The sequence below is a fragment of the Streptomyces sp. NPDC127097 genome, from assembly GCF_042724075.1.
Classification (GTDB): Bacteria; Actinomycetota; Actinomycetes; order Streptomycetales; family Streptomycetaceae; genus Streptomyces.
On sequence record NZ_JBHXFI010000024.1, the window covers coordinates 1 to 56,979 of the forward strand.

Below are 56,979 nucleotides of genomic sequence, written 5' to 3' on the forward strand. Positions count from 1 at the left end.
CGTATGAGGTGGAGAATCTTTTCGAGCCGTTCCGGCGGTTGCGGACCGAGCGGACCGGTAGTGACAAGGGTGTGGGTCTGGGGTTGTCGATCGTGCGGTCGGTGGTGCGGGCCCATGACGGGAGCATCAGCGCGCAGCCGCGTGAGGGCGGGGGACTGATCATGCGGGTCGTCCTGCCGCGGTAGGCGCGGGGCCCGCCTGGGCCGTCGCGCAGCGCCGCCCCGGCCGGCCCGGACGGCGGGCCCCGGCCGACCCGCCCGGTACCGCGTCCGTGGTACGGGAGGGCGCACCCTACTCCCCAGGGAGGCCGCCGGGTTCCGCCCGGGGTACCGGCCGCCCGCGCCGGGTCCTCCCTAGGATTCACGGTATGGATCTCCGAGGTATCCGCCCGCGCGGCCGGCGCTGGTTCGCCGCCGCGGGCGCGCTGGCCGTCCTCATAGGAGGCGGCACCTGGGCGGCCGCCTCCTCGGACGCCGCGCCCGCCGTGCACCGTACGGACCGGCTGATGACGATGCCGGAGAAGCCCGGCAGCGCGAAGAAGGTGCGGATCGACACCTCCTACTTCACCGCGGGCGACTCCGGCGGGCGGCGGCCCGCGGTGCTGCTCGCCCACGGCTTCGGCGCCAGCAAGGCCAACCTCCGCCCGCAGGCGGAGCAGCTGGCCCGGGACGGCTACGCCGTCCTGACCTGGTCGGCGCGCGGCTTCGGGAAGTCCACCGGCAAGATCGGGCTGAACGCCGCGGACGGTGAGGTCGCCGACGTCCGCCGGCTGATCGACTGGCTGGCCGGGCGCCCCGAGGTACGGCTCGACAAGGACGGCGACCCCCGGGTGGGGGTGGCCGGCGGCTCCTACGGCGGGGCGATCTCGCTGCTGGCGGCCGGCCACGACCGGCGGGTCGACGCCATCGCCCCGCAGATCACCTACTGGAACCTCGCCGACGCCCTCTTCCCGCACGGGGTGTTCAAGAAGCTGTGGGCCGGGATCTTCTTCACCACCGGCTCGGCCGGTACCGCCACCGGTTCGGCGGGGCCCGCGCCCACCACGTCCGGGGGCTGCGGGCGATTCGAGCCCGCGCTGTGCCGGATGTACCAGCGGGTCGCCGTCCACGGCCGGCCGGACGACGCCGCCCGGGACCTCCTGGCGGGCCGCAGCCCGTCCGCCGTCGGCGACCGCATCAAGGTGCCGACCCTGCTCATGCAGGGCCAGACCGACTCGCTGTTCCCGCTCGACCAGTCCGACGCCCTCTACCAGCAGCTCCGCAAGAACGGGGCGCCGGTCGGCGTCGACTGGCTCTCCGGCGGCCACGACGGCGGGGACCGGGAGGCCGCCCGCCTGGAGGGGCGGACGAAGGCGTGGTTCGACCGCTACCTCAAGGGCGACAAACACGCTGATACCGGGCCCGCGTTCCGTATCAGCCGCAGCGGGGGAGTGGACTCCACCAACGGCGCGGTGCGGCTGCGCGGCGCGCACGCGGACCGCTACGCCGGACTGGCCCACGACCCCCGGCGGATCCGGCTGGCCGGCCGCACCCAGACCTTCAGCAACCCGCCCGGCGCCGGACCGCCGGCGATCTCCGCGGTGCCCGGCGTCGGCGCACTCGGCAACCTCTCCTCGCTCGGCGCCGGCGGCCTGTCGCTGGACTTCTCCGGCCAGTACGCCCGCTTCGACTCGGCGCCGCTGCGCACCCCCGTCCATCTCACCGGCAGCCCCACCGCCACCGTCCACATCCGCTCCGACTCCCCGGACGCGGTGTTCTTCGCCAAGGTCTACGACGTCGGCCCGGACGGCCGCCGCCAGGTGCTGCCGTCCCAGCTCGTCACGCCGTACCGGATCAAGGACGCCCACGAGGGCCGGACCGTGCGGCTGCGGATGCCCGCCGTCGACCATGACTTCGCGGCCGGTCACCGGCTGCGGCTGGTGCTCTCCGCCACCGACCTCGGCTATGCCTCCCCGGCCGAACCCGCCACCTATACCGTCTCCCTGAAGGACGGCGCCCTCGACGTGCCCACCGCGCCCGAGGTGCGCAGCGCCGCCGCCCCGCTGCCCGCCTGGACCTGGGCGCTGCCGGCCGCGGCCGCGGTGGTGGCCGCGCTGCTGCTGCTCACCGCCCGCCGCCGGACCGCGGCGCCGGCGCCCGACGAGGCGCTCGCCGAGGTCCCGCTGGAGATCGGCGGGCTGAGCAAGCGGTACGCCGGGTCCACCGACCGGTATGCCGTACGGGAGTTGTCCTTCCGTGTCGAGAAGGGGCAGGTGCTGGGGCTGCTCGGGCCCAACGGCGCCGGCAAGACCACCACCCTGCGGATGCTGATGGGGCTGATCACGCCCGACGAGGGCGAGATCAGGATCTTCGGGCACGCCGTCCGGCCGGGCGCCCCGGTGCTGTCGCGGGTCGGCGCGTTCGTGGAGGGCCCCGGTTTCCTGCCGCATCTGTCCGGCCGCGCCAACCTCGACCTGTACTGGCAGGCCACCGGCCGGCCCGCCGCCGACGCACACCTCGACGAGGCGCTGGAGATCGCCGGTCTCGGCGACGCCCTCCAGCGTGCCGTGCGCACCTACTCCCAGGGCATGCGGCAGCGGCTCGCCCTGGCCCAGGCCATGCTCGGCCTGCCGGATCTGCTGATCCTGGACGAGCCGACGAACGGGCTGGACCCGCCGCAGATCCGGGAGATGCGGGACGTGATGATCCGCTACGCCGCCGCCGGACGCACCGTCATCGTCTCCAGCCATCTGCTGTCCGAGGTCGAGCAGAGCTGTACCCATCTGGTCGTCATGGACCGCGGCCGGCTGGTGCGGGCCGGTCCGGTCGCCGAGATCGTCGGCTCCGGCGACACCCTGCTGGTCGGCGTCGCGGGAGACCTCGACGACGCCGTGGTGGAGAAGGTGGCCGCGCTGCCGGGCGTCGCCTCCGCCGTACGCGCCGAGGGCGGCCTGCTGGTACGGCTGGACGGCGCGGACCCGCCCCAACTGCTCGCCGGACTCCTCCGGCTGGAGGTGCCGGTGGACCGTGTCGGCCCGCACCGACGCCTGGAGGACGCCTTCCTCACCCTGATCGGAGGGGACCGATGACCGCGACCCCCATGGCGCGGGCGGCGGGCTACCGCCCGCGCCGCACCCTCCCGCTGCGCGTCGAGGCCCGCCGCCAGCTGCGCCGCCGCCGCACGCTGGTGATCGCCGCGATCCTGACGGCGCTGCCGTTCGTGCTGGTGGCGGCGTTCGCGATCGGCGGCGACCCGGCCGGCCGGGGCAACGGCCGGATCACCCTGATGGACACCGCCACCGCGTCCGGCGGCAACTTCGCCGCCACCGCGCTGTTCGTCTCCGCGGGCTTTCTGCTGGTGGTGCCGGTGGCCCTGTTCTGCGGTGACACGGTCGCGTCGGAGGCGAGCTGGGCCTCGCTGCGCTATCTGCTCGCCGCGCCGGTCCCCCGGGCCCGGCTGCTGCTGAGCAAGCTCACCGTGGGGCTGCTGTTCAGCGCCGCCGCGATGCTGCTGCTGCCGCTGGTGGCGCTGGGTGTGGGCAGCGCCGCGTACGGCTGGGGACCGCTGCAACTGCCCACCGGCGGCGCGCTGTCCGCGGGCGAGGCGGTGCCGCGGCTGGCGGTCGTGGTCGGCTATATCTTCGTCAGCCAGCTGGTCACCGCGGCCCTGGCGTTCTGGCTGTCGACGGTGACCGACGCGCCGCTGGGCGCGGTCGGCGGCGCCGTCGGGCTGACCATCGTCGGCAATGTCCTCGACCAGGTCACCGCCCTGGGTACGTGGCGCAACGTGCTGCCCGCGCACTGGCAGTACTCCTGGGCGGACGCCCTCCAGCCCCGGATGGAGTGGTCCGGGATGATCCAGGGCTCGGCGGTCTCGGTGGCGTACGCCCTGGTGCTGTGCGCGCTGGCGTTCCGGGGGTTCGCGCGCAAGGACGTGGTGTCGTGACGGCGGGGACGCCGGTGGCGGGACGGTGGGGACGCGGCTACGGGGCGGCGTGACGGCGGGGTGGCCGGCGGGGCCGCGCGCGGCGCCCGGGGCCGGCCCCGTCAGGCGGTCGGCCCCTGCATGTGCGCGCTGACCCAGCGCATGGTGCCCTCGCCCAGGCCCCGCACATAGGTCGCCGCGCTGTGCGTGCCGTCGGGCACTATCTGGAGCCGGGTGTGCACCGGGCCGTGCCCGTACTGCGCGCGGAACTTCCGCACCTTCGGCAGCACCGTGTGCTCCCGGGAGCCGTCCTGGAAGGCGAGGTAGACGTCCGGTCCGCCGCGCGCCATCAGCCGGCGGGCCAGCACCTCCGGGTTGTTCTCCCGCTCCTCCCGGGCGTGGCCCTTCCACAGCGGTGAGTCGGGCACGATGTCCGGCCCGTTGGGTATCGCCACCTTGAACGTGTCCGGGTGCTGGAGCACGTTCTTCAGCGCCGCGAAGCCGCCCGACGAGGAGCCCATGATCGCCCAGGCGTCGCGGGTCCTGAGGGTGCGGAAGTTCTGCCGTACGAGGTCGGGCACGTCCTGGCTGAGCCAGGTGCCGATCCTCGGCCGGCCCGGTATGTCGCTGCCGTCGTAGTACTGCTTGGCATCCGGATTGAGCACCGGCATGACGACGATGAACGGCAGACTGCTGCCGTTCTTCGACCACCGGGCGAGGTTCTCCTGGAGTCTGAGGCCGCCGTCCGTCCAGTAGTTGGCGGGGTAGCCGTACGAGCCGGGCAGCGCCTCCATCACCGGGAAGCCCTTGTGCGCGTTCCGCTTCTCGTAGTACTCCGGCGGCGCCCAGACCCAGACCTTCCCGGTGAAGCCCGACTTCGGGCCGTGCAGGGTGGTCACGCCGATCGGGGTGTTCTCGCCCGCCCCGCCGACCCGGCTCTCCTCCTCGAAGCTGATCGGCCGCGTGGGCCACTGCACCAGCGACTGCTTCCCGGGATGGCCGGCCTGGAGCGCGGCGTCGGCCTGGGTCCCGCCGAAGCGGACGGGGGAGGAGTGGGAGGCGCTGGTGCCGCAGCCGGCCGTGGCGGCGAGGACGGTCAGGGTGATCAGCGCGATCACCGGACGGAACAGGGCTCTGTGCACGGGTCTTTCTCCTTGCCGGACACCCGGGACTTGTCCCGGCTGCGGAACAAGAGGGCAGCGGCCCGGCCCCCGGTTTCCCCGCCGGGGTGTCGGCTTCCTCGCACCGCCCGTCCGGAATGCCGGCATCCCCTTGGTGACCTGCACCGTTGTCCGCGGAGCGGGCGGCCGGTTTTACCGGGATTTTCCCGGCGTACGGGCGGAACGCGGGGACGCGGAGCCCGCCCGGGACATTCCGGAACCTCCGCTTCCGGGCCCGTATCCTCTCGCTATGACCTGGTCGCGTGCGCTCAAGGAAGCCGCCCGCTCGGGGCTGACCATCGAGCGGACCAAGCTCACCCCACTGATCGCGCTGCGCGGCTCGGCCGGCGTCGCCATCGTCATCGGGCTGTGCCTGTGGCGGGGCGACCCGGCGCTGGCGGTCTCCTCCGCCTTCGGCGCGTTCTCCTCCGGCATCGTCACCTTCCAGCGCAGCATGCGGCCGCGCCCGGTGCTCGCGCTCGCCGTGGCCGGCGCGCTGGCGGTCTCCACCTTCCTCGGCTACCTGGCCGCCGCCCATGTCGTCGCGTTCGTCCTGCTGCTGGCCGGCTGGACCTTCCTGGCGGGCATGGCCTGGGCGATCGGCCCGGTCTCCGGGCTGGCCGGCACCCAGACCGTGGCGATCATGCTGGTCACCGTCACCCTGCCGGGCTCCGTCCTCGGCGCGGCCGAACACGCCGCGCTGATCTTCTTCGGCGGCCTCGTCCAGGCGACCCTCATCGTGGTCTTCCCGGTCCGCCCCTGGGGCGTCCAGCGCGATGCGCTCGCCGACGCCCTGGCCGCCGAGGCCGACTACGCCCGCCGGCTGCGGCACGACCCGGTCGCCCCGTTCGACCCGGCGCCCCTGATGGACGCCCGGCTCGCCTCCGCCGTGACCCCGCGTCAGGCCCGCCGCCGTCCCGTACAGCTGCACGGGCCCCGCGGCCTCGCCGAACGCGTCCGGCCGGTGCTCGCCGCCCTCGCCGACCCGGTCGTCGGCGCCCCGACGGAAGGCGTCGAGCGTGACCGGGTGCGGGATCTGCTGGGTGCCGCGGCCACCGTCCTGGACGCCGTCGCCCACGCCGTACGGCACGCGAAGCCGGTCCGGCTGCCGCCCGAGGCGATGGCCACCCTCGAAGTCCCGGCGACCGGCCCGATGCTCCACGGGGCCGCCCGCCGCTCCGCCTACCGCCTGATCTCCCTGCTCGCCGACGCCGTCGAACTCACCGATGAGCCGGTCGAGGCCACCCGCCCCACCACCGAGGCCGAACGCGGCCATCTGCTGCGCCCCAGCGTCCCCAGGCTGGTCCCGGGCGCCCTGCGCGCCCTGCACCGCGAGGCCCGCTGGACCTCGCACATCTTCCGGCACGCCCTCCGGGTCGCCGCGGTCGCCGCGGCCGGCTATCTGCTGGGCACCGCGCTCCCGTTCGGCCACGGCTACTGGGCGCCGCTCGCCTCCGTCATGGTGATGCGCCCCGACTTCGCCCAGACCTACTCCCGCGGCGTCGCCCGCTTCTGCGGCACCCTCGTCGGCGTCGGCATCGCGGGCGCGCTGATGGCCGTGGCGCATCCGGGGATGTACGTCAGCGCCGCGCTGGCCGTGGTCTGCGTCGCCCTGATGTATCTGCTGATGCGCACCGGCTTCTCGGTGACCTCGGCGTGTGTGGCCGCCTATGTCGTCTTCCTGCTCGGCATCGCCGGCGCCGGCTGGGAACAGACCGTCCAGGAACGCGTGGTGCTCACCCTCCTCGGCGGGCTGCTCGCGATGCTGTCGTACGCGCTGTTCCCCGCCTGGGAGACGCCCAGGCTCCGCGACGGCCTCGCCGACTGGCTGGCGGCCAACGGGGAGTACGCGCTGGCCGTGTACGACCTGTACGCCACCCCCGCCGAACGCCGCCCCCGGCAGGTCCGCGACGCCCTGCTGGACTCCCGGGCCGCCCGCGCCGCCTGGGAGGAGAGCGAGGCCCGCGCCGAGAAGGAACCCGTACGCCACCGCGGGCTGTCCCCCGCTTCGGCGAAGGCGGCCGGCGCCGCGCTCGCCACCATGGGCCGGGTCACGATGATCCTGGAGGTCCACCTCCCCGAACGGGACGCCGCGTCCTCACCGGGTGCCACCGCGTTCGCCTTCGAGCTGCGGGCCTCCCTGGAGGAGGCCACTTCGGCGGTCCGGGAACGGGGCCGGCTGAACTGGAGCGAGCTGCGGGCCGTATGGGAGAGATGGGACGCGGAGGACGAGAACCGTGGTGTCGCCCTGCGCGTCGCGGACCTGCTTCTCGACGCCCTCGACGACCTGGCCGAGGCGCTGTCCAGGGAGCCGGCCACCGACCGCGGGGAGCCCCGCGGCGCCGAGGAGAACAGCAGCCGGTGAGCGGAGAGGGGGCGGCAGGGAGGGGAACCAATCGGCGTCCCCGGTAGTCTTAACAGTTGCCCGCAATGAACACTATTGGTAGCCCATGGGGTTGTCTGAAGCGCACTGCCCCGGGAACCCACCCCGTCGCGAGAGAGCACACGAACCCCCCATGGCCTCCAGCACTTCGTCCGGAACGTATGACATAGGCATCGACCTCGGCACCGCCAACACCCTGGTGTACGCCCGCGGCAAGGGCGTGGTGCTGAACGAGCCGTCCGTCGTCGCGGTCAACGCCGCCGGTGCGGTGATCGCCGTGGGCCTGGAGGCCAAGCGGACCATCGGCCGCACCCCGTCCGGCATCACCGCGATGCGCCCGCTGCGCGAAGGCGTCATCGCCGACTTCGACGCCGCCGAGCAGATGCTCCGCGCCCTGATGAAGAAGGCCCTGCCCAGCCGCCGCTTCTCCCGGCCACGGGTCGTCATCTGCGTGCCCTCCGGCATCACCGGCGTCGAACGGCGCGCGGTGGTCGATTCCGCCCGCGGCGCCGGTGCCCGCGAAGTGCACCTCATCGAGGAGCCGATGGCCGCCGCGATCGGCGCCGGCCTCCCGGTGGACGAGCCGGTCGGCTGCATGGTGGTCGACATCGGCGGCGGCACGACCGAGGTCGCCGTCGTCTCCATGGGCGGCCTGGTCACCGCCCAGTCCGTACGGGTCGCCGGGGATGCCCTGGACGCCGCCGTCAGCGCCTACATCAAGAAGAAGCACTCCCTGGACATCGGTGAGCGCACCGCCGAGGACATCAAGATCGCCATCGGCTCGGCGGTCTGGACCCCGGTCGACGTCGACGAGGACGGCGAACCGGACCGCCCGTCCGCCTACACCGTCCGCGGCCGCGACCACGTCAACGGCCTGCCCCGCATCCAGGAGATCACCGAGGAGGAGATCCGCGAGGCACTGGCCGAGCCCGTCGACGCGATCGTCCGCGCCGTCCACCGCACCCTCGACGACTGCCCGCCCGAGCTCTCCGGCGACATCGTCGAGCACGGCATCGCCCTCACCGGCGGCGGCGCCCTGCTCCGCGGCCTGGACCGGCGGCTGCGCCAGGAGATGGGCGTCCCGGTCCGGGTCGCCGACGAGCCCCTGGACTGCGTGGTCAACGGCACCGCCAAGTGCGTCGACGAATTCGCCTCCCTGCACGGCCTGTTGACGGGCGCGAAGCAGCAGCCGAGGAAGACGGTGCGGCTGTAGGGGGTGTCCAACCCGGCGTCCGCGGCGGGCGTTTGCCGTTCCGGCAAGAACCCTCGCGCCCGCCGGGCCGGCCGCGCCATGATCGTGGCGGAGCGGGCCGGGCCACGGCGGGGCATCACGAGCCGCCGGCCCCGCGCCCGTCCACCGCCCACCGCCCTCATGAGCGCGGCCGTACTCGCCCCAGGAGGAACCATGCCGCAGTCCGCCGAGACGACGCCCCCGCCGGCCACGCCCCCGGGAGCGGCACCGGACCGGCCCGCCGCCGTCCCGCCGGCCACCCACCGCACCGTCGAGGTCCCCGGCGGCCGCATCCACCTGGTGGAGCAGGGCACCGGACCGCTCGTCCTGCTGGTCCACGGATTTCCCGAGTCCTGGTACTCGTGGCGCCACCAGCTCCCCGCCCTCGCCGCCGCGGGCTACCGCGCGGCCGCCCTCGACGTACGCGGCTACGGACGCTCGTCGAAGCCCCGCGACGTGGCGGCCTACCGGATGCTCGCCCATGTCGCCGACAACGCCGCCGTGGTGCGCGCCCTCGGCGAGGAGACCGCCGTCATCGCGGGCCACGACTGGGGCTCACCCATCGCCGCCCACTCGGCGCTGCTGCGGCCCGACGTCTTCACCGCCGTGGCGCTGCTGAGCGTGCCGTACACACCACGCGGCGCGACCCGCCCCACCGAAGCCTTCGCACAACTCGGCGGCGCCGAGGAGTTCTACATCACCTACTTCCAGGAGCCGGGCCGGGCGGAGGCGGAGATCGAACCCGATGTCCGCACCTGGCTCGCCGGCTTCTACGCCGGCCTCTCGGGCGACGCCGGGCCCACTTCCGGCCCCGGCCTCTTCTCCGTCCCCCCGGGCGGCAAGCTCTCCGACCGCTTCACGCCCCGGCCCCTTCCCTGGCTCACCGAGGCCGATCTCGACTTCTACGCCGCCGAGTTCGAGCGCACCGGCCTGACCGGCGCCCTCAACCGCTACCGCAACGTCGACCGCGACTGGGAGGACCTCGCCGCCTGGACCGGGGCCCCGCTCACCCGGCCCGCCCTCTTCATCGGCGGCGAACACGACGCCACCACCCAGTGGCTGGCCGACGCCATCAAGGCGTTCCCCCGCACTCTCCCCGGCCTCTCCGCCTCCCACATCCTCCCCGGCTGCGGCCACTGGCTCCAGCAGGAACGCCCCGAGGAGGTCAACCGGCTGATGGTCGACTGGCTGCGGTCCTTGCCGGAGGGGGGTGTGCGGGGGGTGTCTTAGGGGTTGCGTCTTAGGAGGGTGACGCGGGTCGGGGCGGGCGGCCCTGGGCCGGGGCCCTGGGCCGAGGGTCTGGGGCCAGGGCCCCCGGCCCAGGGTCCGGGGTCAGGGCCGGAGTCACGGCTCGGCCAGGCCCTACGCGCTGCCCCGCGCCCGGCCCATGTAGGCGGCCAGGCCGTCCAGGATCCGCTCCAGGCCGAACTCCCCGGCCCGGTCGCGGGAGGCGCGGTCGGCCTCGGTGGCCGCGACGGCCGCGGCGACCGCCGGAAAGCGGTCGGCGCGGCCCGCGAGCAGTTCGTTCAGCGCCGCGCTCATGACCCGCTCGGGCTCCGTGGCCCGAGCGCTTCCCAGCCCCATCGACGTCGCGACCTGGGCGATGGCCCGGATGTGGCCGCTGACCACGACCACCGCGTCGAGCTGTTCGGCGCCGGTCAGCCCGGTGTCCGCGAGCGAAGCGAGCGCCCGCTCGGTCCAGCCGAGTTCATGCGGCCCCATGACCCGGGGGCCGACGGCCGCGCCCAGCAGCCAGGGGTGCCGGTGGTAGACCGCCGCGAGCGCGTGCGCCCAGGCCCGCAGCTCCACCCGCCACGGCTCCTCGCCGCCCCGGCCGGCGGTGTCCGGTGACGGCGCGCCCGGCGGTTCCCCCATCGCCCGGTCGATCATCAGCGCGACCAGCTCACTCTTCCCCGGCACATAGCGGTACAGGGACATTTTGGTGAAGTCCAGCTCGGCCGCGACCCGTTGCATGGAGACCGCCTCGAGCCCGCCGGTGTCGGCGAGGTCGATGGCCGTCCGCGTGATCCGCTCCAGGCTCAGCGCCGGCTTGGGCCCCCGGCTGGGCCGCTCGCGCCCGCCCCACAGCAACTCGACGCTGCCCGCCTGATCCCCGAACACACTGTGCTTCCCGTCGTCTCCAGCCATCCCCGCATCCTAAAACTGTGTCCGGGGTACACAAAATAGTGTCCGTCGGATACAGTTTCTCTTGTCAGTACGACCGATCGACGTGGGGAGCGTGCGATGACGTACGAAACGACAGCGGGGCACCCGGCCATGGACCGGCCCGGCCGGGCCCGGGGGGAGCGAACGGCGTTACCACAGCAGACAGTTCTGATCTCCGGCGCCAGCGTGGCCGGCCCGGCCCTGGCCTACTGGCTCGGCCGCTACGGCTACCGGACGACCGTGGTCGAGGTGGCTCCCGCCCTGCGCGGCGGCGGCTTCGCGGTCGACTTCCGCGGCGCGGTACACCTGGCGGTCCTGGAGCGCATGGGCGTCCTGGACACCATCAGACGGCACCGCACCGGCCCCGGCACCCTCATGACCTTCATTGACGGGCAGGGCCGCGGCCTCGCCACCCTCCCGCCCGAATTCGCCGCCGGCGAGGTCGAGATACTCCGCTCCGAGCTGTCCCGCCTCCTCCACGAACACAGCCTGACCCCGCCCGCCGGCGGCCCCGTCCCCGGCACCACCCCCGAGTACCTCTTCGGCGACTCCCTCACCTCACTCACCGAGACCGCCGACGGCGTCCACGCCACCTTCGAACGCGGCGCGCCACGCACCTTCGACCTCGTGATCGGCGCGGACGGTCTGCACTCCACCGTGCGCCGGCTCGCCTTCGCCCCCGAGGAGCGGTGCGTCAGCCACCTCGGCTACTACTTCGCCGCATGGGACCTGCCCGCCGGCGCCGGAGACCTCGGCGCCCGCCCGGTCGGCTACGGCGAACCCGGCCGGGTGGCCACGGTCGGCCGCCTGCCCCGCCGCGCGGGGGAGCCCGGCTACACCGGCGAAACCTTCTGTGTCTTCGCCTCCGAGGACGAACTCCCCTACGACCGGCGGGACATCCGGTCCCAGAAGAGGGTGATAGCCCGCGCCTACGAAGGAGCCGGCTGGCGGACACCGGAACTGCTCGACACCCTGTGGCAGGCCGACGACCTCTACTTCGACGCCATCAGCCGCGTCGATGTGCCGCACTGGTCCACGGGTCGCATAGCCCTCCTCGGAGACGCCGCGTACGGTGCCACGCTCGGCGGCATGGGCACCGGCTCGGCGATCGTCGGCGCCTATGTCCTCGCCGGCGAACTGGCGCTCGCCGGAGCCGACCACCGCACGGCCTTCGCCCGCTACGAACAGAAACTGCGCCCCTACGTCACTCGCTGCCAGGAAGGCGGCCGCGGAGCCGGCGAGTTCTTCGCCCCCATCACCCAGGAGGCAATCGACGCCCGCAACACCGCCCTGAACACCCCCTCCACGGTCACCGCCATGCTGGACCAGGGCCACGACATCTCGGCGGCAATCACGCTGGAGGACTACCCGTCGCTGGTCGCGAGGGCGGCTTCGGCTGTGGGGTGACGGCACACGCCCCGCCCCGCCCCCGCCCGTAGTGAAGCCCCCCGTTTCCGCGCTCCGCCGATCGGGTGCTTCGGGGGCCACTCGATTGTCCGGTGGCAACTCTTCTGGGTTACTGGTGTGGCCTGTCGGTGGGCCGTCCATCCCCCTCGGGTTTCGGTAGTCGGCCCGCCCACCAGTCCTCTTCGCTGAGGGGCTGTGAAGGGCGGCCAGCAGCGCGATGGCCCCCCGCACCGCTCAGGTGTGCGCCGGCCATGTCCGCCCGTCTGCGTCGTCCTCCTGTGCGGCCGGCTGCTGCCAGTGCTCGGGTTCCGGCTTGTGTGCCCTGTCTGCCACGAGCGGCCGAGCAACGAGCTCACACAGCAGGAGGACCTTCATGTCTACACCCACACTTCAGCAGGGGCTCCCGGCCTTGCCGTTGGCGATCGGGCCGGTGCTGCTCGGCGTGGTGCCGGCCTCGGGGCCGGCCGCGGGCGGCAACACGGTGCAGCTGGTCGGTCTCGGCCTCGGCGGTGCCACCAGCGTCCTCTTCGGGGGAACGTCGGCGACCATCGTCGGGCAGGACCCGCTGGGGCTGACCGTCACGGTCCTGGCCCCGGCGCACGCCGCGGGGACGGTGCAGGTCACCGTCACCAACGCCGCCGGGACCAGCAACCCGGCGTCGTACACCTACCTCGTGACGGGCGCTCCGGTGGCCGCGGCCATCAGCCCCAACGCGGGGCCGACCGCGGGCGGCACGCCGTTCGCCATCATCGGTTCGAACCTTCAGGGTGCCACCGTCACCATCGGCGGCAACGCGGCGACCGTGGTGGGCACCGACCCCACCGGCTCCGTCCTGTTCGGTGTCACGCCGGCCGGGCCGCCCGCCGGGGGCAACGTCCCGGTCGTGGTGACCACCGCGAGCGGCACCGCGTCCGTCCCGGGTGGCTACACCTACCTGCTGCTGCCTCCGACGGTCACCGGCACGGTGACGCCGTCCACCGGGTCCGCGGGCGGCACCTTCACCATCGTCGGGACCAACCTCTTCGGGGCGAGCGTGCTCTTCGGGGCCGCACCCGCCCCGGGGGTGACGGTGAATGCGTCCGGTACGACCGTGACCGGCACCATTCCGCCGGGCACCAGCGGGACGACGGTGCAGGTGACCGTCCAGACCGCGGCCGGCAGCGTCAACGCCGGGTCGTTCACCTACCTGTGACGGCCCGCCCCTGTGGCGGGCGGTCCGGGTCCCGGCGCCTGAGGTCCACCGCTCACGCGGTCCCCGGCGGGACCTAGCCGGGCAGCCCGGCACCGTCACTCCGTAGGGGGGCGCAGGAAAACGGTTCGGCCCCCGCCCGTACGCCGGGCGGGGGCCGAACTCGCCGGTGGCTCCCCGGGGCTCTGCGCGGGGAGGCGGGGCCCGTCAGGGGGCAGATACCGCCGGGTGTCCTGCGGGGGCCGGCCGGCGGCGCCGCACAGCAGCGGCAGCGGGAGCCCGGCGTCCGCCATCCATGTCAGGCCCGTGTGGCGCAGGTCCTGGCGCCGGAGGTACTCATGGCCCAGCTCGTCCACCACGTCGTCCCAGTGGGTCGCGTCCCGCAGTGCCGCGGCGGTGAACCGGCTCCGGTGCGGGCCGGTGAACAGCCGGGCCTGCGGCCGGTGCCGCGCCGTCTCCAGCCGTCCGGCGGCCAGTTCGCGGGCGGCGGGGCGCAGCGGCACCACCCGGTGGTGTCTGCCTCTGCACGGGCGGTCGTGCAGGCCCTCCGGCTCGGACACGGTGAAGTGCTGGACCTGCCAGGTCCAGGTGCTCATATCGATGTCCTGGGCCCGGAGGGCGGACACCTCGCTGAAGCGGGTACCGGTCCAGGCGGCGAACCGGACGATGTCGCCCCACCCCTCGTAGCCGTCGGAGGCCCGCTGGACGAGGGCGGTCGCCAGCCGCTCCAGGGCGTCCGCGTCGGGCAGTGCCAGCGACCGTGGTGCGGTGCGCTCGGCCTGCGCCCGCTGGTACTCCTGCTGCCAGCCGGCCACCCGCGCCGGATTGGCGTCCAGCACCCCGTCCCGGACGGCCTGTTCCAGGACGCGGACGAGCACGGCGAGGCTGTTCTTCACCGTGGACAGGCCGCATTCGTCGGCGATCCAGCAGTGCAGGGCGCGGTTGACGACCCGGCGGGTGACCTTGCGTACGAGGACGTGGCCGATGCTGGGGACGACGCGCAGCCGCCACCCGGCCTGGTAGGGGGACATGGTCAGGGTTTCCAGGCCGTGCATCGCTGCCTCCCACCTCCGTTCCCCGTAGGCGGCGAGTGACATCGTGTGGGTGTCGGTACCGGGCGGAATCCGGCTCCCGGCGTTATCGTTCATTATCGAATCACCCTTGTCTGCTGGGAAGTTATTCGGCCGGCGGGGCTCTTGGCGCGCTGCGCTCTTGAGCGTGAAACCGGAGCCGGGAAATCGTGACCACATCGTGCCTGTGGGCGGTGCGAAAGGCCGGGCCGCACCGTGCAGGCGGTCCGTGCCGCCGGTCCTCCCGTGGATCACTCACCGGTGCGGAGTATTGAGTCGCGCCGCCAACTCGCTTAAGGGCAACGGAAGATGCGGGACGGCGTAGGCTTTGCCTATGCCGAAGTGACTTCCATTGTCACCATCAGCGGCAGCCGGCGGCCTCGGGCTATTGACGGCGCGTCGGTTCCCGCTGTGTTCCGCCACACACAAGAATGACAAGCGTGGACCTTGCGGCTGCACATGGTTCTTCATCGCGATCAAGCCGGCGCAGTGCGCAATCAAACGCTGCATCAGTCATGAGTGGAATAAAGGCATCTTCTAAGGCCATTGCGCAAGTTGGTACGAGTTTCCACTTTTCGCGCTGCTCCGAACGGGTGGCCTTATCGGTTGACTGTTGTAGCTCGCCGAGCCGCATGGATAACTAGTCGCATCCAACCGGTGGGCCGCCCATCCTCTCCGGGGAGCGGCACCTGGCCTACCCGTTGGCCCGGCCCAGCGCCTGGTTGCGGTCAGACCGAGATGCCGTATGGGCGTCCCCGGTAGAGGGTTTTGGATCCGTCAGCCGGTGCCGGCACCTCGGCACCGGCTGATCGGCCCCCCACATTCGGATCAGGGGGCGTCATGCGAACCTTTCCCACCATTCGCTGGGTCAACGGCGTAGGTGCCTTGATCCCGGCCCGCACCGCGACCGCACCGGAACCCGACCGGTCCGGCGGTGACCTGAGTCTCCCGATCCCGATGCCCGGCGGGGAAGCCTCGCGCCTTCCCGCGTCCGGCCCGGCCCCCGCGTCCGGCACCGCCCCCTCGGCCCCGCACCGTCTCCACGCTCCGCACGGCACCGGAAGCGCGCAGGCCACGCGCCGGCGCACCACCATCGCGGATTCCCCGGCGGGACGGTGCCCCCTCCCCGTCCGCGGGGAATCCGCCCGGTGTCCGCGCACCCTCGTACCGGCCGGGGCCGTCCCGGTCCCCGGCGCCGGCGGACGGTCCCTGCCGGCCGGCCCCGGCGTGCGCGGCGGCCGGCCCGAATTCCCTCGCACCGGTGGCGATATCGCCGGAACCGGGCGTACGGAATCCCCCATCCCGGCCTCTCCGCACGGGAATTGCCTCTTGCGCGGCACGCGCCGCTCCCTCGGCAACGGAAGCGTGACGATGACCGCCGCCCGTGTCACCGGCACCCGTCCCGCCGCCTTTTACGCGGCGGAATTCAGTAACAAGGTCTGAGCGGGCAAAAATCCCGCAGCCTGCCCCGGGCGCCGCCGGGACCGTCAACGGTCATTGTTTCCGCCGCGCCCGCACCGGCGGCGACGATCCCCCGAACGTCGTCGCCGCCGCTCCATCAGCCTTGCCCGGTCCGGCAGTTGTCATCCGCCGCAACCGGTCCCGCAGTGATCTCCACCAGGTCCCCCCCACCTCAATCCCTGAAGCCTGCCCCACACAACCCACTGCGACAGAACACCGGAGAACAGTATGGCGAAAAGAAGAATGGTGATCCTCGTTGACGGGCCGGAGGGAAATGCCCTGCCGCAGCACATGCGCGACGATGCGGGCGACCCGATAAGGCTCCTGCGCGGCAACGGGTACGAGCGTTTCGAATTCTACGGCGAATACGCGGACTTGGGCGGACAGCAGGTCCCGGTCTACCGCTGGTGTTACCGCACCCGAATCGCCGAGTAGGCGTGCTGCGGCCCGCAGAAGAAAGCGATGTGCAGAGGAGCACGAACATGTTGAATCTCGTCAGGGACGGAGTTCTGTCATGAACCAACGGTCCGGGAACTCCGGAGAACGAAACAGGAACCGCGATGTGGTGGTGACCGGCGTCGGATTCTGTCTGCCCGGCCAGACGGAGCCGGTCTTCACCGCCGACGACATGTGGGCGGTGATCTCCAACGGCCGGTCCTGCCTCAAGCGGGACGAGGTCTACTACGGCTCGGTCGAGCTCACCCAGGAGATGTTCGACGAACGCCTCCCGGATGTGCCGCCGTTCTTCTCCCACCACTACACCTCGGCGCACCGGTTCGGCCTGGTGTCGATGGCGGAGGCCACCACCGATGCCGGGCTGACCACCTACGGCGGCGCCCTGAGCGAGGCGGCGATCCTGGTCGGCCGCGGTGGTGTCGACGCGAACATCGAGAGCTATCTCTCGGTGCTCAGCGCCGACCCCGGCGAGACCAGCGCACCGGACGCCATGGAGCTGTTCGTCGCGGCCCAACAGGCCGTGACACCCTCCGACGTCGCCCTGGTCCAGGCGGCCCTGACCCAGTCCAACGGCCCCTGCTACACCGTCTCGTGCGGCTGCGCCTCGTCCGCCGTACAGATCGGCAACGCCCGGCGGCTGATCGCCCAGGGCGAGGTCGAGGTGGCGGTCGTCACCGGCGTCGACGTCTTCAACGTCCACCTCATCCAGAACATCCAGCGGCTGCTGAGCGGGGCGCAGCAGACCTATGACGCCCTGCGCACCACCGACATGCCGGAGCTGCTGCCGTCCTTCACCTCCCTCATGCGGCCCTACGACCGGAGAGCGGACTGCATCAACCACGGTGAGGGCGCCGCCACGGTGATCCTGGAGAGCCGTGAGCACGCCGCCCGGCGCGGTGCGCACATGTACGGCCAGGTGCTGGCCACCGCCATGACCCGGGACGGCCTGGCCAACCCCCTCGCGTCCGACGAGACCGGTGCGGAGCTGGTCGCCGCGGTCCGCCGCTGCCTCGGCGACCGGTGGCGGATCGACGACGTGCCGTACGTCCACGGCGGCAGCGACGGCAACATCGTCGTCACCGCCTTCGAGGCGGCCGCCATCCGGGAGCTGTACGGGCCCGAGAGCGAGGTGCTGGTCACCTCCCAGGAGGGCTGCTTCGGCCACAACGGGGCACCGGCCGGCTGTCTGGGCGTCGCCATGACGCTGATGATGATGGAGCGCGGGCAGGTCTGCCCCACCGCCAACTGCGAGCAGCCGGCCGACGGGCTGCCCTTCGACCCCGTCCCCGGCGTGCGGCCCCGCCCGCTCGACTTCGACTACGCGCTGAGCTTCAACTACCAGGTCGGCGGCGTGAAGAACGCCATCCTCCTCGGCAGTCCGGAAGCCGTGTGACCACGGGCAGATCACCTCCCACATACGGAGACCCCGATGAGCAACGACATGCACGGCTCGGAAGCCGAGTCACGACCCATCCATGAGACAGAGCCCGTCGCCGTGATCGGCATGGGCTGCCGGCTCCCCGGCGACACCGATTCGCCCGCGGCCCTGTGGCGGCTGCTGGTCGACGGGCGTGACGCCGTCGGCGAGCTGCCCGCGGAGCGCCGGCGCCTGGTTCCCGAGGGCTCCCCCGGTCCGGGGAGCCGGGCACCGACGCCCCGTCAGGGCGGCTATCTGCGCGAGGTGACCGGCTTCGACGCCGCCTTCTTCGGTGTCGCGGGCGGCGAGGCCGACGTCCTGGACCCCCAGCACCGGCTGCTGCTGGAGGTCACCTGGGAGGCCCTGGAACACGCCGGTCTCCCGCCGGACCGGATGAACGGCACCCGCACGGGCGTCTTCGCCGGCCTCAGCTACAGCGACTACATGGACCAACTGGCCGGTCAGCCACAGGAGTTGGAGGGCTCGATCCTGACCAACGGGCACTGTGTGGCGGCCGGCCGGATCTCCTATCTGCTCGGTCTGCACGGGCCGTGCGTGGCGCTGGACACCGCCTGCTCCTCCTCCCTGGTGGCCGTGCACATGGCCCGCCGGGCCCTGGCCGCCGGTGAGTGCGAGGTCGCGCTCGCCGGCGGCGTCACCCTGAGCTTCCAGCCGCGCATCACCCGGTCCTTCGCCCGTATGGGCATGCTGTCGGCCGGCGGACGCTGCCGGACCTTCGACGCCGACGCCGACGGCTTCGTCCGCGGCGAGGGCTGCGGCGTCGTGGTGCTCAAGCGGATGGCCGACGCGGTGCGGGACGGCGACCGGGTGCTGGCGGTGCTGCGCGGCTCGGCCACGAACCAGGACGGCTCGTCCGAGGGCCTGGCGGCGCCGTCGGTGACCGCCCAGCGGGCCCTGTATCTGGACGCCCTCTCCCAGGCCGGGGTCGACCCGCGGGACGTGGGGATGGTGGAGACCCACGGCACCGGCACCCCCGTGGGGGACCCGATCGAGTTCGCCAGCCTCGCCGAGGTCTACGGCTACGGGCCGGGCCGGTGCGCCCTGACGTCGGTGAAGACCAACGTCGGCCACCTGGAACCGGCCGCCGGGGTCACCGGGCTGATCAAGAGCGTGCTGTGCCTCCAGCGCGGCACCATCCCGGCGAATCTGCACTTCCGGCGCTGGAACCCGGCCATCACCCCCGGCGGCACCCGCTTCTTCGTCCCCACCGAACTGACCTCCTGGCCGCTGCGCACCGCCACCCGGCTGGCCGCCGTGTCCTCCTTCGGCTTCTCCGGGACCAACGCCCATGTCGTGCTCGAACAGGCCCCGGAACGGCGGCCCGCCCCGAGCCAGGACCTCGCCCGGCCCACCCGGACGGCGTCCGAGGTCTTCCTGGTGTCGGCCGGCTCCCCGGACGTGCTGCCGACCGCCGCCACCCGGCTCGCGGACTGGATGGAGGGCGACGGTGCCAACGTGCCGCTCCGCGACATCGCGCACACCCTGGCCCTGCGGCGCTGCGCGGGCCGCGGCCGGATGGGCGTGGTGACCTCCGCGCGCCGGGAACTCATCGGCTCGCTGCGGGCCTTCGCGTCCGGGGAGCGGCACCCGGCGGTGGTGACCGGCTCCGTGGCCGCCGCGGTCGAGCGGCAACCGGTGTGGGTGTTCTCCGGCCAGGGCTCCCAGTGGCCCGGCATGGGACGCGGACTGCTGAAGACCGAACCGGCCTTCCTCGATGCGCTGACCGAGCTCGACGAGCTCATCAGGGCGCAGAGCGAGGTGTCGGTGCTCGACGTGGTGCGGCAGGGCAGACCCGTCCAGGGCTGCGGCACGGTGCAGCCGGTCCTGTTCGCCCTCCAGGTCGCCCTCGCCGCCACCTGGCGCGCGTACGGCGTCGAACCCGCCGCGGTGATCGGCCACTCCATGGGCGAGGTCGCCGCGGCGGTGGTGGCCGGGGCGCTGACCCTGGCCGACGGGGTGCGGGTGATCTGCCGGCGCTCCGGACTGCTCAGCGACATCGCCGGCAGCGGCAGCATGCTCAGCGTCGCGCTGGACGCCGACACGGTGCGCGCCGAACTCGCCGACAGCGCGGCCGACACGGTGTCGGTCGCCGTCCTCTCGGCGCCCGACTCCACCGTCGTGGCCGGGCGGACCACCGAGGTGAGCCGGCTGGCCGCCGCCTGGGAGGCCCGGAAGATCCCGGTGTTCCCGATCGCGGTGGACGTCGCCTCGCACTGTCCGCTGGTGGACCCGGTGCTGCCGGCGCTGCGCTCGGCACTGGCCGGACTCGCGCCGCGGCAGCCCAAGGTGCCGTTCTACTCGACGGTCGTCGACCCCGGGGAGACCCCGGCCTTCGACGCCGACTACTGGTGCGACAACCTGCGCCGCCCGGTGCGGTTCGCCGAGGCGGTCGCCGCCGCGGCCGCCGACCGGCATGTGGTCTATGTCGAGGTCTCCCCGCACCCCGTGGTCACCCACTCCGTCGACAGCAGCCTGGCCGGCCTCGTCGCGGACCCCGTCGTGCTGCCCACGCTGCGCCGCGACGAGGACGACCAGTCCACGCTGCGGACCCAGCTCGCCGCGCTGCACTGCGCCGGGGTGCCGGTCAACTGGCGGCACCTCTACGCCGAGGGCGAGCTGGTGGACGTGCCCACCGTCACCTTCGACCGCCGCCATCACTGGGCCGACACCCCGCAGCCCCCGGCCCTCGCCGAGGCCCCCCGGGCCCAGCTGCCCGGCCACCACACCGAGTTCCCCGGCGAGCCCGTGCGGCACTGCTGGCGGGCCGACGCCGGTACCGGCGCGCTGCCCTGGCTCGCCGACCACCGGGTGCACGGCAACGCCGTCTTCCCCGGGGCGGCGCACTGCGGGCTGGCCCTCTCGGTGGCCTGCGAGGCATTCGGCGCGGCACCGCACGAAGTGGAGGTCACCGAGATCCACTTCAAGCAGCTGCTGCGGCTGGCGGCGGACACCGAGATCTCCACCGTCGTCACGATGACCGCACCGGACCGGGCCGAGTGCCAGATCCTCGCCCGGAACGAGAACGGCGACTGGGAGGCGCAGGCCGACGCGGTGCTGCACCGGCTCAGCGTCCGGCCCGAGCTGCGGCCCCGCTCCGTCGAGGACATGAGCCGGCGCCACCCGCTGTCCGTCGAACCGGCCGACCTCTACGCCGGGCTGCGCCGGCGCGGACTGGAACACGGCCCGGCCTTCACCGGCGTGCGCCGGCTGAACGCCGGCCGCCACAACGACAGTTTCTGGGCCGAGGTCGCGGTTCCGCGCGAGGCCAGCAGCCCGCCCCCCGGGCTGCCGGTGCACCCCGTCCTCCTCGATGTCTGCGCCCAGCTCGCCGTGGCGCCGCTGATCCACGAGGAGGACCAGGCGCTGGTGCTGCCGGTGGGCATGCAGGCACTGCGGCTGATCGGTGATCCGGCGACCGCCGTGTACTGCCACGCGCACGTCAGCGAGATCACGCCGGAGGCCATCGTGGCGAATGTGCGCCTCCTGGACGACAGCGGCGCCGTGGTGCTCGTCGTCAACGGACTGCGCTTCGCACGGCGCGCGGCCGCCCGCGGCACCCCGGCGGTCGACGACTGGCTGCTGGAGATCGGCTGGCGCGCCACCCCCCGCGCGGCCCCCGACGGCGGTCACGCGCCGGGCAGTTGGGTCGTGGTGGGCGAGGCGGACGGCTCGGCCCAGACGCTGGCCGCCGCGCTGCGCACCCGCTGCGCCCGTACGGTCGTCTGGGACCGGCCGCTCGACGACACCTCCCTCGACACCTTCCGGGACGCCCTGACCGGGCGGCTGGCCGCCACCCTCGAAACCCCGCGCGGCGTGGTGCTGGTGTGCGGCCCGGCGGACGGCGGGGAGCCCACCGAGCAGTCCCTGCGGCGCACCCGCCGGCTGCTCGGCGCCCTCCAGGCCCTCACCGCCACCACGGACACGCCACGGCTGTACGTCGTCACGCGCGGGGCCCGCGGTGTGGTGCCGGGCGACGAGGTCGACCTCGGCCAGAGCGCCCTGCGCGGACTGCTGCGGGTCGGCGCCCTGGAACACCCCGAGCTCCGGCCGGTGCTGGTGGACGCCGATCCGCACGACGCCGACCCCGAGGAGGTGTCCCTGGAGCTGCTGGCGGACGCGGACGACGACGAGGTGGCGCTGCGCGCCGACGGCCGGTACGTGGCCCGCCTGGAGCACGCCGCGACCGGCGGCGGGCAGGAGGAGGCGGCCACCGCGTGCACCGTGCGCTACGGGGTGGACGGATTCCGGCTGCGGGCCGGCCGGCTGGGCGATCTGTCGAGCCTGGAGTACGCCGTCACCGAGCGGCGTGCGCCCCGGCCCGGCGAGGTCGAGGTGCGGGTCACCGCCGCCGGCCTGAACTTCCGCGATGTGCTCACCGCCATGGGCCTGCTCCCCGGCGAGACGGACGTCCGCTACCGCATCGGCTTCGAATGCGCGGGGGTGGTGACCGCGGTCGGCGACGGGGTGGACCGGCAGGTCGGCGACGAGGTGATCGCGGTCGATCTCAGCGGGGGCGCGTTCGGGTCGTTCCTGACCGTGCCCGCCGACGCGGTGGCCCCCGTCCCGTTCGGTATCGAACCGGCCGTCGCGGCCGGGCTGCCGATCGCCTTCCTGACCGCCTGGTACGCGCTGCGCTCGGTCGCCCGGCTCTCCGCGGGGGAGCGGGTGCTGATCCACTCCGCCACCGGCGGCACCGGTATGGCGGCGATCGCGGTGGCCCGGATGCTGGGCGCCGAGGTGCTGGCCACGGCCGGCAGCGAGGACAAGCGCCGCTATCTGCGGGGCATGGGCATCCGCCACGTCATGGACTCCCGCACGCTGGAATTCGGCGAACGCACCCGCGAGGCGACCCATGGCGAGGGCGTGGACGTGGTCCTCAACTCGCTGTCCGGAGCGGCCATCCGGACGGGCCTGGAGACGCTGCGCCCGTTCGGCCGCTTCGTGGAGCTGGGGGTCCGCGACATCCTGGCGGACGCGCCGCTGGGCATGCTGCCGCTGCGGCACAACATCAGCCTGAGCACCGTCGACCTGATCGAGCTGCGGCGCAATCGCCCGGACACCTTCGCCACGGTGTGGCAGGAGGTCCTCGCCGCGTTCGAGGAGGGCCGGCTCAAGCCCCTGCACTGCACCGAGTATCCGCTGTCGGAGGCGACCACGGCGTTCCGCACGATGGCGGCCGCCGACCATGTCGGCAAGCTGGTGCTGACCGTGCCCGACAGCGGCGAGGCCCCCGCGGTGCTGCCCGATATGGACATGCCCGTACAGGAGGGCGGCGCCTATATCGTCACCGGCGGGCTGCGCGGTCTGGGGCTGGCCACCGCGAAGTGGCTCGCGGGCCACGGCGCCGGCCATCTCGTGCTCAACGGCCGCTCCGCCCCGTCCCCCGAGGTCGCGCAGACCCTCGCCACGGTGATCGGCAAGACCACCAAGGTGTCGGTGGTCCTCGGTGACATCGCCGAGCCGGAGGTCGCCGCCCGGCTGGTGTCCACGGCGGTGGCCGACGGCTTCCGGCTGCACGGCGTGGTGCACTGCGCCATGGTGCTGGACGACGCGGTGATCGCCAACGTCGCCGAGGACCAGCTGGAACGGGTCTGGATGCCGAAGGTCGCCGGCGCCTGGCAGCTCCACCGGGCCACGGACGGGCATCCGCTGGACTGGTTCGCGGTGTTCTCCTCGATGGCCTCGCTGCTGGGCAACCCCGGCCAGGGCTCCTACGCCGCGGCGAACTCCTGGCTCGACGGGTTCGCGGCCTGGCGCTCCGCGCAGGGCCTGCCGACGCTGGCCGTCAACTGGGGCCCGTGGGGCGAGATCGGCGTCGCCACCGACTTCAGCAGCCGCGGCTACCGCACCATCCCCACCGACCAGGGCCTGGCGGCGCTCCAGACGCTGCTGGCGCACCGGCGGGTGCAGACCGGGGTGCTCCCCGGCCCGCCGGACACCTGGCTGCCGCCCGCCGGCCGCCATCTGCCCTTCTTCAGCGGGCTGTCCGACGACGCCCCGGCGGAGCAGGCCCCGGCGCCCGACGGCGCCGAGGACATCCGGGCCCGGCTCACCGCGCTGCCGCCCGGCCTGCCCCGCAGGGCGGCGCTGGAGGAGCATCTGGCGGGCCATGTCCGCGACGTCCTGCGGCTGGGCAAGAGCTCGCTGGACCCGCAGACCCCGCTGAAATCCCTGGGATTCGACTCGCTGCTGGCCATGGAGCTACGGGCCCGCATCGACCGCTCCTTCGACCTGAACCTCCCGCGGAACTTCGTGTGGGAGCACCCGACGCTGGCCGCCCTCGCCGCCGGTATCGCCGAGCAGCTGGGCCTGGAACTGACGGCACCGTAATTCCCCGGTCATCGGGGGCACAGTACGCCCGGCGGGCAGCCGAAGCCCGCCGGGCGTCCGTCTGTTCACGGCGCCGCGAAAGCGGTAGCATTTCTTCCGCATTCCCGCCGCATTGATTTCCGGCGCCCGCCGGCTGCCTTTTCGTCAACGGTATTGCCGAATAATGCGCAACCGTTTTCTTATGGTGATAGTATTTCGCTTCGGCGAAATCCCCGGCCGCTACCAATGCCGCACCGTACGCCTTCCCGGGCGGCCGCTCGCGCTGCTTGAATAAATACGGGAAAGAGGTCGGAAGCGGCCCGGTGCACACACCGGAGGCGCGGCGAACTCCCAAGGCCGCCAGGACGGACCCAGCGATGGCGCCGGCGTGCTTCATGAGGCGAAAGCGGCATCGGAGTCCATGAGGCAGGTACGAAAGGGGTAGTCATGTTACCCACCACAATGCATTCGGCCGAAGTCATGGTGACCGCCCGGCATATCGCCGGCTGGCCCGCGGAAAGAAACTCTCTGGTCCCCGCCGACTGCTGGGGTTCCGCGCAGCGCGTGGTGCTGCGTATGCCGGCACTGAAACGGGCCGTACCCGTCTGCCGGAGCCTGGTGCGCTCCTGGCTCGACGGACAGCACATACACGACGAGGACACCCGCTATCTGGTGCTGCTGGTCCTGTCGGAACTGTTCACCAATGCCATCCAGTATTCCGCCGGCCCCCGCGTCACCTGCCGGATATGGACGTCGGAGAACCACCTGCACATCGAGGTCCACGACCGCGGGGGAACACCCTCGGTGCCCCGTATGCGCCGCCCCGGGCCGAGCCAGGAACACGGCCGCGGCCTGGAACTGGTCGACAGGTCCTCCGCGCGATGGGGACGCAGGATCGAGGCGGACCACAGCTGCACCGTGTGGGCCGCGGTGCCGCTGGCCCTCGGCGTACGGCACGGCGTGGCGCCGTAGCGCCCCTCCGGCGGCGGGCCGGATCGCCACCCCTCCGCCGCCGCACCCCTCCCGGGTGGCTCCCTACCGCCGACGGTCGGGCAGGCTCCGGCTCCGCATCCCCTCCCCGCGGGAGGCTCGGGCCCGCCGGCCGTCGGTGTCCCCCTACGGACAGCCCTTATGGGCGGCCCGGCGCCGGGCGGGCGTCACTTGGGCACCCGCACACCGCTCTCCTGTACCAGGGCGTCGAATTCGCGCACCGGCGTCATGTCGCCGAACGGCCGCAGTTCGTCCAGGAAGTGCTGCAAGTACCGTTCCCCCAGCGCCGACTTCAGCCGGCCGAGCAGGGCCACCGCCTGCACGGCGAACCGGCACGCCTCCTCGACGTCACCGGCCTGCGCTAAGACGGTGGCCAGCAACAGCAGATCGATGGTCCGGCGCCGCACCCGGGTCCGCGGATGCCGGGCGAGGGCCTCCTCGGCCCGCCGGGCGGCCGGCCGCGGCTGCTTCAGATCCCGGTAGCAGTGGGCCAACTCGTCGGCCAGATAGGCGCGGTCGAAGTGCCCGATCCACTCGGGACCGTCCCCCGGAACGACCTGCGCCATCGCTTCGGTCGCCTTGTCCGCCAGTATTTTGCACATCCGCGCGTCCCCGAGCATGGCGTAGCCGCGGGCCTCGGTCGCGTAGAACATCGCCTGCGCGGCCGGCGGGGCCTGCCCCCGGGTGCCCTCCTGCGCGGCACGGGCGAGCTGTACCGCCTCCCGGGAGCAGCCGGCGCCGACGGCCAGATGGCTCAGCCCGGCCGCCAGCACATAGCCGCCGTAGCACCGGTCGTCCGCGGCCTGCGCGAGCCGCAGCGCCTGGATGTAGTACCGCTGCGCCAGCCCCGGCTGCCCGACGTCCAGCGCCGTGTACCCGGCGAGCTCCGTCAACCGGGCCGCCGCGGCGAACAGTTGCCGTCCGGTGGCCTCCCCGTAGCTCCCGTCCATCAGGCCGGACAGCACACTGCTGAGGCAGGTGACGATGACCGGGCGCACATATCCGCTGCCGACCCGGTGGTCGAGTTCGGCCAGCGCCTGGGTGGTCGACCGGACCAGCTCGACATCGGTCGTCCCCACCCGCGGCCCCAGCCGCCAGTCGCGGGCCACCTGGGGGTCCGGGGAGCTGATCAGCCAGTCCCTGCTGGGCTCGACCAGCGCCGAGGCGGTCATGGCGGAACGCGACAAGAGCCCCCGGGACTCGGCGTCCATATGCCATAGTTCACGGACCTGTTCCAGCGCGTCCTCCACCGTGGCCGCGAAGTGGAGGCCGACCCCGCAGGTCACGCTGTTGCCGTTGGCCATGCCGATTTCTTCCGTGGAGACCGTGCGGCCGAGTTTGCCGCTCAGCGCCTCGGCAATGATGGCGGGCACCCGGCCGCGTGGCCGCTGCCCGCTCAGCCACCGGCTCACGGAGGTCTTGTCGTACCGCAGATCCAGGCCCTGCGCCTCTCCCAGGACGTTCACCTGCCGGGCCAGGGCGGAGTTGGACAGTGCGGCTTCCTGGATGAGCGACCGCAGCCGCTGGTTGGTCTGACGCGCGACGAGTGGTCGGGCGGCCATGGTGCGCCTCCAAGCACATGCCGCCAACGGATCACGTTGGCATATCCAGAGAGAACGGGACAGGACAGTCAATACCCAACAAGCGGGGCTGAATCGCCATGACCAAAGTCAAGTCGTCGCCTGGGCGTTGCGCCCAGTAGCAAAGGTGCATACGGGGGCTCCAGAAGCCCGCCCCTCGCACGCACGTGCCCTGCGCGCCCCTGCCGTCCCCTCCGGCGCCCGGCGCACCCCACCGCGCACAACGCGCACCACCCCGAGCGCGGCCCACGCGCCCGGGTGAGCCGTACGGGCCGGAGCCCCGTACGCCGCCGCGTCACGCCACCATCGGCCGGTCCGTCGGGGCGATGGGCGCCGGCAGCGCGGTGGCGCCGGTGAGATAGCGGTCGGTGGCCGCCGCGGCGGCCCGGCCCTCCGCGATGGCCCACACCACCAGGGACTGCCCGCGCCCCGCGTCGCCCGCGACGAAGACCCCGTCCGTCCCGGCCCCGGCCGGCCGCTCGCCCCGTACGGCCGCGAAGCCGGCGTCCCGGGCGAAATTCCCCCGGGCGTCCAGCGTGAGCCCCAGCTGCGTCATCAGCCCGGTGCCCCGTTCCGGACCGGAGAAACCGAGGGCGATCAGCACCAGCTCCGCCGGGATCACCCGCTCGGTGTCCGGCCGCGGCGCTCTGGCCACCGGTTCCACCTCCGTCAGATGCAGCGCGCGCACCCGGCCGGCCGCGTCGCCCTCGAACCGGAGGGTGGCGGAGGAGAAGAACCGCGGATCCGTGCCCGCCCGGCCGCGGGCCTCCTCATGGGCGTGCGAGATCCGGTAGACCTTCGGGTAGACGGGCCAGGGCTCGGTGTCCGTCCGGGCGTCGCCCGGCTCCGGGTTGATGTCCAGCTGCACCACGGAGGCCGCGCCCTGGCGCAGCGCGGTGCCCAGGCAGTCCGAGCCGGTGTCGCCGCCACCGACGATCACCACATGCCGGCCCTCGGCGGTGACCGGTGTCGCGGCGAGGTCGCCCTCCCCGACCCGGTTGGCGAGGGTCAGATACTCCATCGCCTGGTGGACACCGCACAGTTCACGCCCGGGGACGGGCAGCTCCCGCCGCTCCATGGCCCCGACGGCCACCACGAGCGCGTCGTGCCGCCTGCCGAGGTCGGTGGCGTCGACCGCGCCGCCGACGTCCATCCCCGTACGGAACTTGGTGCCCTCGTCCCGCATCTGCGCGATCCGGCGGTCCAGATACCGCTTCTCCAGCTTGAACGCGGGGATGCCGTAGCGCAGCAGTCCGCCGATGCGGTCGGCGCGCTCGTAGACGGCGACGGTGTGGCCGATACGGGTCAGCTGCTGCGCCGCCGCCAGTCCCGCGGGCCCGGAGCCGATGACCCCCACGCTCTTCCCGCTGAGCCGCTGCGGCGGATGCGGGGTCGTGAACCCCTGCTCCCAGCTCCGGTCGGCGATGGTCTGCTCGACGTTCTTGATCGTCACCGGGTCGGCGTTGATGGCCAGCACACAGGCGTCCTCGCAGGGCGCCGGGCACAGCCGCCCGGTGAACTCGGGGAAGTTGTTCGTGGCGTGCAGCCGCTCGGCCGCGGCCCGCCAGTTGCCCCGCGTCGCGTAGGCGTTCCACTCGGGGATGAGGTTCCCCAGCGGGCAGCCGCTGTGGCAGAACGGGATGCCGCAGTCCATGCAGCGCCCCGCCTGCTCGGCCACCAGGGGCAGCAGTGCCTGCCCCGCGTAGACCTCGTTCCAGTCGTTCAGCCGCTCCTCGACGGGGCGCGCCGGAACGGGCCGGCGGGGGGTCTTGAGGAAGCCGTGTGGGTCGGTCATGCACCGCCTCCATCGCTCACTCACGGTGCAATAAGGCGTTCTGCCAGCCTACGCCTGGTTTGCACGGGTTTCCTGGACCGATGAGAGCGATCGGGGGGCTGATGAGTGCGATCGCGGGGCCGATCATGGGCGAGATCTCGCCATCGGACGACTTCCCTGTGTGTCCGATCGACGGCTGTGGGTGGCGCTCGACACTCGCGAGGGCCGGCTGTCTTCGCGGCGATAACGGGCAAAGTGCGTGTACTGACGGCCACGAGGCATCGGCAATGAGTAGGCAAGGCTTCCTCGGGTTGCCTGTGCGGGATATCGATTAGGTCACAGCGGTCGTTAATTTGCCCTGTTCAGAGGATTTTGGTCATTTCGATCCGTGATCTGGATCACGCTGGCTGAAATTCGCCCGTGGTACATCTTCACGACCACCTGACGGACGTCACCCATGTCCGCGTAGGGGGCGCTTGAGCCGGCCACCGCCGGCATGCAACTCCATCAGCATCCGGGGGGATCGAGACCCGATCCGTCGCCAAGCTAGGCGCGGGTCGGCATGGAGCGGAAAGGCGCACCACACATGACCTCAAAGCAGGTCGGCACCAACCTCGGCGACGGCAGCGGAGCCTCGGGCACCACGCCGGAAGAGGGCTACGAGCGAGGTCTCGGCAGCCGTCAGGTCCAGATGATCGCCATCGGCGGCGCCATCGGCGTCGGCCTCTTCCTGGGCGCGGGCGCGAACATCGCGAAGGCCGGGCCCAGTCTCATCCTCATGTACGCCCTCGCCGGCGTGATCGTCTTCTTCATCATGCGGGCGCTCGGTGAGCTGCTCCTGTATCGCCCCGTCTCGGGGTCCTTCTCGGAGTACGCCCGTGAGTTCCTCGGCCCGTTCTTCGGGTTCGTGACGGGCTGGACGTACTGGCTCATGTGGGTCGTCACCGGCATGGCCGAGCTGACGGCCGCCGCTATCTACGTCCATTTCTGGTTCCCGGACATTCCGCAATGGGTGACCGCACTGGTCTTCCTGGTCGTGCTGTTCGTCGCCAACCTGATCTCGGTGAAGCTCTTCGGTGAGATCGAGTTCTGGTTCTCGATGGTCAAGGTCACCGCGCTCATCGGCATGATCGTGATCGGTCTCGGTGTCGTCACCTTCGGCTTCAGCCAGGCGGGAGACGCCGCCGCGGTCTCCAACATCTGGGCCCACGACGGGATCTTCCCCAACGGCATCGGCTCCAGCCTCATGACCCTCCAGGGCGTCATGTTCGCCTACCTCGCCGTCGAGCTGGTCGGTGTCACCGCGGGCGAGTCCGAGAACCCCGAGAAGACCCTGCCCAAGGCCATCAACACGCTGCCGTGGCGCATCATCGTCTTCTACGTCGGTGCGCTCAGCGTGATCCTCATGGTCGTGAAGTGGACCGAGTTCCAGCCGGGCGTCAGCCCGTTCGTGGCCGCCTTCGCGAAGATCGGCATCCCGGCCGGTGCGGCGATCATCAACTTCGTCGTGCTGACCGCGGCGCTGTCGTCCTGCAACTCGGGTATGTACTCGACCGGACGCATGCTCCGCGACCTCGCGGCCAACTCCGAGGCCCCGAAGGTCCTCGGCAAGCTGAGCTCCAGCAAGACCCCGGCCCTCGGCATCACCCTCTCCGCCGCCCTCATGGGCATCGGCGTGATCCTCAACTACGTCGTCCCGGAGAAGGCATTCGCCTACGTCACGTCGGTGGCCACCGCGGCCGGTATCTGGACCTGGCTGATGATCCTCGTCAGCCATATCCTCTACCGCCGCGCGGTCGTCGCCGGCCGGCTGCCCGCCTCGTCCTTCCCGGCGCCCGGAGGCACGGTGTGCAGCTGGATCGCGGTGGCGTTCCTGCTCCTGGTGACCTGCCTGATCGCCATCGACCCGGAAAGCCGCATCTCGCTGTACGTGGGCGCCGGCTGGGCCGTGTGCCTGGCGGTCGGCTGGGCGATCCTCAAGTCCCGCAACCCGCACATCGCGGCGAGGGCGACGGCCCAGGACAAGCAGCTGGAGTCCGCCGGACAGCCGCGCGGCTGACCGGAGCGGCCTCCGAGGTCCCGCACAGACGGCCCGTGACGCCGTCGAAGCCCTGACAGGGCGCCCAGGCACAGACAGCCTGGGCGCCCTGTCGGCGTGTTCCGCACCCGGTCCGGTCAGTTCCGGTACCGGGCGCGGCCCACGGCGGCGGCCACCGTCAGGGGAACGGTGAGGACCGCCGCGGTCAGGAACATCCCACGGTAGGCGTGGTGTTCCGCAGAGCTTGCGGCAATGGCGCTGGCCAGCGCGCTGCCGACGTAGAGGGCCACCCCGAACATCGCCACGCCGGTGGCGCGGGCCGCCGGGGACAGCGCGGTGGCCCAGGACTGGATCGTGGAGTGCATGAACGACCAGCCGCCACCGAGCAGCAGCGCGCACCCCACCAGCGCGGGCACCGACTGGCTCGCCGTGGCGAGGCCGAACGCCACCGCCATCTGCACCCCGCCGGCCACGATCAGCCGCACCGGCGTCCAGCGCCCCACCAGCCGCTTGACCTGCTGCGCCGCGGCCATCGACCCCACGCCGTACAGCGCGGACACCGCACCGGCCAGCGTCGCCGAGGCGCCCTGGGCCTCCAGCGCCGGTGCCAGGTACGTCAGGAAGCCCAGCAGGACGGCGCCTTCGAGCATCGCGACGGCCATCACGTACCACTGCCAGCGGGACCGCAGGACGACCTTGAACGGGGCGAGCAGCGCGCCGGGAGCCGCCCGCGGCGGTTCCGGCAGCCGCCGCAGGGCGACGACCAGGTAAGCGGCGATGACCCCGGGGAGAGCGAAGACCAGCCGCCAGCTGACGTAGTGCGCCAGCGCCCCGGCGACGACGGTGGCCACCGCGGTGCCCAGCGCGAACGCGGTCATCAGCTCGCTGAGCGGGCGCTGGCGGACCGCGGCGGGCACGGTGTCCCCGACGTAGGTGATGGACGCGGCGATGGACGCGGCGAAGAACGCGCCGGCCGCCACCCGCGCCACGATCAGCACCGTCGCGCCGGGGGCGAGCACCGAGCAGAGGGCGGCGACGGCGGCCCCGGCCAGCGACATCCGCATCACCCGCACCCGGCCCAGCCGGTCGCTCAGCAGCCCCCAGACCGGCTGCATCAGGCCGTACGAGAGGAAGTAGCCGCTGGCGGCGAGCATCACCGTGGTGAGCGGGACACCGAGCTGGGTGCCGATGAGCAGCAGCATCGGGGTGATGCAGAAGCGGTCGAAGTTGCTGACGAAACCGGCCGCGCGCAGCAGGCGCAGCGAGGCGGCGGGCATCGGCGGCGCGGCCGGGCCGGTGGCGGCGGCCGGAGCGGGCGGGGGAGTGGTGCGCGGTGCGTCGGCGGTGTCCATGGGGCTCCTCGTGGCGTGTGCCGGTGTGGTCGGACCGGCGGTTCCAGCCCATCACCGCGGCCGGCCGGCGGGACCCCGTAGCCGATTACCCTTGCTCACACCCTGGGGCGCCAAAGCCCCAGCGGCAGGCCGGCGGTACGGGGGGAGTGGGGCGTGCACGAGGGCGGATCCGGCGGCCCGCGCCGCGAACTGGGCGCGTTCCTGCGCTCCCGCCGCGAGCGGCTGGCGCCCGCCGACGTCGGGCTGCCCGGCTCACCGCGGCGCCGTACGCCGGGCCTGCGGCGCGAGGAGGTCGCCGAGCTGGCCGGGGTCAGCAGCTCCTGGTACGCGTGGCTGGAGCAGGGGCGGGTCCGTACGTCGGAGCAGGTGCTGCGGTCCGTGGCGCGGGCGCTGCGGCTGACCGCGGACGAGACCGCGCATGTGCTGTCGTTCGTGGAGCACGCCGCGCCGGCCGAGCGGGCGCCGGGGTGGGTCTCGCGCAATCTGCTGTCGCTGGTGGAGCAGCTGGCGCCGAACCCGGCCGTGGTGCTCGACCCGCACTGGGACCTGCTGGCCTGGAACGCGGGGTACGCGGCGCTGCTCACCGACCTGGCGCGGCTGGCGCCCAAGCAGCGCAATCTGCTGTGGCTGGTGTTCCGCTGGCCGCCGGCCCGGTCGCTGCTCGCCAGTTGGGAGCCGGAGGCGCGGAGCCTGCTGGGCCAGTTCCGGGCGAAGGCGGCCCGGCACCCGGAGGACGGCCGCTATGCGGAGATCACCGAGGAGCTGCTGGCCGACCCGGACGCGGCCCGCTGGTACGGCCGCCGGGAGACCTCGGCGTTCCACCCCGCCGTCCGTCATTTCCGGCACCCGGTGGCCGGGGATCTGCGGCTGCGGTACGTCAAGCTCGCCGCCGTGGACCAGCCGGGCCACCATCTGCTGGCCTACCTTCCCGACGACCGGGCGACGGAGGAGGCGCTGACGGCGCTCACCGGGTGAGCGCCGTCAGGGAGGCGGTGTCAGGAACGCGGTGTCAGGACGCGAGCACCGCCTTCATCACCGACCCGTCGGCCACCGCGGTGAGCGCGTCGGCGTGCCGCTCCAGCGGGAACGGCGTCACCAGGCTCGCCAGGTCGAAGCGGGCGGTCAGGGCCGGCAACAGCCGGACGTACTCGACGAGATGGGCGCCGGTGAAGGCCCAGGAGCCGACCACGTCGAGCTGCCGGTGGACGATCTGGTGCGGGTTGATCAGGGTGTCCCCGGCGTCCGTGTACTGGCCGATGATCAGGTAGCTGCCGCCCCGGCGGGCCAGGGTGAGGCCCTGTCCGACGGCGGCCGGCACCCCGGCGCACTCGATCACCAGGTCGGCGCCGTGCCCTCCGGTGGCGGCCCGTACCTCGCGCAGGATCTCCTGGGGGTCGGCCGCGTCGGCGATGTTCAGGTGGACGTCCCCGATGCCGGCCGCCGCGGCCCGCTCCAGCCGCCCGGCCGGACCGCCGACGACCACGACCTTGGCGGCCCCGGCCAGCTGCGCGAACGCGGCGGCCGCCAGCCCGACCGGGCCGCTGCCCTGCACCACGACGGTCTCCCCGAGCCGCACCGGCCGCCGCTCGTACAGCGCGTGCGCCACGGTGGGACCGGCGCAGGCCAGCGACATGGCGGCGAGCGGGTCGGTGCCGTCCGGGACCTTGATCACGGTGGTGCCGGGCTGGAGCACGATGTGGTCGGCCCAGGCCCCGGAGAGCTCCGGCCCGTCGGTGAGGGCGCGGTTGACGCCGTAGGTGCGGCGCCGCTCGCACAGGGTCGGTTCGCGGTGCAGCCGGCAGGGCGGGCAGACCCCGCAGGCGAGCGAGGAGGCCCACATCACCGTGTCGCCGGCCGCGAGCGGGGCCCCGGTGGCGTCCGTGGGGGTACCCCCTGCTCGAACGGAGTCGAGAGCTCGGGGGAGCTGACCGTCCCCCAACTCCCGTATGACGCCGAGCCCTTCGTGCCCGAGGACCAGCGGCACGGGGATGTCCAGGTGGCCCTGCTGAAGATGCAGATCGGTGCCGCAGATGCCGCCGTAGCCGCAGGCCACGACCATCCCGCCGGCGGGGGCCGGGGGCAGCGGGAACTCCCGCAGCCGCAGCGGCCGGCCGAACTCCTCCAGGACGACGGCGCGTCCGGTGCGCCCGGTCATGCCGTCACCGCGCTCAGGCCCTGGGAGAACGGCGCCGCCAGCGGCCGCAGCGGCTCGGTGTCGCGGCACACCACATGCTCCGGACGGGGTTCGCCCGCGGGCCGCGGCAGGTTGGCGGTGTCGTTGTAGGTGGCGATCAGCAGCCGGCGGGCGAACGGCGACATATTGGGGGACGAGCCGTGCACGATCTCCGGGGAGAACAGCACGACGGAGCCGGCCGGGCCCTTGGGGCTGGTCATCCCGTGCCGGTCGACGAGCTCGGCGAGCTGCTGCGGCGACAGCGAGATGTCGTCCGGGTCGAGGTGCTGCTCGGACCGGGCGGCTGCCGACCGGCCCTCGTGGACGAGTCCGTCGCGGTGCGAACCGGGCAGGAAGATCACCGGGCCGTTGAACTCGGTGACATCGTCGAGGAAGACGCCGATGTTGACCTGGCGCGGGGCGGGCAGGTTGTCGGCCAGCCGCCAGGCGAGGAAGTCCTGGTGCCAGGCCCACTTCTCGCCGCCGAACGCCGGCTTCGCGTTGATCTTGAACTGGTAGATGTAGACGTCGTCGGTGAGCAGCTGCCGGACCGGCTCCAGGATGCGCGGGTCGCGGATCAGGCCGGCGTACTCGGGCTGCCGCTGGTGCGAGGCGTAGACCGCGCGCACCTCCGTGCCGCCGTCCTCGGTCACCACCTGCGGGCCGGGCACCTTCGCATCGCGCTCGAAGGCGGCGCGGAGGGTCTCCACCTCCTGCGGGTCGAGGAGGGATTCGAGCAGCAGGAACCCCTGCTCGTGGTACTGGTCGGCCTGTTGCCGGGTCAGTCGCATGCGGTTCTTCTCCTGAGAGGTGAGGGAATCCGTCGGGGCGGACCGGTGGGGTGAGCGGACCGGGTGGTGGGGGGTCACCCCATGAAGTGCCCGCCGTCGACGATGAGTTGCTGTCCGGTGACGTAGCCGCTGCGCGCGGTCACCAGGAATTCGAGGGCGTCGGCCATGTCCTCGGCCGTGCCCAGCCGGCGGCCGGGGATGGTGTCCAGGACGGCGGCCAGCCGCTCCGGGTCATCGAGGCGGTAGCGCTCGGTGACCTCTTCGGTGTCGGTGAAGCCCGGCAGCAGGGCGTTCACCCGGATGTGCGGGGCGAGTTCGAGGGCCAGGCACTTGGTGAGCTGGAGCAGGCCCGCCTTGCTCGCGCAGTAGTTGGCGCCGTTCGCCCGGGGCCGGATCGCCGTGGTGGAGGCGACGTTGACGATGCTGCCGCCGCCGGCCGCCACCATCGCGGGCGCCAGGGCCCGGGTGAGGTGGAAGGGGCCGGAGAGGTTGGTGGCCAGCACCGTGTCCCAGTCCTCGTCGGCCATCGACAGGAACGGCCGGTCGCGGTTGACGCCGGCGTTGTTGACGAGGACGGCGGGTGCGCCGTACCCGTCGGTGATCCGGGCGCCGACCGCCCGGACCTCCGCGGGCCGGGCGAGGTCGCAGCGCAGCGTCTCGATCCGGCCGTCGCCGGCCTTCGCGGTCTGCTGCGCGGCGGCGTCGTCACCGCGGTAGAGGGCGATCACCCGGTGGCCGAGGGCGGCGAGCCGGAGGCTCAGGGTCCGCCCGATGCCGCGGGTGCCGCCGCTGACCACGGAGAGCGTCATGACATCTCCCTGAAGTCGCTTCTGCGGAAGGTCAGTTGGCGACGAGGTCGCCGCGCTGGAGGCCCGAGCCCGCGGGCACCTCGGCCGGGTCGCCGCCCACGCCGCTGATCCCGTTGTGGGCGTCGACGAAGACGACGTGCGGGACGAAGGAGGCCGCCTCGTCGTCCGTCATGGCGGCGTAGGCGATGAGGATGACGAGGTCGCCGGGGCTGATGAGCCGGGCCGCGGCGCCGTTGATGCCGATGACGCCGGAGCCGGCCGGGCCCTCGATGACGTAGGTGGACAGCCGGGCGCCGTTGTCGATGTCGACGATGTCGACCTTCTCGCCGGCCATCAGGTTCGCGGCCTTCATCAGGTCGGCGTCGACGGTCACCGAGCCGACGTAGTGCAGATCGGCCTGGGTGACGGTGGCGCGGTGGATCTTCGACTTCATCAGGGTGCGGTACATGGGGATTCCTCAGGTGTGGTGGGAGGGATGTGAGGGCACGGCGCGGCCGCGGGTGGGGCCGGCCGGTGGGGCAACGGCCGGGTCAGGCCGGCCAGGTGGCGTAGCGACGCATGCCGTACAGCAGCGGCGCCTCCTCGGTGGCCGGGGTGTGCGTCCGGATGCCCAGCACCTCGCCGATCACGATGGTGTGATCGCCGGCCGGGGTGAGCCGGGCGACCCGGCACTCGGCGGTGGCGTGGGCGTCCTGGATCAGCGCCGGCAGGCCGGTGACGGGCGCGGGCCGCCAGGGGACGGCGCGAAAGCGTTCGGCGGCCGGCCCGGCGAACGCCTCGGCGGCCCGCCGCCCCGCGCCGTGCAGGAGGTTGACGGTGAAGGCCCCGCGCGCGGCGAGGACCGGCAGGGTGCTGCCGTTGTTACCCGCGCACACCAGCAGCTGCGGCGGGTCGAGGGAGACCGAGCACAGGGCGGTGCAGGTGAAGCCGTACGGCGTGCCCCCGGCGTCGGCGGTGGTGATGACGGCGACACCGCTGGGGTGCGAGCTCATCAGCGCCCGGAACGCGTCCCGGGTCACCGCGAGTTCGTCCTGGACCGGGGTCACCATGCGAACGCCCGGGCGTCGTAGAGATTGACCCCGACGGCGGCCTTGCCCAGGTACTCCAGGCACTCCTGCGGCTTGGCCGGCATCACATGGGCGAACTGCGCCTCGCGGATCAGCCGTTCCAGCGGATGGCTGCGGCTGATCGCGGCCGAGCCGCACAGCCGCAGCGCGTCCTGCGCGAGCCGCGGGCCGGCCTCGCCGACCACGTACTTGGCGGCGTGCACCATGGCGTTCGCCTCCAGGCTGCCGCGCTGCGCGGTGACGAGGTCACCGGCCTCGTGCACCAGGGCGCGGGCGGCCCGCAGCCGGGCCGACATCCGGCCCAGCTCCTGCTGCACCACGGGCGAGTCCGCGCGGGCGGGGGAGGCGGTGACATGGTCGACGGTGTGCTGGAAGAGGGCCTCGGCGATGCCGAGATAGGCGCCGGTGTAGCCGGCGATCATCCAGTGCGGTTCGCGGACGACCTTGAACAGGGACATGCCCTCGACGCCGAGGTAGAGCCGGGAGCGGGGCACCGGGACCTCGTCCAGCGTCATCGGGGCGGTGCTGGTGCCGTACATCGCGGACAACTGCGGCACGGTGCCGAAGCCGACCCCGGGGTCGTCGGCGGCGACGACGAAGTGCGACGCCTCCCCGCTGTCCTCGTCGCCGCCTTCGGGGGCGGCCGCGACGACGTAGTAGTCGGCGGCACCGGCCAGCGACACGAACGACTTCTTGCCGCTGAGGAGGTAGTGGGTGCCGTCGTCGGAGAGGCGGTAACGGGTCCGCATACCGCGGAGCTTGGCGCCGCGGCCGGCCTCGGAGGTGGCGGAGGCGAACAGCTTGCGGCCGTTCACGACCTCGTCCAGCATCCAGGCGCGGAAGGTCTCGGCGGCCGGGGGCAGCCGGGTGCCGGCGGCATCGGCGAGCGCGCCGATGACGACATGGTGCATGTTGAGGCCGAGCGCGGCGGCGCCGTGGTGGGCGCCGAGTTCGGCCAGCACCCGCCAGTAGTCGCCGAAGCCGAGGCCCGCGCCGCCCGCCTCCTGGGGGACGAGCAGGGCGAGCAGACCGGACTCGCGCAGGATGCGGTAGCTCTCGTGGCCGTTGTCGTGGCCGGCGTCGGTGTCCGCGGCGAGCGGGGCGAGCCGTTCGCCCGTCTCCGCGGCGAGTTTGAGGAGATCGTCGAGGGGGGTCGGCAGCGTCATCGAAGTCCTTCGGGTCGGTGGTCGGCCGGTCGGGTCCCGACCGGTCAGTTCTCGACGGGCAGGCCGAGTTGCCGGGCCACACCCACGCGCAGCAGGTCGTTCGGACCGGCGTAGGTGAGGGCCGCCATGGGGGCGGCCAGGTCGGCGGCGAGGTCGAAGCCGGGGAGGAAGGCCCGGACGCCGGACAGCGCGGTGGCGTGCTCGGTCATCCGTACGTAGTCCTCGGAGACGGAGATCTTGGTGAGGGCCGCCCCGGCGGCGAGCTGCCGGGCGGGTGTACCGGCGTCGAGCCGGGCGGCCATCGCGTAGAGCTGGACGCGGGAGCGGTGCAGCGCCAGGGCCATGTCGCTGACCCGCCCCGCGACCTGGTGGCTGGCGCCCATCCGGCGGCCGAAGTGGTCGCGGTCCGCGGCCCAGTCGACGGTACGGGCCAGGAGGCGCCGCATCGGGCCGAGCGCGTAACCGAGGACCAGGGAGCGCTCCCAGGCGGTGGTGGAGGCCATCACCGCCAGCCCGGAGCCCTCCTGGCCGAGCAGCGCGCTCGCCGGCAGCCGGGCGCCCTCGAAGAGCAGCTCCCCCATCGGCACGGTGGGCAGCGCCGTCTTGGTGAAGGTCTCACCGCGGCGGATCCCCGGCAGATCGAGCGGGAAGAGGAACGCGGACAGCGCGAACGGCGAGCGCCCCTCGGCGGTACGGGCGAAGACGATCGCCCGGTCGGCGACCGGCGCGGCGGTGATGAACGTCTTCGCGCCGTCGAGCACGAAGCCGTCACCCTCCCGCCGGGCGCGGGTCTCCATGGAGAACGGGTCGCTGCCGCCGCCGCGTTCGGTCAGCGCGTGGCACAGCAGCTCCCGGCCCTCCTGGACGTCGGCGGCCGCGCGCCAGGCGTCGCCGCCGAGGGCGTCCCGCAGCGGGAACTGCATCCCGAAGATCTGCGAGGCCAGCGCGTAGCACAGGCCCGGGTCGGCGCCGGCCAGACCGATCCCCTCGATCATGGCGAGCGAGCGGGTGACCGGGCCGGGTGCGGTGGCGTCCGGCCCGGCGAGCCGGAGCACACCGAGGTCGGCCATGGCCTGCCACTGTGCCCGGAAGTCCTGGCCGGCGAGCCGCTCCAGCACCGGTGCGGCCAGCGCCTGGTAGGTGTCGACGAAACCCTCGGTCTCCGGTGCGCCGGTGCGCAGCGCCGCGGTGGCCGCCGCGCTCATTTGCCGCCCTCGGCGGAGAGCTTCTCGATGGCCACCCAAAGGGCCTTGGGGCTGCGGAAGTTGGCGGCGACGATCTCGGTGTCGGGCAGGCTGACGCCGGCCTCCTTGTCGAGCGCCGCGACGATCTCCATGATCGCCAGCGAGTCGACCAGGCCCCGCTCCAGCAGCGGGGTGTCGGCGTCCAGGGAGCCGGCGTCCTCGCCGGGCCCCCAGGTGATCCGGCTGCCGATGAGGGTGCAGAGTTCTTCGACGCTGTTCATACGGTTCATACGGTGATCTCCTCCGGGAGGGCGGGGGCCGAGGGGTGGCCGTCGGTGTCGCGCAGCGCGCGGCGGTCGACCTTCCCGCTGGTGGTGGTGGGCAGGGTGGCGAGCGGAACGATCCGGTCCGGCAGCATCCGCCGGGGCAGCACCTCGCGCAGCGCGGCCAGGACCTCCCGTTCGGTGGCGTCGGTCTGTGCGTAGGCCCAGATCTGGCCGGCGTGCGGGCCGTCCTTGGCGACGACCGCCGCGGTGGCGATCCGCGGCAGCTCCAGGACGGCGTTCTCCACGTCCATCAGGTCGATACGGTGACCGCGCCGCTTGACCTGGTTGTCGCGCCGGCCGCGCAGGAAGACCAGGCCGTCGGGGGTGATCCGGCCGAGGTCGCCGCTGGCGTAGGCGCGGCGGGCCACGCCGTCGCGACAGGTGACGGTGACCGTGGGGTCGTCGGGGGCGCCGCCGCGCAGATAGCCCTGGAAGACGACGGGCCCGGCGATATGGATCTCGCCCTCGCCGTCGGTGGGCGCACCGTCCTCGTCCAGCACCTCGATGTGGACGCCGCCGATCCCGCGGCCGATGGGCAGTTCCCGGTCGGCGGTCCAGTCGGCCGGCACCCGGTAGTAGGTGCAGGCGTTGGTCTCGGTGGGCCCGTACAGGTTGTAGAACGGCACCCCGTCCAGCAGCCGCAGATAGCGCTCCAGCAGTTCGGGGGCGAACGCCTCCCCGCCGAAGGCCGCGATGCGCAGGGCGGGCGGCGGGGCGTCGGCGATACCGCCCTGCTGGAGCATGTTGTGGTAGAGCGACGGCACGGCCATGAAGGCGGTGATGCGCTGTTCGGTCAGCCAGCCGACGACATCGCGCGGGAAGGCCCGCAGCAGATCCGGCATCAGGACCGTGCAGGCCCCCGCGGCGGCGGCGCTGAACAGGTCGAAGGTGGTCAGGTCGAAGGTGAGCGCGGCCTGCGAGCCGATCCGGTCGTCCGGGGTGAGGCCGAACTCACCGGCCGCCCACAGCGCGTAGTGGGCGACGTTCTCGTGCGAGAGCAGCACGCCCTTGGGCCAGCCGGTGCTGCCGGAGGTGAAGAGGATGTAGCCGCCGGAGTCGGCGGGCGCGGGCAGCGGCGCGGGCCGCTCCTCGGGGGCGAGGATCCGCAGCCGGTGCAGGCCGTGGTCGAGGGCGCCCTCGTCGGCCGGTGCGCCGTCGCGGGCGCGGGTGGCGGCGCGCCGGGCCCCGGTCAGCGCCCGGTCGACGGTCACCAGCAGGGACAGCCCGGCGTTGCGGATCATCCGGGCGGTGCGCTCCGGCGGGTCGGCGGTGTCCAGCGGCGCGGTCACCGCACCGGCCCGCAGCGCCGCGTACAGGGCGATGACGGTGGCCGGGGTCTTGGGCGCGTAGACGCCGACCCGGTCACCCGGGGCGACGCCCTCGGCGGTCAGCCGCGCCGCCAACGCGTCCACGGCGCGGTCGAGTCGGGCGTACGTCCAGCTCTCACCGAACCCCTCCAGCGCGGTGCGGTCGGGGTGCACCCGCGCCGAGCGGGCCAGCAGGGCGTCGAGGCGTACGGAGGCCGGCGCGGTCATCGGGCGGCCTCCACGGACTGGGCGTGCCCGGCGAGGAAGTCGCACACGGTGTCGGTGACCAGGTCGGGACGGACCAGATGGGGGTAGTGGTCGCAGCCCTCGGGCACCAGGCGCCGGAACGGGCCGCTGACCGCGCGCTCGACGGCGTCGACCTGGGCGAGTGAGCCGTACTCGTCCGCGTCCCCCTGGATCATCAGCACCGGCGCGGTGATGTCGAGGTCGTTCTCCAGGGACCAGCCGCGGAAGGCGGGCGAGAGCCAGACCCCGCTCCAGCGGTCGAAGACGCCCCGGGGGTCGTCGTGCACCATGGCCATCTTCTTGGCGAGCGGGCCCGCGTCGTAGGCGGCGCGGGCGTTCTCTATGCCGACCCGGTTCTCCTCCTCGAAGTACATGTGCGGGCCCATCCCGACGACGGCTTCGACGGGGTGCGCCGAGGCGTACAGCAGGGCGATGGACGCGCCGTCGCTGTGGCCGACCAGGACGGGGCGGGTAAGGCCCAGCGCACCGAGCAGTTCGGGCAGTACGTCCTGGGCGTGCTCATGCATATAGCGGGGGGTGCGCGGCAGCGGGTCGGGGCCGCTGCCGCCGTTGCCGTGGCGGGAGTAGACCAGGGCGCGGCGTCCGGTGGCGGCGGCCAGCCGGGCGGGGAAGCGTCCCCAGGCGGCGAGGCAGCCGAGTCCGCCGTGCAGGAAGACCAGGGGCGCCAGGTCCGGGTCACCGTCGATCAGGACATGTTCAAGGGGACCGTTGCGCGTATCGATTACGGGCACAGCAAATCCTTCTCAGTGATGTACGGCAGCAGAAGGGGAGTTATGAAAAACGCAGCCGGCGGCATGCCGCGGCGGCGTGCCAGGACGCGGCAGAAAGGTGAATGACGGGCCGGCAGGCGGCAGTAATAGTTGAAGAAAAATAGTTGGATAGAGCGGTGGTCATCAATGGAACGGCGAAGCGGAACCGACGCATCACATGACGTCGAATCGCTCGTGCCGCATCCGGCGCCACCGGTGGACGGCGCCGTCCCGTAACTAGCTACGAAACGCTCTCAAAGGCGGTGACAAAGCAACTTCAAGCACCGGAACCTGCTGGACGGCCCGGCCGCCCAGACATTCTTTTACATTCACTTTGGCCAATTTTTGCGCTGCACCCATTGACGGCGCTGCACCAATACCCCTGCACATGACCCCCGTTGCACACCCCGTTGCACGCATGACTGCTCACCAGCGGTGTCGACGACCGGTGCCGGCTTCCTGGCGCCCGGTCCGCTCGGTGGCATCAAGAAGACTAGACACTGGGCAGGGGCTGGAGAAATGAAATTGCTGAACCGCCTATACGCCCCACGAATGAACGTCGATCTGCGTCATCTGCGCTGCTTTCTCGCGGTAGCCGAGGAAGGCGGCTTCACGGCCGCGGGTCGCCGGCTGCATCTCGCCCAGCCGACCCTGACCCGCAACATCAGGACGCTTGAGGAGTCCCTGGGAGTGCGGCTCTTCGAACGCAGCACCCGCAGAACGGAGCTGACCGAAAAAGGACAGACCCTGCGAGCGGCCGTCACGCCCCTGCTGCGCCAACTCGATGCGGCGCTCGGGGAATTAGGGAAAGGGGAGAAACTGCGCATCGGGTTCAGCTGGGGGCTTCCCCAGGGTTTGTCACGGCTCGCCTCCCGCTTCGGCGCGGAGGCCGGCGTCGGCGTCGAATTCATCCGCTGTGACACCCCCCAGGCCGGACTCGACACCGGCCAGGCGCATCTGGGCCTGCTGCGCGGCGAGCCCCTGCCGAAGGGCCTGCGCACCGTCCTCCTCTACGAGGAGTCCCGCATCGCGGCGGTCCCCGCGAGCTGGCGGCTGGCCGAACGCACCACACTCGACTGGGCGGAGCTCGCCGACCTGCCCCTGATCATCAACACCGTCAGCGGCACCACCTTCCCCGACATGTGGCCCGACGGCCGCCGGCCGGTGGTCGGCGCCGAATGCCGCAACATGGACGAATGGCTGGAACAGGTGGCCGTCGGCCTCGGCGTCGGCACCGCCCCGGTCTCCGCCGCCCGCCGCTACACCCACCCCTCCGTCCGCCTGGTCCCCCTGACCGGCGCCCCCACCGTCCGCGCCTACCTCGCCCACCCCTCCCACGGCGCCCACCCCCAGGCCGCCCGCTTCGCCGACCTGGCCTGGCGAGCGGCCGGGGAACTGGAGGTGTAGCCGACGGCGCGGAGCGAGGGCCCCGTCAGGTCGCTGACCGGGGCCCTCGCCTGCCCGGCCGGCGCGTGCGGAGGAGGGCCCGCGCGTACCCGGTGCCTCAACGGCCCGCGTACGGGGTCTCCCGCTCCGCCCGGCACACCATCATGATGAGGTCCGCCACCCCTTCCTCGTCGTTGCTGGGCACGATCAGATCGGCGGCCCGCCGGACGTCCTGATGGGCGTTGGCCACGGCGGCGGCCAGGCCGGCGGTGCGCAGCATCGGCAGGTCGTTCGGCATGTCCCCGATCGCGGCGGTGGCGGTGACCCGGGTGCCGTAGTACCTGGCCAGCCAGCGCAGGGACACGCCCTTGTCCACGCTCCGCGGAGAGATCTCCAGGAAGTACGGGGTGGAACAGGTGGTCTTGAGGCCGTCTTCCGGCCGGGTGAGGGGTTCGGCGAGCGCCGGTCCCGGCACGTCGGGGTGGACGGCCAGAATCTTGACCACCTGGTCGTCCCGGGCGAGCGAGGCGAACGCATCGGTGACCTTCTCATGAGGCCAGCAGTCGGGCACCAGAGCGCCGAAGTCCGGTTCCAGGAACAGCCCCCGGAGCGTGTCGACCCCCAGCACCACGCCCGGCAGCCGGGCCCGCAGCCGCCCGAGCACCGCACCCACCTCGGGCCCGGCGAAGCCCCGGCACATCACGACCCGCCCGCTGTCCACCTCGGCGGTGACGGCTCCGTTGCTGCACACCACCAGGCCGCCGAGGCCGTGGTCGCGCGCCACGGCCAGCGCATCGCGCAGCGGCCGGCCGGTGACACCCGCCACCGGCAGTCCGCTGCGCGCCGCTTGGGCCAGCGCGCTCCGGGTCACCGGACCGACGGTCCCGGCCGTGTTCAACAGGGTGCCGTCGAAATCGGTACAGAGCAGCCGGACGCGGTCCGGCGCGGTCACGGCAGCGCCGTCCCGGCTCGGTCCGGGACGCCGGCGACCGGCCCCCGGCTGGATGTCCCGGTGACCGGCACCCGCAGCTTCAACTGGGTCGGTCTGTCGTCGCTGAGCCGCAGTTCCACATGGCCGTTCCGCTCGAGCCGCCGGGCGACGGGTGACCGGATCAACTCGACCCAGATCCAGTCGCTGTCGGTGTCCAGCAGCCAGGGAATGCCACCCGCCGGCGCCGTCGCCGGGACGGGCCCGGCATCCCGGCGCCGGGCCGGCGGCACGATCCGCGCGATGATGCCCGGCGCATCGAGGATGTCGACGGACACCGGACTGCCGTTGCGGTCCAGGGAGATCCAGATCCGGGAGGAGAAGCTGATCCGTACGCTCGGGGAGCCGTCGTCCTCGGGCTTCGGGCCCTCCGTCGCGATGGACAGCACTCCGACGCCGAAGTCCCAGCTCACTTCGGGCTGTTCGGTGCCACCCACGAGGGTGTGCTCGCTCATGTTGCCTCCTGTCAGACGGCCTGAAGCCGGTCGAGGCCGGACACCGCCGGCCGGCCGGTCAGACGTGCCGGCCTGAGCTCGATCTCACCGATCACGGTGTCGTCCGGAGCCTCCAGCGCCCAGCACACCGTCCGGGCCACGGAGGACATCCCCATCTTCAGCGGGGAGTCGTCCCCGGGCAGGTTGGCGATGGCTCCGGGGCTGACGAGCGTGGTGCACACGCCGTGCACCCGCTCCTCCAGCAGCAGCACCTCGGTGAGCGCCTTCAGCGCCGCCTTGGTCGCGCAGTACGCGGCTCCGCCTTCGAAGAACCGGCTGCCCGCGTGACTCCCCATCAGGACGATCCGGCCGCCGCCGGCCCGCAGATGCGGAAGGGCCGCCTGGGTCAGCGCGAGCACCGACGTGAGATTGACGTCGACCGCCTCCTGCCACTGGCCGAGCGGCAGCGACCCGACGGCGCCCAGGGACCGCACGGCTCCGTTGGCCACCACCGCATGCAGCGCGCCCGCCTCCTCGGCGACCTGGTTCACCGCCGGACCGACCGTCTCCGGATACCGCAGGTCGCAGTGGACGTCCCGCAGCCAGGGAGGATCGGTCGGGGTGCGCCCCAGGGCCCAGACCCGCCAGCCCGCCGTGTGCAGCGTCTCGGCGATGGCCCGGCCGGTGCCCCGGTTGGCGCCGGTCAGCAGCACGGTGCGGCAGGCGCTCCGCTCCGCCGCGGTCATCCCCGGATCCTGTGCACCAGGTCGGTCCAGGCGGCGATGATGGTCTCCGGATCGGCCCCCTGGCGGAACAGGTCCTTGTCCAGCGGCCGTCCGGCTTCGTCGCGCAACCGCATGCAGTCCGGGGAGATTTCGGAGTTGATGACGGGCAGCCCGTCCGCGCCGACCCCCATGATCAGGCAGAAGTCCCACAGATCGAGGGGCGCCAGCCAGCTCCGCAGGCCCTCGTTGCACTCCAGCGCGCAACGCCGGAACGCCTCGACATCCCAGCCGCCGGCCCGCAGGTAGTCCTCGCCGATCGGCTGGTCCTCCGGATCGGTCCGGTAGTCGAACTTCACCACCGGCGGGCTGAACCGGTGGCCCTCCTCGAACAGTCCGGGGTATTTGCGGACCGTGGATCCGGTGGCGATGTTCTTCACGATGACCTCATACGGTGGCGCGGGGACGTAATCAGCGCGGTAGCTGATGTCCCCGAGCCGTTCCCGGAATGCCGTACGCACTCCCAGGCCGGCGAGTCGCCGGGCGGCCACCTCATAGAAATCCAGGCGTAATTTGGCGGTCTCCGGGATTATTCCGTCCCGGTCATACGTGTAGCTGTGCAGACTCGCAATGAGTTCGATGTCGCAGGTGCCGTCGCTGTTGCGCCACAGCTTCTTGCTCCGGCCTTCGATATCGGGCTTGACCTTGTGGGTCGGCATGGTTGCCCCTCTGTGGATTCGTAGTCGCTGTGGGCCTTTCCAAGAGCTCGGCCGAGGCTACCCGGGCCGGAAGGGAATGGTCCAGGGGCATTTGCGAATGTACGGAACTTGTACTGATTCTGTATGCGCTGGAGGGAGCCTGTCTCAAGGCAAGATCAAAGCGCACGGGCAAGAACGCACCAGGAGGTGTCAGCCGGAAATGACCCAGATCGATACCGGCAACGGGCATGGTCACGAGCACATCCCGGAGGAGCTCCGGGGCAAGGTGCCCGGCCGTCACTACGGGACCGCCGGTACGAAGCTGCTGTTCGAGGACGAACGTACCAGGGTCTGGCTCCTGGAGTTGGAGCCCGAGGAAGCCAGCGAGTGGCACGAACACCCCTGGGACTACGTATTCGTCGTGGACAACCCCGGAAAGGTGCGACTCGAGTACGAGGACGGGGAGATAGAGGACCAGGACGATTTCATCGGTGAGGTGGTGCACCGCCGCCGGGGTAAGCCGCACCGACTGGTCAACAAGGGTAAGCATCCCTATCGGAACGTCGTGATCGAATTCATCGGCCAGCGGCCCCCGCAGAACTGGCCGCCGGCAGAATCCGCTTGAGTAAGTCTCGACCGACATCTCAGGAGAAGACCATGAGCAGCATTGCAGAGTGGCTCGAAGACAATGTCACGACCGATAAGCGTGCGCTGGACTGGTACCAGGAGCCGGAGTGCGAGCCGCGCATCGTGCGGGCCTACCGCGAACTGCTGAGCGGTTATGAAATCGACACCTCGAAGATCCTGAAGACCACGGTTGAGGTCGAGGGCGAGCACGCCGGTGTGGTCCGGGTGCACGACATCAACTACTACTCGATCTGCGCTCACCACTTCCTGCCCTTCTACGGCAAGGTCTCGGTCTCGTACGTGCCGGGCGACCGGATCCTGGGCCTGGGCAAGTTCCCCCGCCTGGTGCAGGCGTTCAGCCGCCGGTTCCAGATCCAGGAGCACCTGGTGAAGGACATCGCCGAGGAGATCATGAGCTCGGGTGGCGCCCGCGCGGCAAAGGTGATCTCCACCGGACGCCACATGTGCATGTGCAGCCGGGGCCCGTCCGACCAGACGGCGATCACCGACACCTCCTATGTCACCGGCGACAAGGAGCTGTTCACCCGGTTCGGCCTCGACGCCTGACTTCCGGCCGCCCGCCGGCGCACCGACTCCGTGCGGCAGACACGCCACCGGGCCGTCTGCCGCACGGCCCCCCGCCCGGGGAACGGCGAGGACTCACCCGGGGAACGGCGGGGAAGGGCACGGAGGACAAGGGAGAAGAGGATGCGACTCGATTTTCTGCCACCGGATGTCACCGATGACGGCGCCACCCACCACTTCTGCCTGCACTGTCACGGTGAAGCGGTCGAGTGGCGTACCGAGGACGGCAGACGGTACTGCCTGTGCCACGCCTGCGGACGGGTGGCCGACCGGGCGGTGGTAGTGGATCCGGCCATCAATTGGTGGACGGCCGACGACGGCGAGTACTGGCACGAAACGGCGGGTGTGTTCGTCCAGGACTCCCGGGGCCGCTTCCTCTTCTTCGACCGTACGGCGTTCCCGTTCGGTCTGACGGTGCCCGCCGGCCACGTCGATCGTGGCGAGTCCCCCGAACACGCGGCGGCCAGGGAGCTGGCCGAGGAGACCGGCATCGCCGCCGGCTCACTGGAGCATCTGGCGACCACTCCGATTCCGGGCGACGGCTGCCGCCGTGGCGCCGACGCCCATCTGTGGCACGTCTACCGGCTGTTGTCGGACAAGGGCGAGGACTTCGAGGTGACCCTCGGGCCGGAGGGCACCGAGGCCGTGTGGCTCACGCCCGGAGAGGCGCTGTCCCGCCCGGTCACGTATGCGGTGCGCTGTCTGCTCGACGACTACGCGGGTCAACTGGCCGGCCGCTGATGGCTGGTTTGGATCTTCTTCCGTGAAACGTGTAGCCAGCATTCGTATGATCGCCCACACCGCAAAGGGCCGGCTGTGACGGTCGGCCTGCGAACAGCAGGAGCCATCTGTGCGCGATGACATACCGATACGGGCCGGCCGGAGGGAGTGGATCGGGCTGGCCGTGCTGGCCCTGCCCACCATCCTCATCGGCTTGGACATGACGGTGCTGCACCTCGCCGCACCGCAGCTGAGCGAGAGCCTGCGGCCCAGCAGCACCGAACTGCTCTGGATCGTCGACATCTACGGCTTCCTGGTCGCCGGCTTCCTCGCCACGATGGGCACGCTCGGCGACCGCATCGGCCGCCGCAGACTTCTGCTGATCGGTGCCGTCGCCTTCGCCGGCGCGTCACTTCTCGCTGCCTATTCGGTGAATGTCGGCATGCTCATCGTGGCTCGCGCCCTGCTGGGTGTGGCCGGGGCCACCTTGATGCCCTCGACTCTCTCCCTGATCAGCAATATGTTCCACGATGCCGGACAGCGCCGCTTCGCCATCGCGGTGTGGATGACCAACTTCAGCATCGGCGGAATGATCGGCCCGCTGATCGGCGGCGTGCTACTGGAGCACTTCTGGTACGGCTCGGTGTTCCTCCTCGGCGTGCCCGTGGGTCTGGTGCTGCTGCTCGCCGGCCCGGTACTGCTGCCCGAGTCCCGTAGCCCGAAGGCCGGACGCCTGGACGCGGCCAGTGTGGTGCTGTCCATCGGCACGGTCCTGCCGGTGGTGTACGGGTTCAAGCAACTCGCCCAGGACGGCGTCCAGGAAATCCCGTTCGTGGCGGTCGGCGCCGGGCTGGTCATCGGCGTGGTCTTCGTCCGCAGGCAGTTCCGGCTCGCCGACCCGATGCTCGACCTCAGACTCTTCTCCCGTCCGTCGTTCGGGTTGTCGCTCGGGGCGCAGACCATGGGCCTCTTCGTGCTGACGGGCACCCAGTTCCTGATCCTTCAGTACTTCCAGCTGGTGTTGGGACTGCCCCCACTGGAGGCGGGGCTGTGGGCGCTGCCCGCGATGACCGCAGGGGTCGTCGGCACCCTGCTGGCCCCGGCGGTGGCGAGCCGGCTCCGTCCCGGGTGGGTCATGGCAGGGGGTTTCGCGCTCTCGGTCGCCGGACTGGTGATGATCGCCCAGGTCGACGCCGAGTACGGACTCGCCCTGGCGGCCGTCGGCTTCTCGATCCCGGCCTTCGGCATCTCGGCGGCGCTGGCCCTGACGAACGACGTGATCATCAGCAGCGTGCCCCGCGAACGCGCCGGCAGCGCCTCGGGGATCGGGGAGACGGGCGCCGAACTCGGCAACGCGCTGGGCGTGGCCGTCGCCGGATCCGTCGCCGCTGCCGTCTACCGCTCCCAGATGGACACCGGCTCGCTCCCGGCCGGCCTGCGCCCGGACCTGGTCGAGGCCGCCCGGTCAACTCTGGGCGGCGCCAATGGAGTGGCCCGGCACCTGCCCGGTGACCTCGGCGCCGAGCTGCTCGGCACGGCCCGGAGCGCGTTCACCCATGGCGTCAGGGCGGCGGCGCTCGTCGAGATCGGCATTCTGGCGGTGCTGGTGGCCATGAGTCTCGCCCTGCTGCGCCGGCCGGCCCCCCACCTCGACGAGGTCGAGGTGCTGCCATCACAACCGGAACTCCCTGACCCGGTACGGGAAGGCCGTTAGGCGCCCCTGCGGAGCCGTGCTCACGGACCTGCTCCGGGAAGGACCGCGGAGCCATGCCGGCCGAGCGGGGACACCGCCACCCGGCACCGGGCAGTCCCCCGGATACGCGCCCGCCTTCCCGCCACCGGGGCTCCGCGCCGGCCGGCGACACCGAGTTGCCGGACCCGGGGCTCCTCCCGTATCCCACCGGCTGCTGCGCTTTCTCCTCGTTGCCCATCCAACGGAGGGACTTTTCCCTGTAAATGACCGCTCACCGGGGTACCCGTGCGGGAGGAGGAAACCTTTCTCTGCCATTTCCCCTGGCTTGCCTGAAATTCGCGATAATCCGGACGGATCGCGCCGGGATTGCCTGCCGCGATCATTGAATATGAAGCGAAACGAGCCAAAGAAAGGTACGGGGGCTGTGAAGTTCGGCATTCTTGGACCTGTTGTGATGGCTTCGGATGATTCCCCTCTGGCAATTGGCGCTCCTCGGCAGCAGGTTGTACTCGCCACTCTTCTGCTGGGCGCCAACCACCTGGCGGCGACCGACTATCTGGTGGAGTGCGCCTGGTGGCAGGAGCCGCCGCCGTCGGCGACGGTCAATATCCGGGGGCACATCGCGGGACTGCGCCGCCTGCTGCGCGACGCCGGTGAGCCCGAGGACCGGCTGACCACGCATTCCGGTGGTTATACCCTGCGGGTCGAAGCCGGTGAACTGGATCTGTCCACCTTCATGGAGGAGTTACGTCTGGGGGACCAGGCGCTGGCCGAGGGCGCCATAGCGGAAGCAGCTGAGCGCTTCACGGCGGCATTGCAAGTATGGCGGGGCAGACCCCTGGAGGGACTGTCCTTGGGGGTGCCGCTCCGGGCGGAACTGGAACGGCTGGGGGAACTGCGGCTGCTTGCCATTGAGCGCTATGCGCAGACGCAGCTCGATTTAGGCCAGCCGGACACTCTCGTTCCGGAATTACAGGCCCTCACCACTCAGCACCCCTTCCGTGAACGGCTCTGGGAGCTTTTGATCAAAGCGCTGCACCGGTCGGGACGACAGGCGGAGGCGCTGGCCACGTACGCACGTGTGCGCCGCATTCTGGCGGAGGAATTGGGCGTCGACCCGATGGAGCAGCTCCGACGGCTGGAGGAAATGATTCTGCGCGGCGACTCCGACCTCGGGGCACCCGCGAGGGCCATGGAGACCGTCCCGGCCTGCCAGGCACGTCTGCCGGGGATCAGGGTCAAACGGGTCGCGTTCCCAGGAGGGCTCGGGTAGGACCCGCCGGCTCCCTGCGTGGGGCCGCACCGCTGTTGCCGGTGCGGCCCCGCGCAGGCGCGTACTCAGCCGCTGTGCCGCTTGAGGAAGTCGGTGATGAGCTGCCGCCATTCCTCGGGGCGTTCCACCATGGGCAGATGGCCGGTGGCGATCTCCACGAGCTCGGCGTGCGGGATGGTGTCGGCGAGTTGGCGGTGCAGGCGGGTGGCGGTGAACCAGTCCTGGGTGGTGGAGATGACCAGGGTGGGCGCCTGGATGCCCGGCAGGTCGTCGCGGACGTCGACCCGGGGGGCCAGCTCGGCGTGCTCGGGGGTGCCGTCGGCGACGCTTGCCGCGGTGAACGCGATGGCCTGCTGGAGCTGTTCTTCCGGCATCGCCTCCAGCGCATCGGCGCCCAGGGCCATCATCGTCAGGAACTCGGCCAGCAGTTCGCGATTGCCCGACTCGGCCAGCTTGCGCCAGACCGGCAGGGCGAGCACCAGCCGGTTGTCCCGGTGCGGGAAGGTCGCGGTCAGGACGAGGGCGGTGACGCGCTCGGGGTGGCGGGCGGCCGCGCGGATGGCGACCGGGCCGCCGAGGGAGTAGCCGGACACCGCGAAGGTGTCCAGGCCCTCGGCGACGGCGGCGGCGACGAGCTGATCGGCCAGGTCGTCCAGCGACAGCGGCGTGGCGGCGCGGGGAGTGCCGCCGCTGCCGGGGTAGTCGACACCGACCACGGTGTGGTGGGCGGCCAGGCCGTCCAGTATCGGGCCGTAGGTGCCGGCCACGCTGCTGCCGGCCCCATGGGCGAGCGCGAGGCCGGGGCCGGACCCCAGGACGGTGCGGGCGAAGGTGGCTTCTGGCAGGGGGCGTTCGGACATGGTGGTGCCCTTTCTCAGGGTGTGACGCGGGGTGACGGGGTGAGTGAGTGGGTGCGGTGCCGCGACCAGGAGCGGATCTGCTCCAGGGCGGGCCTCAGGGCGCGGCCGTCGACTGCGGCCCGGCCGCCTCGCCCGCCCCGGCGAGTGAGGCGGCGGCAGGGGGTCAGGGCAGGAGAACGACCTTGCCCCGGTTGCGGCGGGCCTCGATGTCACCGTGCGCGGTGGCGGCCCGGTCGAGCGGATAGGCGCGCCATACGGGGACGTTGAGCTCTCCGGCTGCGGCCAGTCGCACCAGCTGCGACAGCGAGTCGTCGGCCGGATCGGCGCCGCCGGCGCTGAAGCGGACGCCGTGCTGCGCGGCGGCCATATCGGCGATGGTGATGACGCGCGCGCTGTCACCGGTCAGGGCGACGGAATCGGCGAGTACGCCGGCGCCCGAGGCGTCGAGGACGGCGTCGACTCCCTGGGGAGCCGCGGCCTTCACCCGCTCCACCCAGCCGTCGCCGTAGCGGACCGCGGTGGCGCCGAGTGCGGTGACGCGCTCGATGTCGTGCGCACCGGCCGTGCCGACGACGGTGCTGCCGCGGGCGGCGGCCAGCTGCGCCGCGACGGTGCCCACACTGCCGCCGGCGCCGTGGATCAGCAGGGTCTGCCCCGCCCGCACCTCCAGCTGCCGCAGGACCCTGAACGCGGTCTGACCGACCGTCACCAGTGAGGCGGCGACCTCCCACGACAGCGCCCGGGGCTTGGCCACCGGCCGGTCGAGCAGGGCGTATTCGCCGTAACTGCCGCCGACCGCGGCACCGAGAACCTCGTCGCCCACGGCCGCGTCGGCCCCCTCACCGACGGCATCGACGACACCGGCCGCATCCAGGCCGGGGATCACGGGAAAACGGGCCGGGGCGGCCTTGGCCATCAGACCGGACCGGATCTTGATGTCGAGAGGGTTCACGGAGGCGGCCCGCACACGGATCCGGACCTGGCCCGGGCCCGGCTCCGGCGTGGTGACCTCCGACAGTCGCAGCACCTCGGGTGCGCCGTACTCGGAGAAGGTGATCGCTTGGGACATCGCAGACTCCCAGGTAGGGACGGATGGAGAAGGGAACTGCCCGCGCGATGACGCACGGTGCGGTCGCCTGGGGCGGGGTCGCCGCTCAGGCGGGGAGGGCGGGAAGCGCGGGGTAGTCGGTGTAGCCGCGGTGGTCGCCGCCGTAGAAGGTGGCCTTGTCGGGGCTGTTGAACGGACCGCCGGAGGCGAGCCGCCGCGGCAGGTCGGGGTTGGCCAGGAACAGCGCGCCGTAGGCCACCATGTCCGCGCTGCCGTCCTCGATCAGCCGCAGCGCGTCCGGACCGGTGGAGTCCGGGTAGGTGAACGGGTTGAGGACGAACGTGCCGGGCCAGACCTTGCGCAGCCGCGGGGTCAGATCGCGGTCCGGCCCCTCCATCAGGTGCAGATAGGCCAGGTCGAGGCCGGCGAGCCGGTCCAGCAGGGCGAGGTAGACCTCGTCCGGGTCGTCCTCGGAGATGTCGTTGTACTGGTTCCCGGGCGAGATCCGCAGCCCGACCCGGTCGCCGCCGATCGCCTCGGCAACGGCCGTGGTGACCTCGACGGCGAAACGGATACGGCCCTCGGTGTCGCCGCCCCAGGCATCGGTGCGGAGGTTGGTGTTGGGCGCGAGGAACTGGTGGATCAGATAGCCGTTGGCGCCGTGGAGCTCCACACCGTCGAACCCGGCCGCGACCGCGTTCCGGGCCGCCTCGGCGAAGTCGGCGACGGTCTGCCGGATCTCCGCCTCGGTCAGCTCCTCAGGCGTGACGAACTCCTTCGGCCCCTCATGGGTGAAGACCTGCCCCTTGGCGGTCACCGCCGACGGCCCCACCGGGACCAGTCCGTCGGGCAGCAGGCTGGGGTGGCCGATCCGGCCGGTGTGCATCAGCTGCGCGTAGATCACACCGCCCGCACGGTGCACGGCGTCGGTCACCGTCCGCCACGCCCGCACCTGCCCGGCCGTGTGCAGACCGGGGGTGTCGGGGTAGCCCTGGCCGACGATCGAGGGCTGGATGCCCTCGGTGACGATCAGCCCGGCACCGGCGCGCTGCGCGTAGTACGTCGCCATCAGCTCGGTCGGCTCGGCGCCCGGCCCGTAGGCCCGGCTGCGGGTCATCGGCGCCATCACGAGGCGGTTCGCCAGGCGCTTGCCGCCCAGGACGATCGGCTCGAAAGCAGTGGTCATGGTCTCTTCCTCCGGGAGTCGTGGCATGCCGCGGCACGGGCGCTCGAGCCCGCCGAACGCGGTTCCCTGTCCGAACAAGTAAATCATCTACCTGTCCGAACAAGTAACGCCCTCGAATCCCTTCCCGCACCTCCATGTGAAGCACGTAACACGCCACTGTCTGCCTCTTTGCCCCTGGGGGAAGGTAAGGGCGCGACGGGCCCGAGGCCGGCAGGTAGACTTAACTTGCCCAAACAGGAAAGTGAGATGTCATAGATGACGCAGTCCACGCCGGAAGCCGGGAAGGGTCCCGCAGACCCCGCGAGCCCCGCAGGCATCGGGCAGGAAGCCACCGTCCCGGTCCCGGCCGCCGCCAGTGGCGGACCGGTCAGTCACGCGATCTTCCGCCTGGCCCGTCTGCGCCGCATGTTCGCCGGACAGCTCCTGCGCCGGATCGGCCTGCACCCGGGTCAGGAGCTGGTCATGATGCACCTGTGGGAACTGGGCCCCCAGCGGCAGACCGACCTGGTACGCCTGATGGACTCCGACGCCGCCACCATGACCCGCACCGTCCGCCGCCTGGAACAGGCCGGCTTCGTCCGCCGCCGCCCCTCACCCACCGACAAGCGCGCCTCCCTCATCGAACCGACCACCGCCAGCCACGCCCTGCGCCGCGAGGTCGAACAGGTCTGGACCCACCTCGAAGCCCTCTCCACAACGGGCCTCTCCGACGAGGAACGCACCGCGGCCCTGCACACCCTGGAACGCCTGGAACAGAACCTGGTCCGAGCGGCGGCCGAGGGGGCCGACACCGGCGACGCCGACGGTGCGGCGGGTGCAGCGGGTGCAGCGGGTGCAGCGGGTGCAGCGGGTGCGGAGGGTGCGGAGGATGCGGGCGAGGAGGAGTAGCGCCTCGACGCGGCGGGAGGCGGGATCGCTCGGAGGAGCTGCCGTTGACGTTCGAGGGCTCGGGGTCGCGGTCCCGTAGACGGCTGACGCGGTGTCACTTCCGTCGCGACGCGGACCCGACCGCCCCACCCTGACCAGCAAAAAGACCCTCCCGGTGGGAGGGTCTTGCGGAGCGCCCCCGGCAGGACTCGAACCTGCGGCCAAGTGCTTAGAAGGCACCTGCTCTATCCACTGAGCTACGGGGGCCGGTGTGGACGTGGATCACGGACCGCGGACAAGGATAGAGGTCCGGGTGCCTCGTCCCGGTTGCTTCACCTCCGTGGCACGTTGTGGAGGTTCGGTGAAGCGGTCCCGATAATCGCAGGCAGGTACGAATCCTGCACCGCTTTTGGCGCCTCGTGCGGCGGGTGTTGTGCACTCGTTATGCCTCCGCCTCGTGTGTCGCGGACGTCTCGCGCGCCACTTATCCCGTTCTGTAGGGGTTCTTGCGGCGCGCACGAGGGGTTATACGCTTCAAAAACCCAACGAAATTGGGCATTCTGCACATGTGGCGACCTTGGACGTACGACCCCGGCTGATCGACGCACTGTCCGTTCTGCGCGACCGCGTCGACGCCGCACGCTTTCCACTGCCACTCCGGGGCGCTGTCCGCGCCCGGCGCAACCGGGCCGAGCTGCTCGCCCAGCTCGATGACTATGTGATTCCCCGTCTGCGCTCTCCTCAGGCCCCGCTGCTCGCGGTGATCGGCGGATCGACCGGTGCGGGCAAGTCCACGCTGGTCAATTCGCTGGTCGGGCGGCGGGTCTCGGAGGCCGGGGTGCTGCGCCCGACGACGCGTACGCCGGTGCTGGTCTGCCATCCCGACGATCTCCACTGGTTCGCCGGACCACGTGTCCTGCCCCAGCTCGCCCGGGTGTGGGTTCCCGAACAGGACGACGGCGGCGAGGGCTCGTATGCGGCGGGTGGTGGGCGTGGGACCGGCAGCGGGCCGGGCGCCCGTATGGCCCATGGGTCCTGTGCGGGTCATGCGCCTCACGGGGGACACCGTGAGCCCCATGGGGGGCATGGGCCGGGGGCGGGCCCGGAGGACCGGTGTGGTGTGCACGGGGTGGTGGGTGTTGGTGGGGCGGGAGCGGAGCGCAAGGCGTCCGAGCTGTATGTGGAGGAGGAGGCGGCGGGGGCCGCGGAGGGCCATGGATACGGGGCCGCGGTGGGTGGGAGTGCGGCTGGTGGGGGCTTTGGGGCGTACGGCGGGGGTGGGGGGAGTGGCGTAGGGCTCGGGAGGGACGGGGGCGGGGCCGAGGCGGGGATGCTGACGGTGCGGATCGAGACCGATCCGGCGTTGCCCAGTGGGCTGGCGCTGCTGGACGCACCGGACATCGATTCGCTGGTCGCGCGCAACCGGGAGCTGGCCGCCGAGCTGATCTGCGCGGCGGATGTGTGGGTGCTGGTCACCACGGCGGCCCGGTACGCGGACGCGGTGCCATGGCATCTGCTGCGTACGGCCAAGGAGTACGACGTGACGCTGGTGACGGTCCTGGACCGGGTGCCGCATCAGATCGCCACCGACATCTCCGGGCGGTACGCCGAACTTCTCCAGCGGGCCGGGCTCGGCCATGTCCCGCGGTTCACCATTCCCGAGCTGCCCGAATCGGCCGGCGGAGGGAGCGGGCTGCTGCCCGCCACGGCCGTCGCGGCGCTGCGGAGCTGGCTGGAGCGGCACGCCCAGGACCCCGTCGCCCGGGCCGCCGCGGCGGAGCGTACGGCCGCCGGGGTGATCGCCTCGCTGCGCAGCCGGCTGCCCGCACTGGCCGGGGCCGCCGCCGCCCAGCATGCCGCGGCGCTGCGGCTGGCCGGCCGGGTCGAGGAGGCGTACGAGCGGGCCGCGGAGCGGGTACGGCAGGAGGTCGCGGCCGGTGAGGTGCTCTCCGGGGACGCGCGCGCCCACTGGCGTGACCATGGGCTGGACGGCCGGTCGGACGAGCTGCTCGACGCCCTGACCGACGGGCTCACCTCGCTGCTGACCTGCGCCGTGGACGAGGCCGACGAGCGGGCCGCGGAGGCGTGGCGGCGGGATCCCGCGGCGGCCGAGGTCTCGCTGACGGCCGCCGCGGGCGCTTCGGGT

45 protein-coding genes and 1 tRNA gene (1 of these 46 only partly in view) are annotated in these 56,979 nt (G+C 72.2%); 22 read left to right on the top strand and 24 right to left on the bottom strand.

What is annotated here, in order from left to right; all coding sequences use genetic code 11:
- From ACFWJW_RS19415 to ACFWJW_RS19425, 3 genes are all read left to right on the top strand, one after another.
- Positions 1–185 (top strand): ATP-binding protein (locus ACFWJW_RS19415; protein ID WP_387242480.1); only part of this gene is annotated, 185 nt, incomplete at its 5' end.
- A gap of 182 nt (positions 186–367) precedes the next feature.
- On the top strand, positions 368–3,067 hold the full coding sequence (locus ACFWJW_RS19420; protein WP_387242483.1) for an alpha/beta fold hydrolase: 2,700 nt from the start codon (positions 368–370) through the stop codon (positions 3,065–3,067).
- The gene (locus ACFWJW_RS19425; protein ID WP_042154927.1) at positions 3,064–3,924 is read left to right on the top strand and encodes an ABC transporter permease; all 861 of its coding nucleotides are present in this window, start codon (positions 3,064–3,066) and stop codon (positions 3,922–3,924) included. The genes ACFWJW_RS19420 and ACFWJW_RS19425 overlap by 4 nt, the downstream gene beginning before the upstream one ends.
- A 101-nt stretch (positions 3,925–4,025) precedes the next feature.
- On the opposite strand, the gene ACFWJW_RS19430 is transcribed toward ACFWJW_RS19425, so the two are convergent.
- Positions 4,026–5,045 (bottom strand): alpha/beta hydrolase, encoded by a 1,020-nt coding sequence (locus ACFWJW_RS19430; RefSeq protein ID WP_387242487.1) that lies wholly within the window; start codon positions 5,043–5,045, stop codon positions 4,026–4,028.
- Positions 5,046–5,313: 268 nt separating this feature from the next.
- Here ACFWJW_RS19430 and ACFWJW_RS19435 point away from each other — a divergent pair, with 268 nt between their 5' ends.
- The 3 genes from ACFWJW_RS19435 to ACFWJW_RS19445 all read left to right on the top strand — a co-directional run bounded on the left by ACFWJW_RS19435 (position 5,314) and on the right by ACFWJW_RS19445 (position 9,907).
- Positions 5,314–7,428 (top strand): FUSC family protein, encoded by a 2,115-nt coding sequence (locus ACFWJW_RS19435; RefSeq protein WP_387242489.1) that lies wholly within the window; start codon positions 5,314–5,316, stop codon positions 7,426–7,428.
- A gap of 151 nt (positions 7,429–7,579) precedes the next feature.
- Entirely contained in the window at positions 7,580–8,659 is a 1,080-nt protein-coding gene (locus tag ACFWJW_RS19440) for a rod shape-determining protein (protein ID WP_387242492.1), read from the top strand.
- A gap of 192 nt (positions 8,660–8,851) precedes the next feature.
- A complete protein-coding gene (locus tag ACFWJW_RS19445; RefSeq protein WP_387242495.1) occupies positions 8,852–9,907 on the top strand; it encodes an alpha/beta fold hydrolase in 1,056 nt (351 codons plus the stop codon).
- A gap of 132 nt (positions 9,908–10,039) precedes the next feature.
- Here ACFWJW_RS19445 and ACFWJW_RS19450 read toward each other — a convergent pair whose 3' ends face one another.
- Positions 10,040–10,825 (bottom strand): TetR/AcrR family transcriptional regulator, encoded by a 786-nt coding sequence (locus ACFWJW_RS19450; RefSeq protein WP_387242498.1) that lies wholly within the window; start codon positions 10,823–10,825, stop codon positions 10,040–10,042.
- A gap of 129 nt (positions 10,826–10,954) precedes the next feature.
- On the opposite strand from ACFWJW_RS19450, the gene ACFWJW_RS19455 reads away from it, so the two are divergent.
- Together ACFWJW_RS19455 and ACFWJW_RS19460 are read left to right on the top strand one after the other, a co-directional pair.
- Positions 10,955–12,250 carry an FAD-dependent monooxygenase gene (locus tag ACFWJW_RS19455; protein ID WP_387242696.1) on the top strand — a complete coding sequence of 432 codons (1,296 nt, stop codon included), beginning with the start codon at positions 10,955–10,957 and terminating at the stop codon, positions 12,248–12,250.
- A gap of 373 nt (positions 12,251–12,623) precedes the next feature.
- Positions 12,624–13,442, top strand: coding sequence for an IPT/TIG domain-containing protein (locus ACFWJW_RS19460; RefSeq protein WP_387242501.1), 819 nt, complete (start codon positions 12,624–12,626; stop codon positions 13,440–13,442).
- A gap of 95 nt (positions 13,443–13,537) precedes the next feature.
- Here the strand turns inward: ACFWJW_RS19460 and ACFWJW_RS19465 are convergent, their stop codons facing one another.
- Positions 13,538–14,587 carry a tyrosine-type recombinase/integrase gene (locus tag ACFWJW_RS19465; protein WP_387242504.1) on the bottom strand — a complete coding sequence of 350 codons (1,050 nt, stop codon included), beginning with the start codon at positions 14,585–14,587 and terminating at the stop codon, positions 13,538–13,540.
- A gap of 1,611 nt (positions 14,588–16,198) precedes the next feature.
- On the opposite strand from ACFWJW_RS19465, the gene ACFWJW_RS19470 reads away from it, so the two are divergent.
- From ACFWJW_RS19470 to ACFWJW_RS19485, 4 genes are all read left to right on the top strand, one after another.
- Positions 16,199–16,405: a DUF5988 family protein gene (locus ACFWJW_RS19470; protein WP_042154910.1), complete on the top strand. Its 207-nt coding sequence runs from the start codon at positions 16,199–16,201 to the stop codon at positions 16,403–16,405.
- 79 nt (positions 16,406–16,484) lie between these two features.
- Entirely contained in the window at positions 16,485–17,819 is a 1,335-nt protein-coding gene (locus ACFWJW_RS19475; RefSeq protein ID WP_387242508.1) for a beta-ketoacyl synthase N-terminal-like domain-containing protein, read from the top strand.
- Positions 17,820–17,855: 36 nt separating this feature from the next.
- Positions 17,856–24,194, top strand: a complete 6,339-nt coding sequence (locus ACFWJW_RS19480; RefSeq protein WP_387242511.1) for an SDR family NAD(P)-dependent oxidoreductase — start codon at positions 17,856–17,858, stop codon at positions 24,192–24,194.
- Positions 24,195–24,620: 426 nt separating this feature from the next.
- Positions 24,621–25,145, top strand: a complete 525-nt coding sequence (locus ACFWJW_RS19485) for an ATP-binding protein (protein ID WP_387242514.1) — start codon at positions 24,621–24,623, stop codon at positions 25,143–25,145.
- Between the two features lie 185 nt (positions 25,146–25,330).
- Here ACFWJW_RS19485 and ACFWJW_RS19490 read toward each other — a convergent pair whose 3' ends face one another.
- Together ACFWJW_RS19490 and ACFWJW_RS19495 are read right to left on the bottom strand one after the other, a co-directional pair.
- Complete coding sequence (locus tag ACFWJW_RS19490) at positions 25,331–26,725, bottom strand: transcriptional regulator (RefSeq protein ID WP_387242517.1); 1,395 nt, start codon at positions 26,723–26,725, stop codon at positions 25,331–25,333.
- A gap of 313 nt (positions 26,726–27,038) precedes the next feature.
- Positions 27,039–28,538 (bottom strand): glutamate synthase subunit beta, encoded by a 1,500-nt coding sequence (locus tag ACFWJW_RS19495; protein WP_387242520.1) that lies wholly within the window; start codon positions 28,536–28,538, stop codon positions 27,039–27,041.
- A gap of 565 nt (positions 28,539–29,103) precedes the next feature.
- Between ACFWJW_RS19495 and ACFWJW_RS19500 the strand changes: the two genes are divergently transcribed.
- Complete coding sequence (locus tag ACFWJW_RS19500) at positions 29,104–30,576, top strand: amino acid permease (RefSeq protein ID WP_387242523.1); 1,473 nt, start codon at positions 29,104–29,106, stop codon at positions 30,574–30,576.
- Between the two features lie 116 nt (positions 30,577–30,692).
- Here ACFWJW_RS19500 and ACFWJW_RS19505 read toward each other — a convergent pair whose 3' ends face one another.
- On the bottom strand, positions 30,693–31,907 hold the full coding sequence (locus ACFWJW_RS19505) for an MFS transporter (protein WP_387242526.1): 1,215 nt from the start codon (positions 31,905–31,907) through the stop codon (positions 30,693–30,695).
- Between the two features lie 153 nt (positions 31,908–32,060).
- On the opposite strand from ACFWJW_RS19505, the gene ACFWJW_RS19510 reads away from it, so the two are divergent.
- A complete protein-coding gene (locus ACFWJW_RS19510) occupies positions 32,061–32,882 on the top strand; it encodes a helix-turn-helix domain-containing protein (protein WP_387242529.1) in 822 nt (273 codons plus the stop codon).
- A 34-nt stretch (positions 32,883–32,916) separates the two neighbouring features.
- Here ACFWJW_RS19510 and ACFWJW_RS19515 read toward each other — a convergent pair whose 3' ends face one another.
- The 10 genes from ACFWJW_RS19515 to ACFWJW_RS19560 form a co-directional block, all read right to left on the bottom strand.
- On the bottom strand, positions 32,917–34,062 hold the full coding sequence (locus ACFWJW_RS19515; protein ID WP_387242532.1) for a zinc-binding dehydrogenase: 1,146 nt from the start codon (positions 34,060–34,062) through the stop codon (positions 32,917–32,919).
- Complete coding sequence (locus ACFWJW_RS19520; RefSeq protein WP_387242535.1) at positions 34,059–34,871, bottom strand: phytanoyl-CoA dioxygenase family protein; 813 nt, start codon at positions 34,869–34,871, stop codon at positions 34,059–34,061. The genes ACFWJW_RS19515 and ACFWJW_RS19520 overlap by 4 nt, the downstream gene beginning before the upstream one ends.
- A gap of 74 nt (positions 34,872–34,945) precedes the next feature.
- A complete protein-coding gene (locus tag ACFWJW_RS19525) occupies positions 34,946–35,680 on the bottom strand; it encodes an SDR family NAD(P)-dependent oxidoreductase (protein WP_387242538.1) in 735 nt (244 codons plus the stop codon).
- A gap of 31 nt (positions 35,681–35,711) precedes the next feature.
- Positions 35,712–36,128 carry an aspartate 1-decarboxylase gene (panD, locus tag ACFWJW_RS19530; protein ID WP_387242541.1) on the bottom strand — a complete coding sequence of 139 codons (417 nt, stop codon included), beginning with the start codon at positions 36,126–36,128 and terminating at the stop codon, positions 35,712–35,714.
- Between the two features lie 82 nt (positions 36,129–36,210).
- Positions 36,211–36,729, bottom strand: a complete 519-nt coding sequence (locus ACFWJW_RS19535) for a flavin reductase family protein (RefSeq protein ID WP_387242544.1) — start codon at positions 36,727–36,729, stop codon at positions 36,211–36,213.
- Complete coding sequence (locus tag ACFWJW_RS19540) at positions 36,723–37,913, bottom strand: acyl-CoA dehydrogenase family protein (protein ID WP_387242547.1); 1,191 nt, start codon at positions 37,911–37,913, stop codon at positions 36,723–36,725. Before ACFWJW_RS19540 ends, ACFWJW_RS19535 begins: the two co-directional genes overlap by 7 nt.
- Positions 37,914–37,957: 44 nt before the next feature.
- Positions 37,958–39,118, bottom strand: coding sequence for an acyl-CoA dehydrogenase family protein (locus ACFWJW_RS19545; RefSeq protein ID WP_387242550.1), 1,161 nt, complete (start codon positions 39,116–39,118; stop codon positions 37,958–37,960).
- Positions 39,115–39,387, bottom strand: coding sequence for an acyl carrier protein (locus ACFWJW_RS19550; protein ID WP_387242553.1), 273 nt, complete (start codon positions 39,385–39,387; stop codon positions 39,115–39,117). The genes ACFWJW_RS19545 and ACFWJW_RS19550 overlap by 4 nt, the downstream gene beginning before the upstream one ends.
- Complete coding sequence (locus ACFWJW_RS19555) at positions 39,384–40,958, bottom strand: amino acid adenylation domain-containing protein (protein ID WP_387242556.1); 1,575 nt, start codon at positions 40,956–40,958, stop codon at positions 39,384–39,386. The genes ACFWJW_RS19550 and ACFWJW_RS19555 overlap by 4 nt, the downstream gene beginning before the upstream one ends.
- Positions 40,955–41,728, bottom strand: coding sequence for an alpha/beta fold hydrolase (locus ACFWJW_RS19560; RefSeq protein ID WP_387242559.1), 774 nt, complete (start codon positions 41,726–41,728; stop codon positions 40,955–40,957). The genes ACFWJW_RS19555 and ACFWJW_RS19560 overlap by 4 nt, the downstream gene beginning before the upstream one ends.
- 570 nt (positions 41,729–42,298) lie before the next feature.
- Between ACFWJW_RS19560 and ACFWJW_RS19565 the strand changes: the two genes are divergently transcribed.
- The gene (locus ACFWJW_RS19565; protein WP_387242561.1) at positions 42,299–43,153 is read left to right on the top strand and encodes a LysR family transcriptional regulator; all 855 of its coding nucleotides are present in this window, start codon (positions 42,299–42,301) and stop codon (positions 43,151–43,153) included.
- 97 nt (positions 43,154–43,250) lie between these two features.
- Here the strand turns inward: ACFWJW_RS19565 and ACFWJW_RS19570 are convergent, their stop codons facing one another.
- From ACFWJW_RS19570 to ACFWJW_RS19585, 4 genes are read right to left on the bottom strand one after another with little or no spacing between them, the layout of a single operon-like run.
- Complete coding sequence (locus tag ACFWJW_RS19570) at positions 43,251–44,084, bottom strand: HAD family hydrolase (protein ID WP_387242564.1); 834 nt, start codon at positions 44,082–44,084, stop codon at positions 43,251–43,253.
- Positions 44,081–44,575 carry a hypothetical protein gene (locus ACFWJW_RS19575; protein WP_387242567.1) on the bottom strand — a complete coding sequence of 165 codons (495 nt, stop codon included), beginning with the start codon at positions 44,573–44,575 and terminating at the stop codon, positions 44,081–44,083. Before ACFWJW_RS19575 ends, ACFWJW_RS19570 begins: the two co-directional genes overlap by 4 nt.
- Positions 44,576–44,586: 11 nt before the next feature.
- The gene (locus tag ACFWJW_RS19580) at positions 44,587–45,300 is read right to left on the bottom strand and encodes an SDR family oxidoreductase (RefSeq protein ID WP_387242570.1); all 714 of its coding nucleotides are present in this window, start codon (positions 45,298–45,300) and stop codon (positions 44,587–44,589) included.
- Positions 45,297–45,995 carry a phosphoribosylaminoimidazolesuccinocarboxamide synthase gene (locus tag ACFWJW_RS19585; protein ID WP_387242573.1) on the bottom strand — a complete coding sequence of 233 codons (699 nt, stop codon included), beginning with the start codon at positions 45,993–45,995 and terminating at the stop codon, positions 45,297–45,299. The genes ACFWJW_RS19580 and ACFWJW_RS19585 overlap by 4 nt, the downstream gene beginning before the upstream one ends.
- A 199-nt stretch (positions 45,996–46,194) precedes the next feature.
- Here ACFWJW_RS19585 and ACFWJW_RS19590 point away from each other — a divergent pair, with 199 nt between their 5' ends.
- The 5 genes from ACFWJW_RS19590 to ACFWJW_RS19610 all read left to right on the top strand — a co-directional run bounded on the left by ACFWJW_RS19590 (position 46,195) and on the right by ACFWJW_RS19610 (position 50,872).
- Complete coding sequence (locus ACFWJW_RS19590) at positions 46,195–46,599, top strand: hypothetical protein (protein WP_387242575.1); 405 nt, start codon at positions 46,195–46,197, stop codon at positions 46,597–46,599.
- A gap of 32 nt (positions 46,600–46,631) precedes the next feature.
- The gene (folE, locus tag ACFWJW_RS19595; protein WP_387242578.1) at positions 46,632–47,168 is read left to right on the top strand and encodes a GTP cyclohydrolase I; all 537 of its coding nucleotides are present in this window, start codon (positions 46,632–46,634) and stop codon (positions 47,166–47,168) included.
- A gap of 141 nt (positions 47,169–47,309) precedes the next feature.
- Positions 47,310–47,927: an NUDIX hydrolase gene (locus ACFWJW_RS19600; protein ID WP_387242581.1), complete on the top strand. Its 618-nt coding sequence runs from the start codon at positions 47,310–47,312 to the stop codon at positions 47,925–47,927.
- A gap of 109 nt (positions 47,928–48,036) precedes the next feature.
- Entirely contained in the window at positions 48,037–49,620 is a 1,584-nt protein-coding gene (locus ACFWJW_RS19605; RefSeq protein ID WP_387242584.1) for an MFS transporter, read from the top strand.
- Positions 49,621–50,023: 403 nt separating this feature from the next.
- Entirely contained in the window at positions 50,024–50,872 is an 849-nt protein-coding gene (locus tag ACFWJW_RS19610) for a BTAD domain-containing putative transcriptional regulator (RefSeq protein WP_387242587.1), read from the top strand.
- Between the two features lie 65 nt (positions 50,873–50,937).
- On the opposite strand, the gene ACFWJW_RS19615 is transcribed toward ACFWJW_RS19610, so the two are convergent.
- The 3 genes from ACFWJW_RS19615 to ACFWJW_RS19625 all read right to left on the bottom strand — a co-directional run bounded on the left by ACFWJW_RS19615 (position 50,938) and on the right by ACFWJW_RS19625 (position 53,966).
- Entirely contained in the window at positions 50,938–51,732 is a 795-nt protein-coding gene (locus ACFWJW_RS19615) for an alpha/beta fold hydrolase (RefSeq protein WP_387242590.1), read from the bottom strand.
- 163 nt (positions 51,733–51,895) lie between these two features.
- Complete coding sequence (locus ACFWJW_RS19620) at positions 51,896–52,801, bottom strand: NADP-dependent oxidoreductase (protein WP_387242593.1); 906 nt, start codon at positions 52,799–52,801, stop codon at positions 51,896–51,898.
- Positions 52,802–52,886: 85 nt separating this feature from the next.
- Positions 52,887–53,966, bottom strand: a complete 1,080-nt coding sequence (locus ACFWJW_RS19625) for an alkene reductase (protein WP_387242595.1) — start codon at positions 53,964–53,966, stop codon at positions 52,887–52,889.
- A 255-nt stretch (positions 53,967–54,221) separates the two neighbouring features.
- Here ACFWJW_RS19625 and ACFWJW_RS19630 point away from each other — a divergent pair, with 255 nt between their 5' ends.
- Entirely contained in the window at positions 54,222–54,854 is a 633-nt protein-coding gene (locus ACFWJW_RS19630; protein ID WP_387242598.1) for a MarR family winged helix-turn-helix transcriptional regulator, read from the top strand.
- Positions 54,855–55,027: 173 nt separating this feature from the next.
- Here ACFWJW_RS19630 and ACFWJW_RS19635 read toward each other — a convergent pair.
- Positions 55,028–55,100: transfer RNA gene (locus ACFWJW_RS19635), tRNA-Arg, on the bottom strand.
- 301 nt (positions 55,101–55,401) lie between these two features.
- Here ACFWJW_RS19635 and ACFWJW_RS19640 point away from each other — a divergent pair.
- Positions 55,402–56,979, top strand: partial view of an ATP-binding protein gene (locus ACFWJW_RS19640; RefSeq protein ID WP_387242601.1) — the 5' portion only. Its footprint extends 474 nt past the window's final position; only the first 1,578 of its 2,052 coding nucleotides appear in the window; its start codon is at positions 55,402–55,404; the stop codon falls past the right edge of the window.

What these genes read in the sequence shown, in the direction of transcription:
- ACFWJW_RS19420 (WP_387242483.1), top strand. Translation starts at nt 368, where the DNA reads ATGGATCTCCGAGGTATCCGCCCGCGCGGCCGGCGCTGGTTCGCCGCC.
- ACFWJW_RS19425 (WP_042154927.1), top strand. Translation starts at nt 3,064, where the DNA reads ATGACCGCGACCCCCATGGCGCGGGCGGCGGGCTACCGCCCGCGCCGC.
- ACFWJW_RS19435 (WP_387242489.1), top strand. Translation starts at nt 5,314, where the DNA reads ATGACCTGGTCGCGTGCGCTCAAGGAAGCCGCCCGCTCGGGGCTGACC.
- ACFWJW_RS19440 (WP_387242492.1), top strand. Translation starts at nt 7,580, where the DNA reads ATGGCCTCCAGCACTTCGTCCGGAACGTATGACATAGGCATCGACCTC.
- ACFWJW_RS19445 (WP_387242495.1), top strand. Translation starts at nt 8,852, where the DNA reads ATGCCGCAGTCCGCCGAGACGACGCCCCCGCCGGCCACGCCCCCGGGA.
- ACFWJW_RS19450 (WP_387242498.1), bottom strand. Translation starts at nt 10,825, where the DNA reads ATGGCTGGAGACGACGGGAAGCACAGTGTGTTCGGGGATCAGGCGGGC.
- ACFWJW_RS19455 (WP_387242696.1), top strand. Translation starts at nt 10,955, where the DNA reads ATGGACCGGCCCGGCCGGGCCCGGGGGGAGCGAACGGCGTTACCACAG.
- ACFWJW_RS19460 (WP_387242501.1), top strand. Translation starts at nt 12,624, where the DNA reads ATGTCTACACCCACACTTCAGCAGGGGCTCCCGGCCTTGCCGTTGGCG.
- ACFWJW_RS19465 (WP_387242504.1), bottom strand. Translation starts at nt 14,587, where the DNA reads ATGAACGATAACGCCGGGAGCCGGATTCCGCCCGGTACCGACACCCAC.
- ACFWJW_RS19470 (WP_042154910.1), top strand. Translation starts at nt 16,199, where the DNA reads ATGGCGAAAAGAAGAATGGTGATCCTCGTTGACGGGCCGGAGGGAAAT.
- ACFWJW_RS19475 (WP_387242508.1), top strand. Translation starts at nt 16,485, where the DNA reads ATGAACCAACGGTCCGGGAACTCCGGAGAACGAAACAGGAACCGCGAT.
- ACFWJW_RS19480 (WP_387242511.1), top strand. Translation starts at nt 17,856, where the DNA reads ATGAGCAACGACATGCACGGCTCGGAAGCCGAGTCACGACCCATCCAT.
- ACFWJW_RS19485 (WP_387242514.1), top strand. Translation starts at nt 24,621, where the DNA reads ATGTTACCCACCACAATGCATTCGGCCGAAGTCATGGTGACCGCCCGG.
- ACFWJW_RS19490 (WP_387242517.1), bottom strand. Translation starts at nt 26,725, where the DNA reads ATGGCCGCCCGACCACTCGTCGCGCGTCAGACCAACCAGCGGCTGCGG.
- ACFWJW_RS19495 (WP_387242520.1), bottom strand. Translation starts at nt 28,538, where the DNA reads ATGACCGACCCACACGGCTTCCTCAAGACCCCCCGCCGGCCCGTTCCG.
- ACFWJW_RS19500 (WP_387242523.1), top strand. Translation starts at nt 29,104, where the DNA reads ATGACCTCAAAGCAGGTCGGCACCAACCTCGGCGACGGCAGCGGAGCC.
- ACFWJW_RS19505 (WP_387242526.1), bottom strand. Translation starts at nt 31,907, where the DNA reads ATGGACACCGCCGACGCACCGCGCACCACTCCCCCGCCCGCTCCGGCC.
- ACFWJW_RS19515 (WP_387242532.1), bottom strand. Translation starts at nt 34,062, where the DNA reads ATGACCGGGCGCACCGGACGCGCCGTCGTCCTGGAGGAGTTCGGCCGG.
- ACFWJW_RS19520 (WP_387242535.1), bottom strand. Translation starts at nt 34,871, where the DNA reads ATGCGACTGACCCGGCAACAGGCCGACCAGTACCACGAGCAGGGGTTC.
- ACFWJW_RS19525 (WP_387242538.1), bottom strand. Translation starts at nt 35,680, where the DNA reads ATGACGCTCTCCGTGGTCAGCGGCGGCACCCGCGGCATCGGGCGGACC.
- panD (WP_387242541.1), bottom strand. Translation starts at nt 36,128, where the DNA reads ATGTACCGCACCCTGATGAAGTCGAAGATCCACCGCGCCACCGTCACC.
- ACFWJW_RS19535 (WP_387242544.1), bottom strand. Translation starts at nt 36,729, where the DNA reads ATGGTGACCCCGGTCCAGGACGAACTCGCGGTGACCCGGGACGCGTTC.
- ACFWJW_RS19540 (WP_387242547.1), bottom strand. Translation starts at nt 37,913, where the DNA reads ATGACGCTGCCGACCCCCCTCGACGATCTCCTCAAACTCGCCGCGGAG.
- ACFWJW_RS19545 (WP_387242550.1), bottom strand. Translation starts at nt 39,118, where the DNA reads ATGAGCGCGGCGGCCACCGCGGCGCTGCGCACCGGCGCACCGGAGACC.
- ACFWJW_RS19550 (WP_387242553.1), bottom strand. Translation starts at nt 39,387, where the DNA reads ATGAACCGTATGAACAGCGTCGAAGAACTCTGCACCCTCATCGGCAGC.
- ACFWJW_RS19555 (WP_387242556.1), bottom strand. Translation starts at nt 40,958, where the DNA reads ATGACCGCGCCGGCCTCCGTACGCCTCGACGCCCTGCTGGCCCGCTCG.
- ACFWJW_RS19565 (WP_387242561.1), top strand. Translation starts at nt 42,299, where the DNA reads ATGAACGTCGATCTGCGTCATCTGCGCTGCTTTCTCGCGGTAGCCGAG.
- ACFWJW_RS19575 (WP_387242567.1), bottom strand. Translation starts at nt 44,575, where the DNA reads ATGAGCGAGCACACCCTCGTGGGTGGCACCGAACAGCCCGAAGTGAGC.
- ACFWJW_RS19580 (WP_387242570.1), bottom strand. Translation starts at nt 45,300, where the DNA reads ATGACCGCGGCGGAGCGGAGCGCCTGCCGCACCGTGCTGCTGACCGGC.
- ACFWJW_RS19585 (WP_387242573.1), bottom strand. Translation starts at nt 45,995, where the DNA reads ATGCCGACCCACAAGGTCAAGCCCGATATCGAAGGCCGGAGCAAGAAG.
- ACFWJW_RS19590 (WP_387242575.1), top strand. Translation starts at nt 46,195, where the DNA reads ATGACCCAGATCGATACCGGCAACGGGCATGGTCACGAGCACATCCCG.
- folE (WP_387242578.1), top strand. Translation starts at nt 46,632, where the DNA reads ATGAGCAGCATTGCAGAGTGGCTCGAAGACAATGTCACGACCGATAAG.
- ACFWJW_RS19600 (WP_387242581.1), top strand. Translation starts at nt 47,310, where the DNA reads ATGCGACTCGATTTTCTGCCACCGGATGTCACCGATGACGGCGCCACC.
- ACFWJW_RS19615 (WP_387242590.1), bottom strand. Translation starts at nt 51,732, where the DNA reads ATGTCCGAACGCCCCCTGCCAGAAGCCACCTTCGCCCGCACCGTCCTG.
- ACFWJW_RS19620 (WP_387242593.1), bottom strand. Translation starts at nt 52,801, where the DNA reads ATGTCCCAAGCGATCACCTTCTCCGAGTACGGCGCACCCGAGGTGCTG.
- ACFWJW_RS19625 (WP_387242595.1), bottom strand. Translation starts at nt 53,966, where the DNA reads ATGACCACTGCTTTCGAGCCGATCGTCCTGGGCGGCAAGCGCCTGGCG.
- ACFWJW_RS19630 (WP_387242598.1), top strand. Translation starts at nt 54,222, where the DNA reads ATGACGCAGTCCACGCCGGAAGCCGGGAAGGGTCCCGCAGACCCCGCG.